Origin of the sequence: Telmatobacter bradus (assembly GCF_048629425.1) — a bacterium.
Classification (GTDB): Bacteria; Acidobacteriota; Terriglobia; order Terriglobales; family Acidobacteriaceae; genus Telmatobacter; species Telmatobacter bradus.
In genome coordinates, this window is record NZ_CP184532.1 from 1 (window position 1) to 57,671 (window position 57,671).

Consider the following 57,671-nt stretch of genomic DNA (forward strand, 5'->3'; position numbering starts at 1 on the left):
ATGTCATTTGCTACTTCTCCCACTCCGGTTCCTAATCCCTGGCTACAGATTCTCTCTGCTTTAGAGAAAAAGGTGATTCGTCAGTCTTTCGAGACTTGGCTGAAGCCCACCCGATTCAGTCATGCCGCGGGTCGCACGCTCTATGTGCGCGTGCCTTCGCCGGAGTTTCAGCATATTGGAGATAAGTACGGGGATTTGATTCAGGAGGCGATTGACCTCCAGGCTCTGGATTTTGATGATGTGAGCTTTGTGACGGCCGAAGAGGACCCGTCGATTCCGCCGCAGCGCAGGGATGGAGGCTTCGGCCCGGTTCCAGCGCATGCGCCTACGGCACCGACGATTCCGGCTCCGATGCAGAAGAGTTTTGACTGGTCCAGCGCCGCACAGCTCAATCCGCGTTACACCTTCGATAATTTTGTGATTGGCAACGGCAACCAGTTTGCCCGCGCCGCCTCACTTGCGGTAGCCGAGCGGCCTTCGCGTGCCTACAATCCGTTGTTCCTGTATGGCGGTGTGGGTATGGGCAAGACCCATCTGATGCATGCCATCGGTCACGAGGTAAAGCGTCGCCAACCGGCTGCCAACATCTGCTACGCTTCGGCGGAAAAGTTCACCAACGAGATGATCACCAGTCTGCGGAATGATCGCATGACCAGCTTCCGTGATCGTTTCCGTTCGGTGGACGTTCTGCTGATCGACGATATTCAGTTCATCGCGCAGAAGGAACGTACGCAGGAAGAGTTCTTTCACACTTTCAATGCGCTGCACGAGAGCATGAAGCAGATTGTGATTGCTTCGGATCGTCCGCCGAAGGAACTGGCGGAGATCGAAGATCGTCTGCGTTCGCGCTTTGAGTGGGGCTTGATCGCCGACATTCAGCCGCCGGATCTGGAGACGAAGGTCGCCATTCTGCAGAAGAAGGCCGAGACCGAGCAGGTTCCGCTGCCTACCGATGTGGCCTTGTTTGTGGCTTCCAACGTGCGCACCAACGTGCGTGAGTTGGAAGGTGCGCTGGTGCGCCTGATCGCATGGTGCCAGCACAATCACATGGAGATCACCCTCGCCAATGCCCAGCAGTGCCTGAAGCAGTTCATTGACCTGCAGGTGCGCAAGGTGACCATTGAGGCGATTCAGCGTGCCGTGGCGGAGCAGTTCGGCATGCGCATCAGCGATCTGAAGCAGAAGAACAATTCGCGCAACGTGGTGGTCCCGCGCCAAATTGCGATGTACCTTGCCAAGCAGATGACCGAGGCCAGCTTGCCTGAAATCGGCCGCCAGTTTGGTAATAAACACCACACTACGGTGATGCACTCGATCGCCAAGATTGACGAACAGCGCCGTACAGACAAGGACCTGCACCGGACACTCAATAAATTGCAGGATCAACTGAACAGCTAAACCCCTCCTGATTGCCCAGTCTGTAACAACACCAAAAGGCCGCTTCCCCAAGCGGCCTTTTGGCGTTATAGAGCGAGTTATTTTCCGGCGGGCGCAATCAGCTCCACAAAGAGTTTTTCGAAGCGCGTGCGGTCCACGTCCAGTTGGGCATGGACCAGACGCACACCGGTCTGTGGCTTGGTGGCCTCGCTCCAGGTGAGCGTGTTGCCGTAGCTGGGGCCGTGGCTCAAATCCACGTCCATGTAGACCTGCGATTCGCGCGTAATGAGCGACGGATCGATCCAGGCAAGGGCGGCCAGCTCATCCCACATATAGGATTGCGGCTTACACCATTGCACAATGTAGCGGGCTGACGGCGTGTTGCTTTGGGCAATGCGGCCAAGCAACTGCTGGGTGAAGGGGGCCTGAATGGAGACGTCGACGGTGGTGACGTCGATGCGGGGCCAGTCGGCACGCAGGGCAATGTGGGCGGCTTCGGGATCAAACCAGAGGTTGAACTCATGGCGGGGGCTGGAGGCAAATTCCGGATCGTCGGTGCGCGGATTCAGGCTGGACCCCATCAGCACCAGGCCGCGGGTAAGCTGGGCGAATTCCGGATCAATGCGCAGGGCCAGCGCAATGTTGGTCAGCGGTCCGCCGGCGTAGATGGTCACCCTGTGGGGATGCGCATGCACCTGCCGGATGAGGAAGTGGACGGCGTCTTCGCTGAGGGGTTGGAGGGTGGGTTGGCCCTCGGGCAGCGGCCGCAAATGGCCGTCGGCAGTGGCGGGGTTCCATGCTCCCAGCCAGCCGGCCTTGCCGCTGAGGGCTTCATCCAGAATGGTTTCCGTCGCGGTGCGGACGAGCGGCAGGCTTGCGCCCTGGGCCACGGGAATATTGCTGTGGCCGGTTAGTTCCAGCATGCGCAGGGTGTGCAGGGTATTTTCATTACGCCAACCGTCGCCGGTGACTGTCGTAATGCCAAGCACTTCGACGGAAGGCGCTTGCAGCAGGGCCAGCATGGCCATCTGGTTGGTGGTGCCGGGACCAGTGGCGTCTTCATCGATCACGACCAGCCGTTTTTCCGCCTGCGCCAGACCTGCGCTGAGCATCAGCGCCAGAAACAAGGAAAAAGCTCTCATGGTCAGCTATTTTAGCGACCCATGAGAGCTTTTTCCTGGAGGAAAGAAGGAGTGTTGGCGTGAGGGATGCTGGCGTTTATCGCACTGCCAGCAGTCACTGCCCCTCGCAGTCCCTCAGGGGCTAAAGCCCCGTTGATTTTATTGCGTTTATTTGGCACGGCTGAAGCCGTGCCCTTTCAAAACCGAGCCCCAAGAGAGTTTTTCCGCAGCCTGTAAAGCCCTTCTCTTCTTGCAGCACTTGCGGCACGACTAAAGTCGTGCCCTGACGCGAGACACAAACGGCACGCGGCGTGAGACACACCTCTAGCGGCGGCTGAAGCGGGGCCGTTCCGGGGCCTTGACGGGTAGGTCGGCCTTGCCCTCGGGAAAGACGGCCAGAAAGCGGTCCTTGCCTTCGCCCTGCGAAACCGTTTCCACACCCTTGAGCTCGCGGAAGGCCATGTGTAGCAGGCGGCGTTCGCGGCTGTTCATCGGAGGGAAGGCGTAGGGAATGCCGGTTTTGATCACTTTTTCCGCAGCAATTTCGGCCTGCATGCGCAGTTCCTGGGCGCGTAGGGCCTTGAAGTTGCCGGAATCAAAGCTGACCAGGTCGTGTTCCCGCTGGTCCAGACGCAGAATCTGGGCGGCCACGGTTTCCAGCGCGCGCAGCAGTTCGCCGTTGTGCTGGGTGGTGAGAGGGGCATCAGGACCTCCCAGCTCCACATAGATCTGGCGAGCTTCCAGGCCTTCGGGATCATGGGCGCCATCGCCGGCAGTGATGCGGTATTTCAGCCGCATCCCCCCAAGCTTGTTGAGGTTGGAGAGAAAATTGGCAATTTTTTGGGCAGCAAGCTGCAGGTCGTCGATCGGCATAACTGATCAGTATCACAGACGAGGGCTGGGGCGCGACGGAGACGGGCGAAAAATCTCAGGGCAATCGCATTTGAAAGCCCGAGTGAACCATGCTAGGGACTTCCGCTTAGCGATCCGGTAGTAGAAGTTGATCCATAGGGGATGGATCAGCATGGGCCGAGCCGAAGTTGAAACGTTGGAACAATTTGCATCGTGCTGGGAGGGTCTTGAAGATCCCCGTCAGGGCAATGCGCGGTTGCATGATCTTCACGAGTTGCTTGTGATTGCATTGTGCTGTGTCCTTTGCGGGGGCCAAGGAGCCGTGGACATGGCTTTGTTTGCCGAGGCCAAAGAGCCGTTTTTACGCAGCATTCTGCAATTGGCAAACGGGCTTCCCAGCCATGACACCTTCAGTCGTCTGTTTCGCAATCTTGATCCAGAGCAATTTCGAGCCTCGTTTCAGCGCTTTATGGCGGAGTTTTCCGTACAGAGCACGGGCGTAGTGGCGATTGACGGCAAGGTGGCGCGACGATCATTTGATCGCGCCAGTGGCAAGTCTGCTTTGCACATGGTCTCTGCCTGGGGCTCAGAGCAGCGGTTGGTGCTCGGCCAGATCGCTACCGATGCCAAGTCGAATGAGATCACGGCGGTGCCCAAGCTGCTACAGATGCTGACACTGAAAGGTTCCATCGTCACCACGGACGCGCTGAACTGCCAGCGTGCGATTGCTGCGCAGATCATGGAGCAGGAGGGGGACTATGCGCTGGCACTAAGGAGACTCTGCACAAGTCCCAATACTGCATTCTGCTTGGATAAAATGATAAGTAGAGGGCAAGGGCGATGCGGCAACGAACACTGGCGTCACAAGCGAGTTTTGAGCAGTATGGTCGCAAGGGCAAGCGGGAGCTTTTTCTGGATCAGATGGAGCAAGTGGTGCCGTGGGCGGAGTTATTGGCGCTGGTTGAGCCTCATTATCCCAAGGCTGGCAACGGCCGCCAACCAGCAGGCTTGTCGATCATGCTCCGCACGTACTTCTTGCAGCAGTGGTTTGGTTTTTCAGACCCCGGAATGGAAGAAGCTTTCTATGATTCGCCCGCGTTGCGGCGCTTCGCCGGAGTTGATCTGGGCCGTGCCTCCGCGCCCGATGAAAGCACCATTCTGCGCTTCCGCCACCTGCTCGAAGAACATGAGTTATGCGGCCAGATACTCGATACGGTGAACCACTTTCTAGCCAGCCGGGGCATTCGCATCGGCACGGGAACCATCGTGGATGCAACGATTATCAACGCTCCGAGTTCGACGAAGAACTCGACCGGCAAGCGCGATCCTCAGATGCACCAGACCAGGAAGGGACAGCAATGGTACTTCGGCGCGAAAGCGCACCTTGGCGTTGATAGCAAGTCGGGCATTGTGCACTCAGTCGGCACCTCTGCGGCCAGCGTGGCGGACAAACATATGCTGCCTGACTTACTGCACGGCGCAGAGAAGAAAGTCTGGGGAGACGCAGACTATCAAGGACAAACCGAGGCAATTCATGCGGCCGCGCCCGGGGCGCAAGATATGACCAGCCGCCGCACCAAGTTCAAAAATTATGTAGACGAAGAAGCCAAGCGCAAAAATACGACCAAGGCCAGAGTTAGATCGAAGGTGGAGTGGTGTTTCCGCATTCTGAAGCGCGTTTTTGGATTTACCAAGGTGCGCTATCGTGGCTTAAGGAAGAACCACGAGTGGCTTTGCGCGGCCTTTGCCCTGGTTAACCTTTACCAAAATCGCAAACGGCTGGTCGCGCTGGGGGCGTAGTGTCTCTGGAGGCCGGAAAACGGCCTCCAGAGACAAAAAACAACCACGTAGAGCCCGCGCCTGGATGCAACTGAACCCGCAATTCTGGCTATAACTGCTTCCGAACCCATTGCATTGTAATTACACCGCAAAATCGTGGGTTGTGCAGAGGCTCCCTAAAGGAAAATCAGCCCTCGCTGTACGAGGATGTAGTGCTGCTACTCAACGATCCGGAAGCAAGCCAGAGCACGATGTTGCCAGTGGTCGAAGCCGATCATGGACGGATCGAAACGCGCACGGCTACCGTCTCCACCGAGGTGCAGTGGCTCAATGAACAGCATCAATGGCCCGGCCTGAAGGCGGTAGGCAAGGTGGTCCGGGTGCGGGAAACGAGCGAGAAAGTGAGCAAAGAAACAGCCTATTACCTGCTCAGTACGGCTCTCACACCGGAGCGCCTCAATGAGGTGACGCGGCAGCACTGGGGCGTGGAAAACAGCCTGCACTGGCGATTGGATGTAGTGATGAACGAAGACCAGGACCGGACTCGCATGGGCTACGGACCAGAGAATCTGGCAGTGCTGCGACATATGGCCATCAACGCCATGCAGAAGGAAGGATCAAAAGGCTCCCTGCGCGGAAAGTTCAAGCGTGCAGGCTGGGATGACGACTTCCTCTACCGGCTCCTGGAGATGTTTTGAAATGCGATTGCCCTGCGAAAAATCTCTACTCCAGCGGTGGTTACCGCTTAAGGAATGGACGGCAGGCAAGGGGTTGCGTGCGGCTGGAAAATGGCGCTATCGGCTATGCCCCATCGGCTATGATGGACAGGCAGGAAAATTTCCCCAATCTGGCAACTGCTGCAGGGAGAGACGAATGCCACTCCTTTTTCTACGAATCGTCGTGTTTCGTAGAACCTTGTTCCTATTGCGCGTTCTTGGATTGATCGCCCTGCTTCTGGCGATGTTTCTGCCCGTTTGCCGGGATCTTCAAGGACAGGTTTTTACCGGGGCGGCGTGTGCAAGCGCTTCGCTGCATGCGGTGGGGCCTCTGCTTGGCTTCCAGCCCTGGGCGTGGATGCTTTCCTGTACTTTGCTGCTGAATCTGCTGATGTGCGCCAGCCTCCTGCTGGGGTTGAGCGAGTACCACGCCAAGATCAAAATGGTGTTGGCGCTGCTGACGCTGGCGGCTCTGATGCTGTTGACCGTTTTTCTGGTTGTGGCCCATGCGCAGACGCTGCCGGGATTCTTCTTCTGGCTGGCGGCTATTGCGCTGATCGTCTTTCCCGCCGCTTTTTTCATTCCCGCACTCGAAGTCAAGTGAGCATTCCGCCCTTCGGGACGGGTTGCAGAGAAGCCTTTTCGGGCGCCTGGATGCTGTTTTTAGACTAGAGCCAACAAACACCGGAAAGAGGAGCGGAATGAGCCAGGATGCGATTGTGCTGAGCGTGGTTGAGGCGCGTGTGTTGGGGGCGTTGGTGGAGAAGGAAGTGACCACGCCGGAGTATTACCCGCTCTCGCTCAATGCATTGGTGAATGCGTGCAACCAGCGTTCCAATCGCGAACCGGTCATGAACCTGGACGAGGACGAGGTGCGTCAGGCGCTGCGCGGACTCAGCGACAACGGGCTGGCCGGAGCCGCGCGTTCCGATGGCCGTGTGGCCCGGTACGAGCACCATCTGGGCGAGGTCTTCAACTTTACCCGGGCTGAAACTGCTCTGATGACGGTGCTGTTACTGCGAGGTGCGCAAACTCCCGGTGAGTTGCGTGGCCGCACCGAGCGCCTGTTCAGCTTTGACGAGATCAGCGATGTGCTGGGCGGCTTGCAGAAGCTGGCGGAGCGCGATCCGGCGCTGGTGGCTTTGCTGCCGCGTCAGCCTGGAGCACGCGAGTCGCGCTATGCGCAACTACTCAGCGGTCCGGTGGAATCCGCCGTTGCGCAGGCAGGCAATGATTTTGCCGGGAACACGGAGCGAATTATTCCTCCAGCAATAGCCCCGGCAGCAGCATCGGCCTACGAAGAGCGCATTGCACAGCTGGAAGCCACGGTGGCTGAATTGCGCCAGCAATTCGAAGGCCTGCAGCAGAAGATCGATAGCCTTTTCGGCTAAAAAATTCAGAATTGCAGGACAGCAGCGCCACGGAAGCCGCTTCTGCAGGCAATAATTGCGGTTCATGGTAGAGTCCATCGCCATGGAGAACTGCATGCGCTGGCTCGTTACAAATCGCAATCTTGCCGACGATGGCTTTGGGCAGGATCAGGCGGAACTCACCTACTGGACCCTGCGCGCGCCCGATCTTCCCGTCGACGTAAAATCCAGTTGGCAGCAGCAAAGCCTCGATGACTTTCTGAATCTGCTGAAGACCGCAGCGGCCAGTTTTCCTGATCCGCGACTTGCCCCCAGCAATGCTCCCAGACACATTTGCCTGTTCGTCCACGGCTACAACGAGAGCTGGCAGGATGCTGCACTGCTCTACGAGAAGGTGGCCAGCGGCATCTTCGACGGCTTCGATGGACTGGGCGAGTTGATCAGCTTCGATTGGCCATCGGCAGGCTCGGTGCTTGGCTACCTGCCCGACCGTTGTGCCGCCCGCCAGACCGCCGACGACCTGACGGAGCTGCTTGAAAACCTTTATGACCACCAATTGCAGATGCAGAAGATTACGGCGGCCGATCCCACCCAGGCCTGCCGCGCCCAGACCTCGGCAATCGCCCACAGCATGGGCAACTACGCTCTGGCCTACGCTCTTTATCAGCTCTGGACCCGCAAAAACCGGCCCCTGCTGGTCAGCCTGTTGCAACAGGTGCTGATGGTGGCCGCCGACGTTGATAACGACCTCTTCTCCAGCGGCGAAAGCATCAGCAACGACTGTGGCGAGGGACTGGCCAACCTCTGCTACCGCATTACCGCCCTCTACACCGGACGCGATGCTGTTCTGGGCGCTTCCGCCGGGCTCAAGCACTTTGGCAAACGCCGCCTGGGCCGCGCCGGACTCGACCGTAGCCAGCCGCTGCCCGACAACGTTTGGGACGTGGACTGCAGCAACCTTCTGGATCCCAACGTCGACGGCTTGCAGATTCACTGCGAGTACTTTGAGTCGGGGGAAAAACGTTGCTACAACCTGATGCGCGCCCTGCTCTCGGGCGAAGATCGCACGTTGCTGCTACGCAGCGGTCTGGCCCCGGCTGCGCTGGCAAAAATTTGAAACCATCTCTTGCGTAGCGCCTCCCAAGGCTAGGCGATGAAAAACGAAACAAAATCCATGCAGGGATTGCAGGCAAAACCGGGAATTCCGCGTCTTTTTGCAGGCCTTTCCTACTCATGCCCGAATCGTCTGCAACCGATCTTTCATCCAAAGGGCGGTACACTGAGGGGGATAACTTCTTTTTCTAGACGGGAAGACTTCCCCAGGAGGATACATGTCGCAGAATCTATTGCAGCAGTTGCGCAAATTTACCGTGGTGGTGGCCGATACCGGCGACATCGAGGCCATGGAAAAGTTTCGTCCGCAGGACGCAACCACCAATCCCTCGCTGATTACCGCGGCAGCGCAGATGCCGCAGTACCAGCCGATCGTCGATGGCGTGCTGATGGAAGCCCGGCGTACGCTTGGCCCTCAGGCCGGTGAGCAGGCTGTGGCCAATCTGGCCTTCCAGCAGCTGGCCGTCGCCTTTGGCAAGAAGATTCTCGAAATCGTTCCGGGTCGCGTCTCCACTGAAGTGGACGCCCGCCTGAGCTACGATACTGCTGCCACTCTTGAGCAGGCCCGCGCCATCATCAAGCAGTATGATGCCGCTGGCATTGGCCGCGACCGCGTACTGATCAAGATTGCCGCCACCTGGGAAGGCATTCGCGCTGCGGAAGTGCTGGAAAAGGAAGGCATTCATTGCAACCTGACCCTGATCTTCGGCCTTCATCAGGCCATTGCCTGCGCTGAAGCCGGCGTTACCCTGATCTCGCCCTTCGTCGGCCGCATCCTCGACTGGTACAAAAAGGACACGGGCAAGGACTACCAGGGCGCGGAAGACCCCGGCGTGCGCTCGGTCACGCGCATCTACAACTACTTCAAGAAGTTCGGTTTCAAGACCCAGGTCATGGGAGCCAGCTTCCGCAATACCAGCGAAATCATCGAACTGGCCGGAAGCGATCTGCTGACCATCTCGCCCGCTTTGCTTGCGGAACTGGAAGCCACCGAAGCAACGCTTGAGCGCAAGCTCGATCCCAAGATTGCTGAAACGCAGAACATCGAGCGCATCGTCATGGACAAGGACGTCTTCGAGTTCATGCACGAAGGCGACCGCATGGCCACCGACAAGCTGAAGGAAGGCATCGACGGCTTTGCCGCCGCCCTCGTCAAGCTGGAAGCCCTGCTGGCCGTCCGCCTGGAAATGATCGAGTTGAAGGCCAAGGCGTAAGCCAGCCTGCAACCAGAAAAGCTGAATGGGCAGCCCAGGCGGGCTGCCCGTTTTGTTGTCCTAAAGAGCTTGCGCCAGCTCTCCGTTCCCAGAAATCGTAGCTCTCCAAATCCCCTGAATCCTCCGATGAATCAGCGCATCAGATAATTGCCTGTTTAAACGACTATTTCCGGCAAGACTTTCTCGCGCCGGTCCTGGAGGATTCAACCATGAGCACTATCTCTTCCCGTCAGCCCGCAATCTTTCTGCCCCATGGCGGCGGTCCCTGCTTCTTCATGGATTGGAGCTGGGGCCCGGCCAACACATGGGACAAAACCCGCAGCTTTCTGGAGAATTTGGCAAGTACGCTGCCCGAGCCGCCCCGCGCTCTGCTGGTGGTGACGGCCCACTGGGAGGAAGCAGCAATTACGGCCAGCGCCGCCGCGCAGCCGGATCTGATCTACGACTACAACGGTTTTCCTGCCCACACCTATGAACTGAGCTGGCCCGCGCCCGGTGAGCCCGCACTCGCTGCCCGCGCCGTGGAACTGCTGCAGAACGCAGGTCTGCCTGCCAACCTCAGCCCGGACCGTGGCTTCGACCATGGCGTTTTTGTGCCCATGAAGGTGGCCTTCCCTGAGGCAAAAATCCCCACTGTCTCGCTTTCGCTGGCGGCCAGTCTTGACCCAGCTCTGCATCAGGCCGTTGGACGCGCCCTTGCCCCACTGCGGGACGAAGGTGTGCTCATTGTGGCCAGTGGAATGAGCTTTCATAACCTGCGGGCTTACCTGCAACCGGCAACCACCCCACGGGCCGAAGATTTTGACGCCTGGCTTACCACCGCCATCGAGCAGCCGGGGGAGGAGCGTACGCGCCTGCTGAACGGCTGGCGGAATGCTCCCGCTGCGAGCTTTGCGCATCCGCGTGAGGAACACCTTCTCCCGCTCATGGTGGCGGCAGGCGCCGGTGGAGAAGCCCCCGGTCGTCGCATCTTTCACGATCAGCCCATGGGCGCGGCCCTGAGCGCCTATCGTTTTGACTAAGCTGCCCAAGGTACATCCCGCTCAGGCCAGAAAGTCTGGCCTGGGCTTTTTGCTGTCGCTGATCTCACCGACAAAGCTGTCTGTTCTCGCCAGAGACTTCATGCGGAAGTTCTACCGTTGCGAAACTTCCCAGGGGTGAGGAGAATTCACCTCGGAATCTGCAATTTTTCGCGGCACCGTCAGGAAATTGATCCAGCCCTTTTTGTGTCACGCACTTATCCCCAAACGGCACTGCTGAAGCCCCTTCCAGCAGCAAAAAATCAAAATTGCGCACGACTATAATCGAACCGATGGAAAACAGTCTTCCCCAAGTCGAATCCTCTGCTTCTGCCCCGGAAGAAAAACTGGCCGCTCTGGAAGCGCAGTTGGCGCGTGTTCCGCGCCTGATGGTGGCCTACTCGGGGGGCGTGGATTCGGCCTTTCTGGCCGCTGTGGCATGGCGTTTGCTGGGTGACCGCATGTTGGCTGTACTGGCCGATTCGCCCAGTCTGGCTCGTCGCGAGCTGGCCGAAGCGCAGGAATTTGCCGCTCTGCAGGGCTTTCCGCTGGAGATCATCGCTACCGAAGAGCTAAGCAAGCCGGAGTACGCCCGCAACGACGCCAACCGTTGCTTCCACTGCAAGGACACGCTCTTTGCCGCCATGGAAGCGCTCGGCGTTGCGCGCGGATTTGCGGCCATCGCCTACGGGCTTAACACCGACGATACCAAAGACTATCGTCCCGGCCAGCGTGCCGCCACCCAGCATCAGGTGCTGGCACCGCTTGCCCAGTCTGGCATGACCAAAAACGATGTGCGCCTGCTCAGCCGTGCCGCCGGATTCAAGCTTTGGGATCGCCCCGCCGCGCCCTGCCTGGCCTCGCGCATCGAGTATGGCCGCGCGGTCACACGCGAAGCTCTGGCCCAGGTGGAGCAGGGTGAGGAGTTTCTGCGCTCGCTTGGCTTCCGCGAATTCCGCGTGCGGCACCACGGCAGTCTGGCGCGCATTGAGATTGCCCGCACGGAACTGGAACGTGCGCTCTCGCTGGAAGTCTTCGACAAAATCTCCGCGGGCCTGAAGGCGGCGGGCTTCGAGTTTGTCTCGCTCGATTGCTCCGGCTTCCGCTCCGGCTCGCTCAACGCATTGTTGCCCGTCGAGGTGCTTATCACCGGCGGTGCGACGGAACTTCCCCGATAGAGTCCTTCATGCGAATTGGTTCCCTCGAATGTTTCTCGGGCATCAGCGGCGACATGCTGCTGGGCGCCCTCGTCGATGCTGGTGTGCCCTTTGAGCTGCTGGATGAAACCGCCCGCTCGCTCAACGTTGGCGCGCATCTGGCTGCATACAAAGTCATGCGCGGCGGTCTTTCCGCCACCAAGGTGGACGTGCTCACCGCAGAGAACGCACCTGCGGAAGCCGAGCATCCTCACGGCCACGAACATGCGCACGCACATACGCACGAGCACAGCCATGAGCACTCCCATGAACAGGAAGATGCGCATGGGTATGAATACAGCCACGAATACACGCACGATCATGAGAGTTTGCAGGAGCATACGCACGCGCACGCGGAACACACGCATGCGCCGCATCGCCATCTGAGCACCATTCTGCAGATCATCGCCGATGCGCCGCTCTCGGAGTTCGTGAAAACCCTCTCCAACCGCGCCTTTCAGCTGTTGGGCGAGGCCGAAGCCTCCATTCACTCCATCCCCGTGGAGAAGGTGCATTTTCACGAGGTTGGTGCGGTCGATACCATCGTCGATCTGGTCTGCACCGCAGCGGGCGTGGAGTGGCTCAAGGTGGATCGCTGGATCAGTTCGCCGCTGAACGTGGGCAGCGGTACGGTCAAATGCCAGCACGGCACATTGCCAGTGCCCGCGCCTGCCACACTCGCGCTGATTGCAGATGCGCCCATCTACAGCGCCGGTTCCGCTATGGAGCGCGTGACGCCCACCGGAGCAACCGTGCTGCGCATGCTCGATGTTCACTATGAAGAGCTGCCTGCCGTGCGCGTCGTGCTCAAGGGCTACGGCGCGGGTGGCCGCGATGTGCCGGGTGAGCCTAATCTGCTGCGTTTTCTGGTGGGAGAAGTGGAAGAGAAAAAGTCCACGAGCTCTGCCAGCGAACCCATCGCCGTTCTCACCACGGTGATCGACGATTCCAATCCGCAGGTGCTGGCCTATGTGAGTGAGCGACTGCTGGAAGCGGGCGCATGGGACGTTTATCGCGTGGCTGTGCAGATGAAGAAGGGCCGCACGGGCGTGGAGCTGACCGTGCTCAGCCGTCCTGATCTGATCCCGGTGCTCGAAGAAATTCTCTTCCGCGAAACCACCACGATTGGCCTGCACTGGCGCGTGGAAAACAAGAGCGCGCTCAAGCGGGAGTTTGTGGAAGTTACAACGCAATGGGGCGCGGTGCACATCAAGATTGCCCGCCTCGGCTCCGGCAAGATCGCCAATGCGTCGCCCGAGTTTGAGGACTGCCGTAAGCTGGCCCTGGCGCAGAAGATTCCGCTCAAGCAAGTGATGAGCGCCGCCCTGCGGGCCTTTGCCGCAAGCACCACGGAGGAAGTCTGATGGATCCGGCCGCGATTGAAGCACTTTTGAAGGACGTGCGCGAGGGCCATACCGACGTAGCTTCCGCTATGGACAAGCTGCGCGATCTGCCCTTTGAAGATATGGGATTTGCCAAGATTGATCATCACCGCACCCTGCGCACTGGCATGCCAGAGGTGATCTACGCAGCAGGCAAAACCGTTGATCAGGTGGCCAGCATCTTTGCCCGCATGGCCAAGGCTGGTGGCAACGTACTGGCTACGCGGGCCTCGCAGGAGGCTTATGCTGCGGTGGCCGCCGTTGAGCCGCGCGCCATCTATCACGAACAGGCTCGCGCCATCACCCTGGAGCAGGCCGCTGCTCCGGCAGGCAAGGGAACCATCGCCGTGGTCTGCGCTGGAACCAGTGATCTGCCGGTAGCCGAAGAGGCCGCTGTAACGGCCCGCATCATGGGCAATACGGTCGAGCTGATCGCGGATGTGGGCGTGGCCGGCATTCATCGTCTGCTGGCCCAGCAGCACGCGCTCAAGCATGCGCGGGTGCTCATTGTCTGCGCTGGCATGGAGGGCGCACTGCCTACGGTCGTGGGTGGCATGGTGCATGCGCCGGTGCTGGCCGTACCCACCAGCGTGGGCTACGGAGCATCCTTTGGTGGAATCGCCGCGCTGCTGGGCATGTTGAACACCTGCTCGCCCAATGTTTCGGTGGTCAACATTGACAATGGTTTTGGCGCAGCTTCTATGGCTTCGCTGATCAATCATCTGTAGCTTGCGCTTTCCAGACGACATCTACCGCTCTAATGTGTGGAAGGGCCGGATGGCGTCAGCGTGCAGCCCGCCGGTGCATTCACTGGATTGCAGCGCATGGCAGCCGCACCGGGTAACTCAACCTTGTAGTGGCCCTCCCACGGGGCTGGTTCGCTGGCCGGATAGTCGGTGCTGAGCATCTGTGCGCCGCTCAGGATCATGACGTCGCGGCGGGATGTCTGGTTGGCGCGGGCCTCGCGCGTGTCGGAGTCGGTGCGGGTGCGCACCAGATAGCCCTGACGAACCAGTTGGGCAATCTCCTCGGTGGGTCCATCGTTGCGCTCGATAAATGCCGCATCCGGCTCACCCGGTGTGGCATTGGTGAATAGCACACGTCCCTGCAGCGACGGATGGCCTGCCAGATAAACCGGACCCATCGGCCGCTGGTCCATCAGGAAGATCACCTTGCTGCGCGCGGATTTGAGCGTAGGCCAGTTCCCGGCCAGCACCGCCTGATTCAGCGTCTTGTAGGGGCCCCGCACCTGGTCGGGAGTGATCAGCTCTTGGGTCGAAAATACGGAGCGGATCTCGGCGTCCAGTGCGTCGAAGACCGCAGGGGTAAACGCCTCTGGAACTACCTGCTGAATGCCTGGAATTGGCTTGCTCTGCTTGGTTTCAACCAGAATGAAGACGGGATCTGCTGCGGGATGTGCCTTGACCCATGTGCGCACTTCGGCCAGGCAGGCCACAAAGGGCTGGCAGGTGCTGCGGTAGTCCAGATCCTGCATATGCAGTACCTTGAATCCAGGCTTCTTCATGAGGCCTTCGGGATCGAAATTCGCATCTGCGGGCAGACCGGCAGCGGCCACCATCCTGGGACCGGCCGGGTTGGCGAAGAGCCCACCCTGACTGTCGGCAAAGATGTCGAGCTCGATCTGGCGGATGCCGCTGTCCAACTGCGCGGTGAGCGAAGGGTGGCTGTATTCCAGTCCCTTGAATGCTTCGGCATTCTTGGTCTTCCAGAGAGATGCCTCGTTGGGGGCGATGCCGGCATGGTAACTGTTGTGTGTACCAATGATCTGGATCTGGTTCAGGTGTGGTTCATTGAGGGCGGAGGTTTGTGCTACCGCCGCTACAGCCAGGCAACTTAGAGCCAAATCGGCCCAAAAAATAGAGAAAAAACGCATGGAAGCTCTCCCGGACAGGGTGCTGTCCCAACCAGCCTATCGCACGCTCCCATGGACCTGGATCAATGGTGTATTGCACGGGTGAAAAAATATGCCCGGTTTTTGAGACAATGGAAGACGATGCTCTCCCTTAAGAACGCTGGCAAACGATTCGGCCCTCGGGTGCTGTTCACCGAGGCCAACTGGCTGATCCGTCCCAAGGAAAAAACCGCTCTGGTGGGCGCCAACGGCTGTGGCAAGTCCACGCTGATGAAGGTGCTGGCCGGCCGTGAGTCGCTGGACTACGGCAACCTGGAGCAGACTCGTGGGATGAGCATTGGCTATCTGCAGCAGGAAGGCCTGCAGATGACGGGTCGCACCATCTTTGAGGAGTGCCTGACCGTTTTTGACGAGCTACGCTCACTCGAACGCGAGGCTGAAGAGCTGGCCGCGCGGCTCAGCGAACTGGAGCACGGCACGGCGGAGTACGACGCCACGGCCGAGCGCTATGGACTGGCGCAAGAGCGCTTTCACGCCCTCGACGGCTACGCGCTTGATGCGCAGGTAGGCTCCGTGCTGACCGGTCTTGGCTTTGGCAAACAGGATTGGACCCGCCACACCGACGAGTTTTCCGGCGGCTGGCAGATGCGCATCGCCCTCGCCAAGCTGTTGCTGGCCCGGCCCAATCTGCTGCTGCTCGACGAGCCGACCAACCACCTCGATCTGGAAACCCGCAACTGGCTGGAAGAGTACCTGAAGAACTATCCGTTCGGCTACGTGCTTATCTCGCATGACCGCTACTTCCTAGACGTGACGGTTGATCGCACCGTCGAAATCTGGAACAAGCGTCTGACCATCTTCCAGGGCAATTACGCCAAATATTTATCGCAAAAAGACGAGCGCCGCGAACAGATGATGAGCGCCTATCGCAACCAGCGCGAGCAGATCGAGCATCTGGAGGCCTTCATCGGCCGCTTTCGCGCCCAGGCCACCAAGGCCAAGCAGGTGCAGTCGCGCATCAAGGAGCTGGAAAAGATCGAGCGCATTGAGGTGCCCGAGGAAGAGCCCATCATTCACTTCAACTTTCCTCAGCCGCCGCCGTCTGGCCGCACCGTGGTCGAGGCTGAAGGTCTGTCGAAGAGCTACGACGAAAAGCAGATTCTCAAGGATGTGCGCTTTACCATCGAGCGCGGTGACCGCGTGGCGCTGGTGGGCATCAACGGCGCGGGCAAATCCACGCTTATTAAGTTGCTGATCGGCGACGAGCAACCGACTTCAGGCCAGATCAAGCTCGGCCACAATGTGCTGCCCGAATACTTCGCGCAGGATCAGTACAAGGTGCTCGACGCTGAGTCGCGCATGCTCGACGATCTGAGTCGCGCCGCGCTCAAGGTGCCCGATGCTGAACTGCGCTCGTTGCTGGGCTGCTTTCTGTTCACGGGCGATGACGTCTTCAAGTCGCTCGGCGTACTATCAGGCGGCGAACGCAACCGCTACGCGCTCGCCCGCATTCTGGTCTCGCCCTCGAATTTCCTGTTGCTCGATGAGCCGACAAACCACCTGGACATGCGCGCCAAAGACGTGCTGCTGGACGCCATCGCAGCCTTCAGCGGAACAGTGGTTTTTGTAAGCCACGACCGCTACTTTATCGACCGTCTTGCCACGCGTGTGCTTGAGATCAACAACGGCTCCATCATTGCCTATGAAGGCAACTATGAGGACTACCAGCGCCGTAAGGAGGCCGAGGCTCTGGCAGGCTCTGGCAGCGTAGCGGCTTCGTCCATTCCGTCCTCCACGCCCGTGCAGAACAAGCAGGAATCCGCAGTGACCGTCGAGCCGGAAGCCGGACAGCCAAAGGAAAGACGCCGCCTGAACCCGATCAAGCAGAAGCAGATGGAAGAGCGCTGCGCCTTTCTGGAAGAGGAAGTCCCGCGCATCGAAGCGGCCATTGTCTCCACCGAGCAGCAGCTTGGCGTTTTCGTTTCTGCAGAAGAGACACAACGTCTGACTGAACTGACTGCGGATCTTCGCGGGCAGCTGGACGCTCTGACCGCGGAATGGGAAGATCTTATGGTCCAGCTTGAATCATAAAATCGTTAAGTCACTATTTATCAGCGCAATAGAGTTTTGTGTTCCGGATTGGACGCTTCCAGAATCCGAAATGGACGCATTGTGATTCCGGATTAGACGAAGTGGAATTCCGCTTCGGACGCACTTGTAATCCGTATTGGCCGGACGTACAATCCGGTCCAGACGGAGTCAGAATCCGAAATGGACGCCAGCCTTCATCCCCGCTACGCAAGCGTGGTACTCAATACAGCGCTCAGCGATACGCCGGTCGTACTTGTCACCGGTCCCCGCCAATGTGGCAAGACCACGCTGGTGCGCAATCTCGTCTCGGGGCGTCGCAAATTCATCACGCTTGACGACGACACCATGCTGTCTGCGGCGCGCAGTGATCCAGCAGGCCTGGTACGCGATCTGGGCCGTTGCACCATCGACGAGATTCAGCGCGCTCCAGACCTCTTGCGCGCCATCAAAAAGTCTGTGGACGACAATCGCCGCCCGGGTCATTTTCTGCTGACGGGTTCAGCCAATCTGATGACTGTCCCTCTGGTCTCGGAGAGCCTGGCCGGGCGCATGGAAATTGTTACTCTTCTGCCTTTGGCGCAGGCCGAGGTGCGTGGACACCGTGCGAAGTTTTTTGAGCAGGCCTTTGAAGGGAAAATAGGCAAGCCTGGTGCGCCCATGCACGGTAAGGATCTGGTGGCGACGGTGCTCACGGGTGGCTATCCGGAGATGATCCATCGCGCCAAGCCCGAGCGTCGGCGCGCTTGGGCTCGCGACTATATTCGTGCCATTGTGCAGCGCGATGTGCGGGACATTGCCGAGGTCGACAAGCTGGACCGTATGCCGCGACTGATGCAGATGCTGGCGCAGTATTCCGGGCGGCTGACCAACTTTGCCGAGCTGGGTGGGCAGATGGGCTTTGACGACAAAACCACGCGCAAGTACGTGGGCATCTTTGAGCAGCTCTATCTGGTGCGCCGCGTTGAGCCGTGGTTTCGCAATTCGCTCAAGCGTCTGGTCAAAACGCCCAAGTTGCACTTCCTTGATTCCGGCCTACTGGCGGCAATGATGAGTATGACCGAGGAGCGTATTGGCAAAGATCGTGCTCTCTTCGGCCGCTTGCTTGAGACCTTCGTTTTTGCCGAGGTGCTCAAACTGCTGACGTGGATGGACGTGCCGCCCAGCGTCTTTCACTATCGTGACAAGGATCAGGACGAAGTGGATCTGGTGCTGGAAGACAGCTTTGGCGCGGTAGTGGGCCTTGAGGTGAAGGCTTCTGCAACGGTGGTCTCCGCCGACTTCAAGGGGATGCGCAAGCTGGCGGGCGCCTGTGGCGATGACTTTAAACTCGGCATTGTTTTTTACGACGGCGAGCAGGCGGTTCCATTCGGGGACCGTTTGGTAGCGGCACCGGTCAGTTGTTTGTGGAAGTAAATATTTGGATGTTCCTACGCGGCATCCTTGTAGCATAATCGTTCCACGATGGCTTCCCTTTGGACCCCCGACGACTGGCCCCAGCGTCTTGCGGAGCTAGAAGCGCAGACAGGTGAAATCAAGGATGCTCCGCTGCGGCGCGATGTGCGCTCGCTGGGCACATTGCTTGGCAAGGTACTGCGCGAGCAGGCTGGCGAAGAATTTTTCACGTACGTTGAGTCGTTGCGGCAGGGCGCAATCCGTCGCCGCGAAGCCGTACAGCACGGAGACTGCGCCGAGGCCGACAGCCTTGGCGCGCAGTCGCTCGCGTTGATTCACTCGCTCTCTCTTGAGCGTGCCAATCTGCTGACTCGCGCCTTCGGGTTTTACTTCGAGCTGATCAATCTGGCGGAGACGAATCACCGCAAACGCCGTCGCACCGCGCTACGGTTGAGCGGCAAGGCTGGCGGCCAGCGTGGTTCGCTGGCCGGCACGTTGGCCGAAATGCGTCACGTTGGAATTTCAGCGGAAGACGCTCTCGACTGGTTGCACCGCGTACTGATTGTGCCGGTCTTCACCGCGCATCCGACGGAGGTTGCACGCCGCTCGGTGATGTTCAAGCGTCGCCGCATTGGTGAGCTGCTCGAAGAGCTGGGCCGGGTGCCCACGCCTGCCGAAGAGCAGGAGCGGATGGAGCAACTGGTGCTTACCGAGATCAGCAGTCTGTGGCAGACCGACGAAGTGCGTTCGCGTCGCCCCACGGTCTACGACGAAGTGAAGATGGGTCTGGACTACTACGACGTTTCCATCTTTGCTACGCTGCCTGGGCTGTATCGTGAAATCGCTATCGCGTTCAAGTCGGTGTATGCGGTGGAACTGGACCCGCGCACGCTGCCCATCCTCCTGCAGTTCGGCTCGTGGATCGGCGGCGACCGCGACGGCAATCCTTTTGTCACTCCTCAGGTGACACGAGACGCCATTCAACTGGCGCGTGGCCATCTGTTGCTCTTCTACCAGCGCCAACTCGATACGCTCATCGATCTGCTGACCACCAGCGCCCAGCAGCGGCCGGTCAGCGATGCATTGCTGGCCCGGCTCAAGGCCTATGTGGCGCAGGTGCACACACCCGAGGCGCAGGTCTTCGGGCAGCGCTATGAGTTTGAGTACTATCGCCGCTTTGCCATCTGCCTGAAGGCGCGCATTCAGCGCACCCTGGAGGCCGCCAGTGAGCTTCAGGGATCTTCTGCGTCGGTACTGCCGGTGATGCCGTATACGCTGGGCCGTCGCAATGACAAGTTAGCGCAGGCGCTGCCGCCCTACTGTTCGGTGCTGGATTTTCTCGACGATCTTGAAACCCTGCGTGCTTCGCTGGCCGCGCAAGGGGGCGAGCGCATTGCCAAAACGTACGTCGATCCGCTGCTTTTGCAGGTGCGCACCTTTGGTCTGCATCTGCACTCGCTCGATATACGCCAGCATGCGCGGCTACATGCCACGGCGCTCAAGGAGGCTGTCGCCGACGCCATGGCTCCCACGCTGGCAGGCGACCTTTCGCCCGAGACGCAGAGCATTCTGGAGACGCTGCGCGTGGTGGCTGAAATCAAGCGTGGCTGCTCGCCCGAGGCAGTCCGCCAGTACGTGATCAGCGGCGCGGCAACGGTGGACGATGTGCTGGCCGTGGTGCGGCTGGCGCGGTTGGGAGGTGTGTCGGTAGAGGGCTCAGGCCGCGATCCTGGCCTGATGCCGGTGCCTCTGTTTGAATCCATCGAAGACCTGCGTAACGCGCCTGCCGTTTGTCGTGAGCTGTGGAGCCGCGCAGACTATCGCAAGCTGCTTGCAAGTTGGGAGAACTGGCAGGAAGTCATGCTCGGCTACTCCGATTCCAACAAGGACGGCGGCATGCTGACCAGCACCTGGGAGATCTTCCGCACGCATCGCGCGCTGCATACTGTGGCGCGGGAGTGCGGCGTCAAATTGCGGCTCTTCCATGGTCGCGGCGGCACGGTGGGTCGTGGGGGTGGTCCTACGCATCGCGCCATCTTCGCGCAGCCCATGGACTCTTTCGACGGGCAGTTGCGTATTACCGAGCAGGGCGAGGTGCTCAACTTCAAATATGCCGACGAAGTGCTGGCCGAACGCAATCTGGAGTTGATGATTGCAGCCTCGCTGGATGCACTGGCCCGGCCCAACGCACGCGATCCCAAGGCGCATTTTACCGGCGTGCTCCGGCCTGAGTGGGAGGCAGCCTTTGAAACGTTGTCAGCCACGGCCTATGCGTTTTATCGCACGCACATCCTTGAAGACGCAGGTGTGGTTACCTACTTCGAGCAGTCCACGCCGGTGGGTGAACTGGAGAACGCCAAGATCGGTTCGCGGCCCTCGCGGCGCAGCGCCTCCCTGAAGCTGGCGGACCTGCGCGCCATTCCCTGGGTCTTTGGCTGGACGCAGTCGCGGCTGCTGGTTCCCGCATGGTTTGGCGTCGGGCACGCGCTCGAACAGTTCTTTGCCCAAGACGAAAACAATCTTGCCCTTTTGCGGACGATGGCGCGGGAGTTTCCGCTGTTCATTGATCTGCTGCGCAACGTCGAACTGGCACTCGGCAAGGTGGATCTTTCCACGGCCCGCCACTACGCCACGCTGGTGGCTGACGAAGCTTTGCGCGAGCGTATCTTCACGTTGTTTTCTGCAGAGTTTGAGCGTACGGTGCGCACGGTGCTCTCGGTTCTTGAGCAAAAGGAACTGCTGGAATCGAATGCGGTGCTGGCGCGCTCCATCAAGCTGCGCAATCCATACGTGGACCCCATGCACCTGATTCAGGTGGATATGCTCTGCCGCAAGCGTGCGGGCGAAGATAGCCCGGAGTTGAACCGGGCACTGGCCGCGACCATCAGCGGTATTGCCGCCGGACTGCGCAATACGGGCTGAGTCTCCCACAGAGGGAAACATGTGCCATTGCTCTTTTTCGTTGCAAGAACGGGTCTTGACTTCATGAAAGATTCACGCTACTTTTCTACCTACCAATGCCTCAGTCCTATCAAGCCGTCTGGAAGTCCGCTCGTTGTTGTCTTTAACAACGCTCGATCCGTGTGACTGAGATTCCGTGCCTATCCAAAGTTCATCTTCGCCGTTGCGTGTACACGCAGGTAGGCGGATCGTCGCAATGCCTGTTTTTTTGCAGGTGTGGGACGCAGTCGCTATGTTCTCTCTTTCAACCAAGTAAGTCAGGAGAAAAGAGTCCATGCGTAATCGTGCATCCTTTGCCAGTTTGACCGCGCACATGCAAAATGCTTTTGTGCTGTTTGCCCTGATGTTGTTTGCTGCTGCCAGCGCACATGCCCAGAGCCTGGGCTACGAAGGTCCCACGGGAGTTTTTGTCACGCCATTGGCTGCCACTTCAGCCTCGCCGGCCACGGGCTTCGGCAAGCCTTCCATCTCGTACCACGTGTTGGCGGGTGGATCGGTGATTGGCACCTGGAACACCGTCTCCATTACGGAAGGCTTTGCCAAGCGTTTTGAGGCTGGTTACACGCGCGAGGACCACGCCGCCGGCAGCAACACAGCGCTGAGCCCGCTCTGGACCGATGGCCTGAATATCTTCCACGCCAAGGCGCGCATTGTGGATGAGAACGCCGGAAAAACCAAGTGGGTTCCGGGCATTGCCATTGGTGGCATTGCGCGCACCAATGACACCAACGTAAGCGATGGCGCGTATGGCCAGAGCAAGAGCAATGGCGATCTTTACGTGGTGGCCACCAAGGTGATTACCCAGACCAAGCCGGTGCCGGTGATTCTGAACTTTGGCGTGCGTGGCACCAACTCTTCGCTGTGGGGACTGGGCGGCAATGCGCCGGACTTCTCGGCGCGCGCTTTCGGTGCTCTGGGCTTTGTCTTCAAGGGCCCGGCCAAGGGCACCATTATTCTGGCATCTGAAGTTGCCCAGCAGCCGAAGCACGTCAAGGAAACCAGTTCCTCGGGGGTGGTTTCTGCGGCGCTCGACATTCCCACCTCGATTGATTATGCGGTGCGCTATGTTCCCTCGCCCAAGCACAAGATCAACGTGGACGCGGGCATTCTGCAGGCCGCTGGACGTGTTGCGCCGGGTGTGGATCTGAAGGCGCGGGCGCGCTTGGCCTTTGGTGTCTCCTACGGTTTCTAATTTTTTGGGCCGCACATTCTTACGATGCGCGGCCCAAAAAGGAGCTCTTGCCACAAACTGGGGTCTCGGACTAAGCTATTGGCATGCGTCGATGTCGCTAACACCGTCCTGGTGAAATGCCCGACGCGGACGTGCGCTTAAATGCGCGCCGTCTATTCCCCACTTCCATTCAAATCACCAACCAGCCTCAGTGCATCCGGAACCTGTTCCGGAAAGGAGACTTTGCATGGCGCGCATTGCAGCAAATGTTACTGAATTAATCGGTAAAACCCCCCTCGTGAAGCTCAACCGTCTTTCCGCCGGTCTGCCTGCCACGGTGGCCGTCAAGCTGGAGAGCCGCAACCCGGCCGCTAGCGTGAAGGACCGCATTGGTCTGGCGCTGATTGAATCTGCCGAGAAGGCTGGCAAAATCAAGCCCGGAGAGACGGTGCTGATTGAGCCCACCAGCGGCAACACCGGTATTGCGTTGGCCTTTGCGGCCGCCGTCAAGGGTTACAAGCTGATCCTTACGCTGCCCGAGACGATGAGCCTGGAGCGTCGCGTGTTGTTGCTGGCCTTCGGTGCCGAGATCGTGCTTACGCCCGGTCCCAACGGCATGAAGGGTGCCATCGCCAAGGCCAACGAGATTTTGGCCAAGACGGCCCATGGCTACATCCTGCAGCAGTTCGACAACCCGGCCAACCCCGCCATTCACTATGCCACCACCGGCCCTGAAATCTGGGAAGACACCGATGGCGCGGTCGACTTCTTGATCAGCGGCGTGGGTACCGGCGGCACGCTCACCGGCATCAGCAAGTACATCAAGGAGCGCAAGCCGTCGTTCAAGGCCATTGCGGTTGAGCCGGTCGATAGCCCGGTGCTCTCGGGCGGCAAGCCCGGTCCGCACAAGATTCAGGGTATTGGCGCGGGCTTTGTGCCGAGCGTGCTCGACACCAGCCTGATCGACGAGATCGTGCAGATCGGCAATGACGAGGCCATCAACACGGCCCGCGAACTGCCCCTCAAGGAAGGTATTTTTGTGGGCATCAGTTCGGGTGCGGCTGTGGCGGCGGCGCTCAAGGTGGCCGCACGACCTGAGAACGCCGGCAAGCTGATCGTGGCGATTCTGCCCGACTTCGGTGAGCGCTATCTCTCCAGCCCGCTCTTCGACGGTCTGCGTCAGCAGGCGTTGGCTCTGCCCACCGAGCAGGTCACGCTGTAATATCATGAAGCCGGCGCAAGCCGAATCGTTGCGCCGGCTTCTGCCATCCTATTCATAGATGAATCTGCTCGCCCATATTCGTGACGACGTGCGTTCCGTGCAGGAGCGCGACCCCGCAGCACGTTCCGTTCTGGAAGTTTTTCTTTGCTACCCCGGCCTGTGGGCGGTGTGGATTCACCGCGTCTCGCATGCTTTGTGGGGCGCAAAGTTGCTGCTGCCCGCCCGCGTTCTTTCGCAGATGGCCCGTTTTTTTACCGGCGTGGATATTCACCCCGGCGCAAATCTTGGCCACAGACTTTTTATCGATCACGCCACAGGCGTGGTGATTGGCGAAACCTCCATTGTGGGCGACGACGTCACGATGTATCAGGGCGTGACACTTGGCGGCACCGGCAAGCAACATGGCAAACGCCACCCCACCATTCACGACCGTGTCTTCATTGGCAACAATGCCAATATTCTTGGGAACATTACCGTCGGTGAGAATTCGCGCATCGGCGCGGGCTCCGTGGTGCTCAGCGATGTACCGCCGAACTCGACCGTCGTGGGCGTGCCCGGCCACATCGTCTATCGCGGCGGCGAACGAGTTCTGCTCACCGATCCGCACGACATCAAGGACCCGCTCAGTGATGCTCTGATCGCGCTGTCTGCCCGCGTGGAGGAGCTTGAAGGCCGTCTCGGCTGCCTCGCTCCCGGTGCCGATCCCTTTACAGCGGAAGAGGCCGAACGCCTTGCCTATCGTCAAGAGCTCGACAGGATGCGGGAGTATGTTTCGATGGGCGAGGGGATCTGAGAAGACAGCCTCTAGCCGCTAGCCTCTAGCTGTTCGTGCTGCTGCGAGCCGCTATTTCTTTAACCTGTCATCCTGAGCGACTGGAGCACGCAGTGCGCAGGGAGTCGAAGGATCTGCGGTTGCTTTTGGAATGCTGGTTCTGCCAGAGGAATATCTAAAAGTCTTTACGTTGTTCAGTTCTTCCTGAACTTGGTGCAAAAAAATCCCGGAGCTTTAGCTCCGGGATTTTTCTTTTGCTAGAGCGATTACCGCGCCGCTGCCGCGTTCTGCTGCTTCAGCCACGCATAGAGTGGGGCAAAGTAATCAAGCATCGGTCGTGCATCCAGATGATCGCTTCCGGTCATCTGCTGGAGCGTCTGCTGCCAGGGCTGCGACTGGCCGGCTTCGAGCATCTGGTTCAGCTTGTCGCCTGCGGCCTTGGAGCCGTAGAAGCTGCAACGGTTCAGCGGTCCCTTGTAGCCGCTGGCGTCGCACATCGCTTTGTAAAACTGGAACTGGTAAACGCGAGCCAGAAAGTAGCGCGCATAGGGTACGTTGGCGGGAATGTGGTTCTTTGCACCCGCGTCAAAGTCGGCTTCGGTGCGCTCTACCGGCGGGGCAATGCCCTGATATTTGGCCCGCAGCGCCCACCATGCCTTGTTGTAGTCCGCAGGCTTGACCTCACCGGAAAAGACCTGCCAGCGCCACTTGTCCAGCGCCAGCGCAAAGGGCAGGAAGGCCACTTTGTCGAGCGCCGTGCGCAACTGCAGCGGAATGTCGGCCTCGGCGGGCGGCTCATCACCAGCCAGACCCAGCTGCTTTTCATAGGCGGGCGTAATGGAAAGCGCGATGGAGTCGCCGATGGCCTCGTGGAAGCCGTCGTTGGCGCCGTTGCGGAAGAGGTACGGCTGCTTGTCATAGGCCCGCTGATAGAAGTTGTGGCCCAGCTCATGATGCACCGTGGTGAAGTAGTCTTCGTTGACCTCGATGCACATCTTCACGCGCAGGTCGTCCACCGAATCCAGATCCCAGGCCGAAGCATGGCAGACTACTTCGCGGTCGCGCGGATGCACGAACTGCGCACGCTCCCAGAAGGTCTTGGGCAGCGGGGCAAAGCCGAGGGAGGTGAAGAAATTCTCGCCGTAGTGCACCATATCTTGTGCAGCAGCCAGCTGCGCGGCATGGCCCGCGTCGGAACTCAGGTCCGTGCCTGCAGCAAAGGCCGGAGCCGCCGCTGGATCGCGCTCGGCAATCTGCTTCTTCAGCGCCGACTCCAGATCGACGGGCTTGAACTGGGCGAGCTTGGGGTCGGTAGGTCCGACAATGTCGTAGATGTTGCCCCACTCCTGCGCCCACATGTTGCCCAGCAACTGCGCGGGAATCAGGCCATCGGGCCGGTCAGCCGCCTTGCCGTATTTGGTAATCAGCCGGTTGCGCACGTAGGTGTGCAGCTCGCGGTAGAGCGGTTCCAGCTGTGTCCAGGCGCGTTCCATCTCGGCGGAGAATTCGGCTGGCGTCATGTCATAGCCTGCCCGCCACAGCTCGCCCGTGTCCTTGTAGTTCAGCTCGCGCGCGCCCATGTTCTGCAGCTCGATGAAGCGCTCGTACTTGGTGCGCATGGCTGCGCCGTTCGAGTGCCAGCCTACCCAAATCTTGGTCAGCTCTTCGGGATTGCGGGACTTGGCCATGATGGCTGAAAGATCGTCGATGCCCAGACAGTTTTTGTTGGGGCCGTCGACGCAGAACTTGCTTTTGCCGTACATGCCGGTCAGTTCAGCGGCCAGCTCCATCTGCTCGGCCATCAGCTTGGGATCGCTGGGCGCGGCGGGAGCGTTGATCTGCAAAAGCTCAATCTGGCGGCGCAGGGCGACGGGCAGATCCAGCTTGTCGTAGCGGTGGCTTTCGTCAATCAGCTTCAGGTTCAGCGCGGTCAGCTGCTCGTTGAGCAGGGCAGTGTTGGATTCGGTGTCGGGCGTGATGTCGGTTTCAGCCATCCACTCGGCATGCTGAGCGTCGGTGGAGAGCTTGAGCAGTTCGGTGTTGGCGCGGTCCACAAAGGATTGCGCCTCAGCCACGGTGGGTGCGGCCTTCTGCGCAGCGGCAACCATGGCAAAACTCAATGTTGCAAATGCAAAAGCGATTCGGGAAAAACGCATGGCGTGAGTATAGAGCATTTTCGGAATACACGTAGCTTTTTTAAGGGGCTTGCAAGGTGTCTTTTTCTTGAGAAAAAAGGCACTTAGCGTCCAGCTTTCGGTCTGCACCCATTCCGAAAATGCGGAAGGAGACACGGGGGCTTTCTAGTGAATGCTAGGCTGAAATCTGCCGATAGATTTGGTTGAGGATCGCAAAATTGTTTTCTCGTATTTTTAAATTCCTCCTCGTTTTTTTCTTTGCCGCCACTTTTCTGAACGCTGCTCCGCGTGTGCAGCCAGTGCCGGTTCCGCCCGAGCTGCGCTCCGACACCTTCACCGTTACGGTGGATGGAAAACCCGTGGACGTGGCCCACGCCGCAGCCAGTCTGGAATTCGCGAGCTTCGATATTGCCGCGCCCGTCACTATCGAGGTCACGGCCAAGGAGCACGGCTTCTGGGATCGTGGTGTCACCATCGAGCCCTGGCGGCTGGGCCTGCGGGCGGAGCGCAAGGGGCAGACGATCCGCTTTCGCCTCGATGCTCCGGCCAAGCTCTCCATCAGTCGCCCACGCGACTTTCTGAACCATGCGCGCATGCTCTTTCTGTTTGCCGGAGCGCCTTTGCCGCCCATGCCGCGCAAGGGATTGATCCACGCCTATGAGCCTGGCGTTTACCACGAGAGCATTACGCCCAAGAATGGCGAAACCATCTATCTTGCCCCTGGCGCATACTTCTACGGCAGCCTGAACCTGCTGGGCGTGCACGATGTGAAGATCCTTGGCCGGGGTACCATTGTCTACGACGGTCCGCAGAACCCCAACGCCGACGAGGGCTGGATGCAGCGGCCCGACTGGCACTGCATCGGTGCCTACAACGCCAAAAATGTAGAGGTTCACGGCCTGACCTGTGTGGTGCGCTCCCGCACCTGGTCGATCCAGATGAAGGACTCGATCGGTCTGCTCTACGACGATCTGCGGGTGATGGGCGGCAATCCGGGCAACGCCAATCAGGATGGCATGGACTGGCTGGGCGGCGGCGACACCATTGTGCGCAACGCCTTTTTCCGCGCCTCCGACGACATTTTTGCCATGCAGGGCAACTGGGACGGCTACACCCAGCAGGATCTGTTGCGCCCCGGCCACGACGTCAGCAACATCCTGATTGAAAACAGCGTGCTTTCCACCAGCATCTCCAACATTGTGCGAGCCGGATGGCCGCAGAAGAACTATAGTTCCCGCAACTTCACGCTGCGCAATAGTGACGTGTTGCATTCAGGCATTGGCGCTTGCGGGCAGAGCTTCGGCCTGCTGGGTTTTTGGGGCGCAAAGGATGCGCGCGGCACTCATACCGGCTACACCTTTGAAAACATCTTCCTCGACAACTGGTACTCGCTGGTGCAGCTTGAGCAGGAGCAACCGGGACTGAAGGGCTTTGTCTTCCGTAACATCTGGGCGCTCGATCAGCCGCCGATGGTGGCTTCCACGCTCACAGGCAATGTGGCCGGGGTGGTTTTTGACAATGTAAAGCTGGGCCAGAAGCGTGTGGATTCCAACGCTGACCTGCCCCTGATCGTCAGCGGCGGCGCACAACAACCCGTCTACGATACGAGCTACACACCGAGCGCCTCATTTACCGTTGAACCGCCGGTCTTTGCGCCGGGACAGCTCGTCACCTTCACGGCCACTCCTGTGCGGGGCGCGAATTACACCTGGCTCTTTGGCGATGGCAGCGAAGCCCACGGCCCGCGCGTGGAGCATCGTTTTCCCGATGCGCTCGGCAGCGATCTGGATGGCCACGACGGAGCGGGTCGCTTTCGTGTGCTGCTGCATGAAGAGGTGAAGCCGCCGCATGCCGCGACGGACTGGGCTGCACAGGCGGTGGTGGCCGTGGCGCGGTGGAAGGAGCCAGTAAAGGATCTGGGCAATCTTGCCCCGGGGCTGAACTGGAAGATCTATCCCGGCACATGGACCGAACTGCCCGACCTGCGCAGGGAACAGCCGGTTTTCAGCGGCGAAGCGCCTTCTCTGCAGGCCAACAGCGGCGGCTACACGCGTTATGCCGTGGCCTGGGATGGCTACATCGACATTCCCGCCGACGGCGGCTACACCTTCCACCTGCTGGCCCGCGATGGAGCGCGGCTGGTAATTGACGGCGTGGAACTGGCCCGCACCGGGCCGCCTTTTGCGCAGGTCTGCGGCGCGCCTGGCAATGCGGTGCGCTATGAACGCGGTGCTCTGGGACTGCGCGCCGGTCGCCACATCCTGCACATTGAAGGATTGCACTCCGACAGCATGGGCACTCCGCACCTGCTTTGGGAGGGCCCCGGTCTGCCTCTGGCCGATGTGCCTGCAGCCGCGTTCTTCCATGTGCGGCAGGCGGTTTTGTCGCGGTAAAGGTGGAGGGAGGCAGGGGTTTTAACCCCTGCAAAAAACGGCAAAATGAGGGGGGGCTTCAGCCCTGGAAGACTTTTCACAGGCAGGGGAAGAAAAAGCCGGCGACTATAGCATTTTCGGGATTGCTATAGATCGAAAGCAGGATGCTAAGTGCCTTTTTCCTCGAGAAAAAGGTACCTTGCAAGCCCCTTAAAAAGTCTACGTGTATTCCGAAAATGCTCTAAAGGCAATACTTGATGCATCCACTCTTCAGGGGCCTGAAGGCCCCTGCTCCCTCCGACCGCAAAGGAGCTTCTTTGGCCACGGAAACGGTCCTTGCTCCCTGCTGTTTCAGGTTTATTTGCTAAAACAATCGATCTGCAGCAGAACAGGCCGCAAGCCCCGCACGGCATTGGTCAGGTAGATCGCCTGGGCGCGGTGCAGATCGTCCGCCGTCAGCACGCGTTCCTCAACCTCGGGTTGCGCGGCCAGCAACGCCCGGCGCTCCACGCCGTTCAGCAGGCCGCAGGCCGTGGGCGGCGTCACCCACTGCCCGTCCAGAACCAGAAAAACATTGCTGATCGCGCCTTCGGTCAGTTCGCCTCGCTCGTTCAAAAAGAGCACGTCGGCAAAGCCCTGCCGTGCAGCCTCGGCAAAGAGGCGGTTGTAGCGCGGCCGGTGCGTGGTCTTGTGAAAGAGAAATACGTCAGCGGAGTCGGTGCGTTCCCGCGCCAGACAGACCGTCTTTCCCGTGCTCGGGGCGATGGGCTCACTGGTGATAGCAAAAGAACCATCGCGACGGAGCGTGAGTCGCACCTTGCGCGGCGGATTGTCTGTAAATCCATGCGCATGTTTAAGAAGCGCAGCCTCGACCTCTGCCTGATCCAAAGAGAAAGAGAAATAGTTGGCCGAATCCACGAGCCGCTCCATGTGCAGCGCCAGACGGGGGTAATTTTTCTCTTGTTGGTCGGAAGGCTGCCACAGCAAAGACTCCAGCAGCTCGAACTCGGGCGGCTGTTGCGTAAGAAATTTGGCCTTGAGTAGGCATTCAGCGTACTCGCTTGCTGGTTGGGAGTCGATGACGATGCCGCCACCTACCCCCATGCGGCCTTGCTGGCCCTCCATCTGCAGGGTGCGAATAGCCACATTGAAGACGGCCTGCGCACCAAGCTTGCCCGGCGTAACGCAGCCGATGGAGCCGGTGTAAACGCCGCGCGGCCCGTCTTCCAGTTGGCGTAGCAACTGCATCGCCCGCACTTTGGGCGCGCCCGTAATGGAGCCCGAGGGAAAGAGCGCCTGAAAGACCTCATAAAGCGAGGTTTGCGGCTGCACTTCTGCGGCTACGGTCGAAGTCATCTGCCAGAGCGTGGGATGGCGCTCGACGGCGAAGAGTTCCTCTACCTGCACCGAGCCAAAGCGTGCCAGCCGTCCCAGATCGTTGCGCAGCAGATCGACGATCATCAAATTTTCCGCGCGATTCTTTTCGTCGGCATTGAGCCACGCCGTCTGGGCCCGATCTTCCGCCGTAGTGCGGCCGCGTGCCACAGTGCCCTTCATCGGCTTGGTCATAATCCGTCGCTTTCCGTCGCACTCTTCCATGCGGAAGAAGAGCTCGGGCGAAAGCGAGAGAATGTGCTTGCCCGGCCTCCAGTGCACAAAGGCGCTGTACTCAGCCGGCTGACGCTGGCGCAATCTGCGATAGAGCTCCGCCAGACTGCCCGGCGCTTCCACCCGGAAGGGCGCGGTAAAGTTCAGCTGATACACATCGCCCGATCGAATCCACTTGTGAATGGCTTCGATTTTCGGTTCGTATTGCGGTTGCGGAAGTGCGAATTCAGCATGGATTTCTTCGCCGGAAGAGGGCTGTTGCTTGCGCATGGCAGCTAGCTGTGCCGGTTCGCCGTCCACAAAGCCGCCCAGCGCAGGGTCGAAACGGTGGCAGCGGTCGTACAGGCCAAACCAGGCCAGCGGCTCTTCCGATTCGATTTTCCCGGCCTTGGGTTCTAGCAGAAAACCGCACTCGTAGCTGAAGAAGCCTGCGGCGTAAAGGCCTGCGGCGGCAGCTTCATCGAGCGTCTGCAGAAGAGTCTTCAGCTCCTCCGCCGTACGGGCTTCAAGCGTGCGCAGCGGATCGAGGAAGAGGAAAGCATCGGCGTTACGCGGAGTACTCGAAGGACGCGGAGTACTTTCGAGCAAAACAGAAGCAGGGGCCTGCTCAACCAGCGTATAAATCTCTGCCGGAAGAGAAGACCCCTGCTGCATGAAACTAAACAACCTCAGCCTAGCTGACGGTCAGGGCGATCGTCGTGAAGGCTGTCTTCGTATTCAAATTGTAGGTGGACTGGCCGGTAATGGTTACGGTGTAGCTGCCGGCAGGCGTCGCTTCGTTGGTCGTCGGCGCGTGGTTGTAATAGTCGTAGCGCGGGTTGCAGCCGCTAAGTCCGAGCGAGGCCACGACGGCCAGCAGGGCAATCAGTGCCATGCGGCTCAGGTAAAGCTTGCGACGGGCGCTCCAGGCCAGTCCGCCAAAACCGAGCGCGCCGGGAATCAGCAGCGCCAGAACGAGGGAGCTGGGGTGCTTGCTGGGAACAGCCAACTTGGCGGTTCCGGCGGCCTCGGTCTGCAGGGTCATGGTGCTGGTGGGCGGGCAGGTGGTCGAGCTTGAACTGGTGCTGCAGGCCGTGGTGGCCGTGGCCGAGGTAAGCTCCACCGAAGATGGCGAGAAGGTGCAGGTTGACTGATCCGGCAGGCCCGAGCAGGAAACTGTGACGAACATCGGCGCTGAAAGCGAGGAGTTGTTGGTGGGAATCACCGTTGCCACGATGGTTCCAGCCTTACCCGCCGTCAGAGAAAGCGAGGTCGCCGAAAGTGCCAGCGTAAAGCCCGGCGTTGTGCTGCTGCTATCCGCTGCCACGTTGCTGGTGGCTGAAGTGGAGGCAGTGTGCGTGGTATCGCCCAGGTAGCTGGCGCTCAAAGCATGGGCTCCGCCCGTCACGGTAAACTCGCTCACCGTTGCGCCGGAGTCACTCAGTGCGGCGGTCGCCAGCAGTTTTTTGCCTTCGTAAATGCCCACTACGCCGCTGGCAGCCGAGCCATCATTGCCTGCCACCGAGATCTCGGCCTTGGCCACAGTCTGGCCGCCGCTCACGTGCGTCGTCACATTCAGCGTAGTCTCGGTCGACACGCTTTCGGCGCGTGCCACTGCCGGCAGCACGCTCATCGCCAGTGCAATGCCAAGTCCTGCAACCGTCTCAAGCCGCAGAACGCGGCAGATCATGCCTCTCACGTGCACCTGCTCCAAATTCTTCGGAAGATAAACGCATGTTGTTCGTGCGTTCAGTCCGTATCCCTAGCTGTAGAACCCTATTGTATCTGGCCGGGCCGCGTCCGGGCCAACCCGGAGCATCCTTTTCCAGCCAAACTCCTGCCGGGGTCTGTGCCTCCGGTGTTGGCTAGGGCGGTTCTCCAATTGCTGTACGCCGAAGCCCCTGCAGCAAAGTGGATTTTTCCTCAAGAAAAATCCACCCTGCACGCTCTAGAAAGGGCTACACCGATTGGAGAACCGCTCTACATATTGGACTCGTTCCGCAAGCAAAGGAAAGTGGCCGCAGGCACGATTTCCGCTGAGGGCGGAACCGGCACTGCGGCCAACCAGGTTAATCCTTGCCGTCTTTCTTGTTGGCGTTGCGGGCCCTTACCTTGAACCAGATGGGCGAACCCTTAAAGCCAAAGGACTCGCGAATCTGGTTTTCCAGGAATCGCTCGAATGCAAAGTGCAGCTTCACATCGCGATCCGTGAACAGCACAAAGGTGGGCGGAGCCACTGCCGCCTGCGTCATATAGAAGATACGAACGCGCTTGGATACCGGCACCGGAGCCCGCTGGAAGTCCACCAGCTCAAGGAAGCGGTTCATCTGGCCGGTGCTCACGCGCTTGCGACGCTCGGCAGCAATGGCCATCACTTCCTGCAGCACAAACTTCATGCCGGTCTGTTCCTTGGCCGAGATGAAGAGCACCGGCGCATAGCTCAGGTACTTGAGCACGCTGCGCAACTGCTTTTCAAAGACGTCCTTGTCGGCGGGCGCTCTGCCGTCCGTGCGACCCGTGGTAATTGCATCCCACTTGTTCACGATGATGATCACGCTACGGCCACTTTCGTGGGCGTAGCCGCCAATGGTGGCGTCGCTTGCGGTAACGCCCTCGGTGGCGTCAATCATCAGCAGGGCCACATCGGCTGCTTCCAGGTGACGGCGCGACATGACTACGCTGAGCTTTTCCGCCATCATGTGGGTCTTGCCCTTGCGGCGGATGCCGGCAGTGTCTACAAAACGCAGGGTCGAGCCTTCAAACTCCACCACTTCGTCGACCGCATCGCGGGTGGTACCGGCGATGGGCGAAACGATGGCTCGGGTGGTTCCCGTTAAAGCATTGAGTAGCGTTGACTTACCCACATTTGGTCGGCCAATGATGGCAATCGAGGTTTCGTGCTGCTCGAATTCACCATGGGTCCGGGACTTTTGCTCTTCGTGATCAAAGTCCTCAGGCTCGTCTACAACCTCTTCGGTTTTCACCGTGCCTTCCGGCTCGGGCAGCTTTTCGGCAATGGCGTCCAACAGGTCGCCGATGCCGGTTCCGTGCTCGGAGCTGACCGGGTAGACATCGCCCAGGCCCAGACGACGGTAGTTCTGCGCTTCGGCCTCCTGCGCCAGACCTTCGCTCTTGTTGGCCACTAGCAAGACGGGCTTGTTGCCCTTGCGCAGCAACTTGACCAGGTCGTAATCGGGGCTGGCCAGTTCAGAGCGCACGTCCACCACCAGAATCAGCGCGTCCGCCTCATCCAGGGCTACACGGGCCTGATTGTAGATTTCGGTGGGGATCAACTCGGGATCATCGGGGATGATGCCGCCCGTGTCGACCAGACGGAAACGTCGGCCGGACCATTCGTACTCGCCATAGATGCGGTCGCGGGTGATGCCGGGCTCGTCGCCCACAATGGAGCGGCGGCTGTGTGTGAGCCGGTTGAACAGGGTTGATTTGCCCACATTGGGGCGGCCTACGATGGCCACCAGGGGCAGCGACTGGGCGTCGGCCCGTGTGGGCACAACCGATCTGCGATACGTCGGCACATTTCTCCTTAGCGGCGAGCAGGGTTCTCTTCCAGCCCGCGTCTGGCCCGGAGAAAAAGTCTACGGACCATCTATTCAGTGTACCTTTGGTCGAATCCGGCTGCGAGAGCTCTTTTCTTAGTTGCTCCTTATTTCTTTGGGAGGGTCTTGGCTCGGGAATTGCTCCATAGCAGGGTGCGGTCTTCCAAAGTTCCGGTTGTGAGTACGGCGTTCTTCCCTTTTTTCGCTGGCTCCATCCCCCGGACCCGTTGCCTCAGCCATCTCACGCCATCCTCAATCGTCCGGGTTAGAAACTACCGCACTGGAGGGGAAAGATGCGAATTTATGGCGATAATCTGAGCGTCAGCTCCGCTGACTTCTACAACACCGGGCAGCAGCCGCGCAGTGAGGCTGTCCGCCGTGTGGCCGAAAGCCGCAAGCACCTGCAGCAACACTCCGAGAACCCCGAGGCTGACCCGTTCAGCGAAGAAGACCTGCTCAGTCGCTGGATGGAAGGCAGGCTCAATCCGCTGGACGAAGACGACGGCGGTTACTGGCTCTAGCACAGTCCTATCGCCCTCTGCCCCTCCACTATGATGGAGGGAGCACAGGCCACCGATGGATTCCAACGACAGCACGCCCCGCTCGCTTCCCACGTTGCACAACTTCTTCTCGCCCGGCGGGATGCTGGCCTCATCGCGCCTGCCCTACGAGTACCGTCCGGGGCAGCTGGAGATGGCGCAGGCCGTCGAAAAGGCCCTCGACGAAGATCGTCACCTGATTGTGGAAGCGGGAACCGGCACCGGAAAAACCCTGGCTTATCTGCTGCCTGCCCTGCGCACCGGCCGCCGCATCATCGTTTCCACCGGCACCAAGGCGCTGCAGGATCAGCTCTTCTTCCGCGATGTGCCTTTCCTCGAAACCCTGCTTGGTCCGCTCAAGGTCTGCTACATGAAGGGACGGGCCAACTACCTGTGCCGCCACAAGTTGGTGGCCTTGCGTGACCAGCCCATCCTGACCGGGCTAGAGGAAATTGACCAGTACCGCCAGATTGCCGAGTGGGAAAAAGAGACTGAGACCGGTGACCGCAGCGAGCTTTCCGGCATCCCCGAGGCCAGCCAGCTCTGGAGCAAGCTGGACGCTCGCACCGAGGCCTGCCTGGGCTCAACCTGCCCCGACTATCAGCGCTGTTTTATCACCGAGATGCGCCGCAAGGCCCTCGAATCCGACCTGATCGTCGTCAATCACCACCTCTTCTTTGCCGACCTGAGCCTTCGGCAGGAGGCGGCTGGCGCGCCCGACGCCGGCATTTTGCCCGAAGCCGCGGCCGTCATCTTTGACGAGGCCCATGAACTGGAAGAGATTGCTTCGAATTATTTTGGGCTTTCGGTCAGCAATATTCGCTTTGAGGAGTTGGCCCGCGATACCGAGGTGCAACTGCGTGGCAAGGAGGGCAGTGAGAACGTTCCCTCGACCACCCAGCAGCTACGCGACCGCGCTCGTCTCTTCTTCTCCTACCTGCCCATGGACGGTGACGGACGCCAGCCCTTCAACGCCCGTGAAGAGTTTCTGGAAACCTCCGGTGACCTCTATTTGGGCCTGCGTACCACCCTCAAAGTGCTGGAAGAGCAGCTAGGAAACATGGCCAAGGTGGACGAAGCGCCGGGGCTGAAAAAACGCGTGGCCCGCCTGCGCTCTGAACTGGAATTCTTGCTCGAATCCAACTCCAGCAACATGGTTTACTGGATCGAGCGCCGCGTCCCGATGGGTACGCCGCTCAATCAGCGCTCCGCCGGACGCAGTACCTTTGTGCAGGCCACCCCGATCGACGTCTCCGAGTTGCTGAAGGAGCAGGTCTTTGAAAAAATTCCGTCCGTAGTGCTGACCTCGGCCACGCTGACGGTTTCAGGCGGTTTTGGCCACATCCGCCACCGGTTGGGCCTGGAAGACGTCCGCGAGATGATCATCCCCTCGCACTTCCGCTACGCCGAGCAGGCGCTGCTCTACCTGCCGCCGCGCATGCCTGATCCGCGCGATGCGGGCTATGTGGATGCCGCTGCCCGCTGCATGGAGCGCGTGTTGCGCCTGAGCCGCGGTCGGGCCTTTTGCCTGTTTACCAGCTACAGCCAGATGCGCACCCTCTACGAGCGCATTGTGCCGGTGCTCGATTACCCGATTCTGCTGCACGGTACGGCTCCCCGCCGGGCGCTTCTGGAAGAGTTCCGCACTACGCCCAACGCGGTGCTCTTCGGTACCTCCAGCTTCTGGCAGGGGGTGGACGTGCAGGGCGAAGCGCTCAGTTGCGTCATCATCGACCGCCTGCCCTTTGCCGTGCCCAGCGACCCGGTGGTGCAGGCCCGCATGAAGGCCATTGAGGAGGCCGGAGGTAAGCCCTTTTTTGATTACCAGGTACCGGAGGCAGTGCTTACCCTCAAGCAGGGATTCGGTCGGTTAATCCGCTCACTGGAGGATCGTGGGGTACTGGTTTTGCTCGATTCCCGCATCCAGCGCCAGCGTTATGGCAAGATTTTTCTGGACAGTTTGCCGCCCTATCGCGTGACGCAGACCATCAGCGACGTGGAAGAATTCTTCGAAAATTGACAATTGTGTCTTAAATGGACAAAAACACATTCCGTTAGTCGGAACTAACCCTTAAAAACCGCACCGCATCCCAAGACGAAAATGGACGAAAAAATCCCGATTATTTGAGTTTCAGGAATGGATCAGCGATAAATTGCACTTTATATTGTGCAGATTACCCATTCCTTATCACCAACTACGGTTCGTAACAAAAAAATAGACGTTACTCTTTTGATTCCTTACCAAAGTTATTCATGCGGCTTTCTTGACGGGAAAAAGTGCCAGCTTTTAGCTTCAGAGCAATCTCGTTTGAACAAAAAGAGATGCAAAATTGGGTTACCTTAGGTAACTCTGGTAATTTCGGGCCCCCCCGACATTCAGGATTTTTCTTTGGACGAAATCCAGACTCGTCTGCGATTCGTCTGTCCAGATTTGTTTGTCCAGATTCTCTGCGCTGTTTTGTCTGTCCAGACCCGTCTGTGTTTGTCTGCTGTTTTCTCCTGCTGCCTTTTGCTTTGTATGTGCTTTTGATTCCATCTACGTTCGAAAGCTGCAGACACAAGATCTGCGGATGAGTAAAGAGGAGAGAGATGGGCGCATTGGAAGTCTCATTTACCCAGGCTGCACGGTATATCTGCAAATTACGGGGTGGTTCACAACCTGTTCTTGTAGAAACGAGCGATGGTTCACTGGTGGTTTTAAAATTCAAAAATAATCCCCAGGGACCCAATGTATTATTCAATGAATGCGCAGGTCAGGAGCTCTACAGAGCCTGCGGACTTCAGGTTGTTCCATGGCTTCCGGTGGAGGTTTCGGACGCATTTCTAGATCGCTACCCGGAAAGCTGGATGATGACTACGGCGGGCTTGACCCGTCCTAAAGCAGGACTTTGCTATGGTTCCCGGTATTTAGGGGGACAGGATGTACGTCTGCTGGAGGTACTGCCCGGTTCTTCCCTGAGCAGGATTAAGAACCGTTCGGACTTCTGGCTGGCTTGGTTAGTCGACGTCTGTGCAATGCATTCCGATGCGCGGCAGGCGTTATATATACAAAACGGTTCCGGTGAACTCTTTGCCCATTTTGTCGATATGGGAAACATGTTTGGTGGGCCCACGGGTCTGGACCAGCCGCAACTGCTGGCTTCACGCTACCTGGATCCACGGGTTTATCCGGAAGTTACGCCTACGTTGGCACGCAGCTTGCTGCGCCGCCTGCAGAATATTGAGACAGAGAGTATATGGAAAAATATCAAAAATATTCCCGAAGAGTGGCAGAGCATTTCTGCGATTCGCAGTTTGCTAGAGACTCTCAGCCGGCTGGAAAATGGTCAGCTACTCCAGCAATTTCTGGAAATGATGATCGCCTCTCATCTGCAGCGAGGTGAACATGGACAACACATGGCCAAGGACGAAAGTCCACTCCGAACATCGGTTTTGCATCCTCGAATATCGTCACGACGGGTCTGTCGTAAAACAGTGTTCCTGCCCGGCGCGGCCCGTCTTGCTTGTCATTGATAGCAGTGACGGGGTTCGGTTGCTGGTTGCGCCGGATTTGGCATCTATCGTCTGTGAGGACGACCGGGCCTACATCGATGAATTGATCGCGGACTTTGTCAAACGTTCCGCACAGCTTTCTGGTTCGCTTTTTCAACAGCTCTCCTCGCTTTCCGTAGGGCCGCTGGTTACGCAGAAACTGGGCCTGGTGGGCCGGGACGATCTTGATCTGAAGAGGTACTGTTCCAACTTCATCGCGCTCTGAGGGCGTGGAAAAAGGTGAAAAAGGAGCTTCCCGAAGTGCGTGGGAAACTCCTTTTGTTTTTGCGTTGAAGCCTGGATTGTTGTTCTAGAATCTGGCGTTCAGGCTGAAGCTGAAGCTGCGCCCCCGTCCGGTGAGCGGCGCCAGGGCATTCATCTCCATGCTGGACTGGAAGTCGTCTTCGTTTACGCCTCCCAGCGGCAACTCATAGCACTTGTTCAGCAGATTGTCGGCCGAGCCGCCCGCCTCCAGGATTCCCTTGCGGTAGCTGGCGTGCAGGTTGAAGAGGGTGTAGCCGGGCGTTTGCTGCTCAAAGCGGTTGGGATCGACGTTGTGCTTCTTGTCCACGGCTTCAACGCCCATGCCTGCCTGCAATTCGTGCCATTCTTCCGTAAAGTCCAGCTTCGCGTTGAGCGGCATCATCTGGTAGAGAGGGGTCTTCGAGTCGGTTCGTTCGCCATGCAGCCAGGAAGCCGAGCCGCGCAGGGTGCCCAGACCTGATTTCAGACCATCCCACAGCGCCACATTGCCACTCAGGTCGCCGCCGTAGATGCGGGCTGCGTGGTTGGCAAACTGCAGCTCGGCGATGGTTGTCATGGTGTAGGCGTCGGTGGCAATCTGATCCACGTCGATGTAGTTGTTGAGGAAGTTCACATAGGGCGAGGCCTTCAACTGCCAGGCGTGGGTGCTGCGTCCCCGCAGGCGCAGGGAGCCGGTCAGCAGGTTGGCGCTTTCGGGCTGCAGGTTCACGTTGCCCACGTAGGCGTTGCCGTCGCCGTACCAGCCGATCATCATGGCCGCCATCCACATCTTTGACCACGCATAGCGCTCGTAGAGGTTAGGCGCGCGATTTTTGCGGGCAAAACCGGCTTCGATGGCCACGAGCGGTGTGGCGTCGTAGTGAGCCGTGGCAGTCACGTCCAGCATTGGATCAGCGTGGCTGCGCTTGGAGGCGTTAAAGCTGGCAGCGTCGCTCGCGTACATGCTGGAGTAGCCAGAGACGGCATCGGCGTTGGTCCAGACGGTGTCTTCCCGCAGGCCCAGAATGGTAGCCAACTTGGGCGACCACTTGCTGTCCAACTCGGCAAACGTCCCCATCCGGGTGCGGCGGCCGTTGTTGATGTCGATGAATGTGTCGGGGCTCATCATCATGCCCGAGCCAGCCACTGGCGGCCATGTGTCATCCAGCCGGAAGCGGTGCATATCATTGCCCAGGTGCAGCATGTGCCGGACCCCGAGCGGCTGCATCCAGGTGATGCTGTAGCCCAGATCGCGGCCATGGGTGTTCATCGGCATCCACATGGCCATGGGGAAGGTGATCTTGTCGCGGCCCACGTTCATGCCGTGCCAAGCTCCCTGCCAGTAGACGCGGCCATCCAGCGTGCCTGCGGCAAAGGTGTGCCGGAAGTGCGCATTCACTAGCTCGGACCAGTTGCGGGTCATGTCCATCTGCGCATTCACAAAGCCCTCGTAGGGGGTGTTCTGAATGCCGCCTTCCACCTCGAAGAGGTTCTTGCCATAGGCGCTGGCCAGCGTCACCACATGGTTGGTGCTCTGCGCGTAGGTCGATGTCACCTTGTGGCCGCTGCCGTCGGTGTAGTCCTCGTTGAGCGCCCAGGTGCCGGTGTAGCCAAAGGCGAAGTGACGGTTGGCAATCCACTCGTTGAGGGCTCCGCCATAGGCCTGGCCGTTCGAGCGGGTAAAGCCGGTCAGGCTGGATTCGATGAGAAGGTGTTGATCGGAGGCGAAAACCGGTGCGTTGGAGTCCACGGCAATGGTGCCGCCCAGACTGTCGCCGCCCATGCTGACCGGCGTAAGCCCAGCCAGAACCTTGACCGTGGCTGCCCGCGCACTGGAGGCGTAGCTGAGCGGATCGTTCATGTAGTTGGGGCAGGAGGAGCTGACGGTTGCTCCATTCACCACCACGCGATTGCGCTCGGTTCCCATGCCGTGCAGCACAGGAGCCGTGGCCAGCTCGCCGTTGGTGCGCAGGGCTACACCGGCCTCGTCGGCAGCCAGATCCGCCACGTTGTGGCGGCGGGCGCGTTCGCCGGCGCTCAGCGAACGCCCAGCTTCGTCCTCGTCGCTGACCACGCGCACCTCGGCACTGGCCGTGGCAATCTGCAGCGTGACGTCGGCGGTTGTGGTGCGCCCATCGGCTACGGCCACATTGCGCAGCAGAGCTGTGGCAAAGCCCGGCACCGTGGCCCGCACTTCGTAACGGCCGGCGGGCAGGCCGTCAAAGACAAAGCGGCCCATCTGATCGGACTGGTGGGTCAGGTTGGTGCCGAGCGATGCATCGTGGAGTACAACCCGCGCCCGGCGCACCACGGCCCCGCTCGGATCCTTCAAGACGCCTTCGATCCTGCCGGTTTTTTGCTGATTTTGAACGGAACTTTGCGGCACGGCAAGCGCACGCATCCCCACGCTCTGCCCGCACAGGCAGAAGACTGGCAACAGGGCCAGCCAGAGCTTGTTTTTCATTTTTCCTCTCTTTGGTCAAACGCACATCGGCAGGCATTTGTGCCTGCAGTCGGGTTAGAGCATTTCCGGAATACACATAGACTTTTTAAGGGGCTTGCAAGGTGCCTTTTCCTTGAGGAAAAAGGCGCTTAGCATCCAGCTTTCGGTCTACACCAATTCCGAAAATGCGATGGCTTCAAAGAAAGAAAGTGGGAGGACCGCGTTTGAGACGGCTGCGATCAAGGGCAATCCGGCCAAGCGCTTCGGTCTGTGCCGCGCGTTCCGGCAGACTTACAACCGAGGCAAAAAAGCGCGCTTCGGGCTCGGGCTGGTAGGCCGAGGTGTGGGCCGAGGTTTTGGCCACGCGCTCAAAAGGGCACTTCTCCTGCAGGTTCTGCACGCCACGCCTGGAACCGGTGAGCGGCTCCATCATGCTGCAGTGGTGCTTGCCGTGACGACGGCAGCAGGGCGGCAGGCTTGCTTCAGCGTCGGGTGCAAGCAGGGGCCAGATCAGCATGAGGCTGATCAGGCTCAAGAACGAAAATGCCAGAAATCGACGCATGGTTCGAGCCAAGTATACGGGAAGTCTGCGGCTTCTAAAAAGAACTTAACTCTTCCGGGATCAGTGAAATGCGCGATTGGCGCGGGTTTGGGCGCGGAGGGTGTTTTGAATAGTCCCAATTCTGACCAATAACTAATGTTGTTCCAATGGGGGAAATAAAACTTAAAAAGCCATTGAGATTCCCTTAAGTTAGTACCGCGTACGTCTTATCCTCCAAACCATGCAACAGTCATCCGAACTCGATACTGCCCCTAACCTTGCAGGGTTTGCCAGCCTGCTGGCCTCGCTTGCCGCTCAGCCGCGCAAGGATGCGGACGAGTGGATTGGAAATGATAATCCCCGCCATACATCCAGCAAAACACAAGAGCCTGTTGCCGTCAGCACGGACGATGCAGCGCAGGCCAATGATGCCGCTTCAGACGAAATCGAAGCAGAGCAGAACGAAGAATCTTCCTTGTTGAGTTATGAAAGCGCTCTGCGGGCTCATGCACGCTATCACGCCGCGCCGGAAAGCGACTGGCTGGTCCACGAGCGGGAGACGCAGGAACAGGCCGAAGCCGAGGCTCTGGCAGCAGCCGGAGAAAAAAGCGCGGAAGCCCAAAAAGCAGCAGAATTTTTAGCCGAAAAACTCCAGCCAGGGCGTTACCTGGAACGCGATTTGAAGTGCAGCAGCATCACCATCCGCATGAGCGCGGCGGAGTGCGCCCAACTGCGGCAGCGTGCGGCCGAAGCCGGCATGACGGTTTCCGCCTATCTGCGCTCCTGCACCTTTGAGGCGGAGGCGTTACGCGCTCAGGTCAAGGAAGTGATGGCCGAGCTGCGTGCCGAAGCCGCTGAAAAACTCAACGATCCAGAAAAATCCAAAAAGAAGTTTTCGCCGCGGGATTGTTTTGCCCGGTTGCTGGGACTGGAAGCGCATGCAGCAGCTTCCGTCATGGATTCCAGGCCGCGCGTACGCGCATAAAGTTTGGTTTTGTTCGACGATTTTCCGGGGACAGTGGAAATTTGATTCAGGCCGCTCAGTCGATCGAGCGGCCCTTTTCTTTGTACGCAAAACGTGGTTAGAAAGCTGAAAGCTACTCCACCTCAAGCAGGACGCACTTCAGGTATTCGCTCTCTGGCAGGCTGAGCAGCACCGGGTGGTCCAGAGCCGCGCCACGCCGTTCCAGGAGGCGCACACGACGGCCAGCATCGGCCGCAGCCGAGGCAATGGCAGCTTCCAGGTCTGTTCCGCTCACATGGTGGGAGCAGGAACAGCTGACCAGCAGGCCGCCGGGCCGGATCATGTGCAGAGCGCGCAGGTTCATTTCCTTGTAGCCACGCAGCGCACCCTCGATGGCGCGTTTGCTCTTGGCAAAGGCTGGCGGGTCCAGCACGATGGTGTCGAACTTCTCCTTGGCATCGGACCATTCGCGCAGCAGCTGGAAGGCATCGGCCTCGATCCAGTCCACTTCGGCCTTGAGCGCCTTCTTGTTGGCGGCCAGATTCTTTTCCGCCACTTCCAGCGAAGCATGCGACTGGTCAACGCCCGTTACACGCTCGCAGTACTGGGCCAGATGCAGCGCAAAGCCGCCCTGATAGGTGCAGACGTCGAGCGCGCGACCGAGAGCACCCATGCGCTTGGCCGTGGCGGCTGCAGCGGCGTAGTTCAGGCGCTGATCGAGGAAGGCTCCGGTCTTCTGTCCAGAGTTGGCGTCGAACTGGAAGCTGAGGCCATTCAGGTGGAAGTCCACGTCAGACTTGACCAGCTTGCCCTTGGTCCAGAGCGCCTCGGTGGCCGGGGCGGAAAGCCCTTCCAACTCGCGCATGCGTGCGTCGGGCCGCTCGTAGATGGTCTTCAGATCGAGTTCTTCGCTGAGGACGCGCACCGCGGCGGCGCGGATCGCGGCAGAGTCCAGACCCTTGGCCAGCAGTTGCACAATGGCCAGCGAGTTGTACTTGTCTACCACCAGACCGGGCAGCTCATCGGCCTCGCTGAAGACCAGACGGCAGCTGTCGGTGGATTTGTCGAGCAGCGGTTTGCGGCGGACAATGGCGCGGCGCAGACGCTCTTCAAAGATTTTCAGCCAGGCGGCTTCGTCGATGGCCTCGCGGGAGACCATGCGCAGCTGAATCTGCGAAGTGGGCGAGTAGAGCGCCGTGCCTAGCAGCAGGCCGCGATTGTCGGCCACCGAAACCAGCCCCGGAGTTGCGTCGCCTTCAGGCAAAAGTGTGGCTTCCACATCGGAGGCGTAAACCCAGGCGTGGCCGGCGCGAATGCGGTCGGCGGCGCGGCGGCTGATGCGTGCGCCCAGGGTGGTCAGGGCAGCCGGTGCGGGGCGGGGAGCCTGCGCGGCGCGGGCTGCCATAGCGCGGTCGGCGGACTTGGATACAGGCCGTGCGGTGGACCTTGGCGCCGGGCGCTCGGTAGATCTGGACGCCGGTCGGCTGGTGAACTTCGGTGCGGTCCGCTCAGCGGAGCTCTGCGCCATGCGTTCGGCAGACTTCGATACGGGCCAACCGGCAGACGCCGGTCGGGCACCGGAGCTCTGGGCGGGGCGGGCGTAAGGCTTCTGCGCGGGGCGATCATCGACTCGTTGGGCGGGACGTTCGGCAGATTTCGACGCGGGCCAGCCGGCGGACTTTGCCGATGGTCTGGCGGTGGACTTCTTTACGGGCCGGGTCGCATCTTTTGTGCGCGACGTGTTTTTACGATTGTTTTCCGTTCTGGGTTCGCGGGGTTTTGCCATCCTATCAGTGTAGCGGGCTTCTCGCTGCTTCCCTCACGAAAAACAAACCGGGCCTATAATAGGGTATGGCGACGGCCCGGCAGACGATTCCGGCGGACCAATCTGGCGCAAAAGCGGCGGAAAAAACGCCCGTTGCGCCCAGTGTGGCTCCCGCAACTCCGGCGAAGCCCGTGGCAACGCCCCCCGCCCCGGCAACGCAAAACGAACTTCCCCCTGTAGAGTTGGCTGCCCTCAACCAGCGCTTTGAGCGCCTGATTGAACGTGTGCAGAAGAACCGCCCCACCGACGACGTTGCCCTGATTCGCCGCTCGTGGGATTTCTGCATTGGCCATCATAAGAACCAGCGCCGCGCCTCCGGCGAGCCCTACATCATCCATCCCATCGCCGTGGCCGAGGTGCTGGCGGAGATGAAGATGGATGCGACGGCCATCTCCGCTGGCCTGCTGCACGACGCCGTGGAAGATACGCCCGCCACCAGCGAGGAAATCGCCACCGATTTTGGCCCGCAGGTGGCCTACATCGTCGAGGGCGTTACCAAAATCGACAAAATCCAGTTTGCCAACCGCGTCGACCGGCAGGCTGAGAACGTGCGCAAGATGTTGCTGGCCATGGTCTCCGATGTGCGTGTAGTGCTCATCAAGCTGGCCGACCGGCTGCACAACATGCGTACGCTGGAGCATCTGCGGCCCGACCGGCAGGAGGCCATCGCCCGCGAGACGATGGATATTTATGCTCCTCTCGCCCATCGTCTGGGCATGGGCAAGGTGCGCGGCGAACTTGAGGATCTGGCCTTCCGCTACACCGATCCGGTGGCCTTTGAGCAGGTTTCGGCGGCGGTGGAGCGGCGGCGTGTGGACGGCGAACAGTTTCTGCGCGGCGTGGAAGACACGCTCGTGGAGCAACTGCGCGAGAACGGCATCGAGGCCCACGTCGAGTGGCGCATCAAGCGCCTGTACTCGATCTACCAGAAGTTGCAGCGCTCCAAAATCTCCTTCGATCAGGTTTACGACTTCCTGGCCCTGCGCGTTGTGACGCAGGATGTGGGCGCTTGTTACGCCGTTTTTGGCATGATTCACACCCTCTGGCGGCCGGTGCCGGGGCGCATCAAGGACTTTATCGCCATTCCCCGTGCCAACCGCTATCAATCGCTGCACACTACGGTGATGGGCGAGGGTGGCCACCAGTTTGAGGTGCAGATCCGCACCGAAGAGATGCATCGCATCGCTGAGGAAGGCATTGCGGCGCACTGGAAGTACAAGGCCGGCGCAGGCGCGGTGACGGCCCGCGACGAGGAACGGCTCAACTGGATTCGTCAGCTGGTTGAGTGGCAGAAGGAGATGACCGACCCCAACGAGTTCCTCTCCAGCCTGAAGATGGACCTTTATCCCGACGAGGTCTACACCTTCACGCCCAAGGGAAAAGTCGTTGTGGTTCCCTCCGACGGCACGCCGGTCGATTTTGCCTACACCATTCACACTGAAGTGGGCCACACCTGTGTGGGCGCCAAGTTGAATGGCCGCATGGTGCCCTTGCGTACCAAGCTCAAGACGGGTGACATCGTTGAGATTGTCACGCAAAAGGACCACAAGCCCAGCCGCGACTGGCTTACCTTTGTCAAAAGTCCGCGTGCCCGCAACAAGATCAAGCACTGGCTGAATGAAGAGCAGCGTCACCGCTCGGTGGAGGCTGGTCGCAAGCAGCTGGAGCGCGAGGCCCGCAAGTACAAGGTGCCCATGAGCCAGCTCGCCGATCAGGATCTGAGCCGCATCGCCAGCGAATACAGCCTGGCTACAGCGGCGGATCTGTTGGCAGCGCTCGGCCAGGGCCGCTACACCGGCCACCAGATCCTCAGCAAACTTGCCCCCGGGCTGCTTACCCAGCCGGAGGTCGAGGTCAAGCCTGCCGAGCCCTCGGTGGACACCACACGCCGCCTGCAACTGACCGGAACCGATTCCCTGCAGGTCGAGGGGCAATCGGATCTGCTTGTCTATCGCGCCCGCTGCTGCAATCCGATCCGGGGCGACGAGATTATTGGCTACGTCACACGCGGCAAGGGTGTGGCCGTCCATGCGCGCTCCTGCCCGAATGTGCAGAACCTGCTCTACGAGGCGGATCGCCGCATTGCCGTTGAATGGGCCAGCGCACCGGAGAACAGCTCGATCCGCGCACCGCGCTATCCGGTCAAGGTCATCGTCTACTGCGATGATCGCCCCGGCATGCTCAAGGAAACCACCGCCGTGATTTCGGATGAGAGCGCCAATATTCGTTCGGTCGAGGTCAAACACGACGACAACGGCGAGGCCATCATCGAGTTTGTGGTGGAAGCCGAAGACACCCGCCACCTGGGCCGCATTACGCTGGGCCTGCGCCGCGTGAACGGCGTGCGCACCGTGCAGCGCATGCAATAGCTGCGGTGAGCGGCAGATCTTTTGAGCAAAAACGGAACTACTCGCCCCACACAGCCAGAACGTTGCCGAGTCCATCATTAAAGTGGAAACGCCGTCCACCGGGAAACTCGAAGGTGGGCACGGTAATTGTGCCGCCCGCAGCCACAATCGCTGCTTCGGTGGCCTTCAGGTCTGCCGAATAGAGCACTGCAACGGGCGCACTCTTGGGGTTTGGTGCTTCGTCCCGGGCAAAACCCAGAGCCAGCCCAGCGCTCTCTACCGAACTGTCGATGTAATCCGGGCCCCAATCCTTGAAGCTCCAGCCGAAGACCGTCGTATAGAACGTCTTCACGCCTTCGATGTTGGGGGTGGTGAACTCGATGTAGTTGATCTTGTGGTGCTGCGGATTCTTCGCCATAAAATCTCTCCTGTATGTTCGTGCTGCGTGAAGTCACGGAAAGGCGATGCGGAAGCGAGGCGCGAGCACACCTTTCCCGGTGTGCCTCCGATGCGCCCCCATCCACAATCTTTCGGAAGCAGAAGAATGCAGGTAGAGTCCGCTGACTGATTCCAGCGCGGACTCGCGAGGTACGCCCACAGAGTAGCAGGCGCAGGCCTCGGGTGTGCGAATTTTGGCTGGAGCCCGGGTCTTCCGCCCCGCAAGGAGCTTCTACCTGCCCAGCGTGTAGACGAAGCCTCCGGCAATCGAGCGGCCCGGCATGGCCACATCGCTGACCTCCTGATAGCCCGTGTTCGACAGATTGCTCAGCCGCAGGTAGGGCCGCAGCCGTTGCACATTGCGCCCGAGCGTCATGCCCCAGACCGGGTAGGGCGTCTGCTGGTAGTGCTCGGTCACTTGCAGGGAGTTTTCCAGCAGAATCGACTTCGGCAGCAGCACCTGCCAACTGGCGTGCACATTCTCTACCGGATAGTTGAAGACGTACTCCGATTGCTGGCCGTGCAGCGCATTCTGTGCGCCGTTGAGCGCCGTCCAGCTCAGGCGCACGGTCTGCGTGGGCATGGGCTTCCAGGTGGCCGAGGCTTCTGCTCCGGTAAAGCGCACGCCGCTCAGGTTGGCCGCCTGCCAGACGGCTGAGGCGTTGGCCCGCAGATAGTCGATGGTGTCGTGCTGCTGGGCGTAAAAGCCCGTGGCGGCCAGCGTCAGATGCGCGCTGGCCAGCCAGTCCACGCCGCCCTCGCCCGACCAGGCCGATTCCGGCTTCAGGTTGGGATTGCCCTTGGTTGTGGGGTCCGAATAGTAGAGATCGGTGTAAGTGGGAATGCGGAAGCCGTAGCCGCCGCTGGCACGCAGTTTGACCGTGGGCGCAACGCGCAGGCTTCCGGCCAGTTCGGGAGAAAAGTTCTTCAGACCGCCGGAGAAGAGTTCTTCGCGCGCGCCTGCCGAGAGCGTCCAGCGCGACCCGGTCGGGCGCAGGTCCACGTCCACATAGCCCGCGCCGCGATTGCGGGCATGGTTGCCGAGCGCGGCCGAGAGTACGCCGTCGGAGGAATTCACGCTGTCGATGCGGTCGCCGTCGGCCTCCAGGCCAAAGAGCGCCAGCGAGCGGCCTGCCAGCGGTGCGGTCTGGCGCAGGGAAGTTTGCCAGGAACTATCGGCGTGGTTGTTGGCGTACGCCGCAGGGAAGGTGCGCAGCAGCACAAAGTCGTCGGTGTGGCGGCGATAGCCGAAGGCTGCGGTCGTGCGTGCGCCCAGTTCCTGCCGCGCCGTAGCCAGCCAGCCCTTGGTGCGCTCCCAGGAGTTGTAGTCGCCATAAAACTGGTTGGCTCCGAAGGCGCGGTCGCTTGAAGCCAGCAGCAGATCGCTCAGGCCCAGCCGGGAACCAATCCAGCTTTCCAGAGCAGCGTCCTCGTTGCGGTAATCGCGGTCAGTGGTAAAGCCCTCGGAGAAATTCCGCTCTGCGGTCAAACGAGCACTTGAGTGGCGGCGTACACCATCCGCCATCAGGGCCTGTTCGTTCTCATCAAAGCTGCCCGCGCCAGCCCGCAGCCACAGTGCATTGTGGGTGGGCGCGGCGGTCAAAAAGTCCACCACGCCGGAGAGTGCATCGGCTCCGTGCAGCGTGGAACCCGCGCCGGAAAGCACTTCAATTGAGTCCATGGCCTCCAGTGGCAGGGGCAGGTCGAGGTTGTGGTGGCCGGTCTGGCTATCGTTCACGCGGAAGCCGTTGAGTAGAACCAGCGTCTGCTCAAAGCCACCGCCACGCAGCAGCACATCGGCCTGGCCGCCGCCCGCGCCGCGCTGTTCAAGGGATACGCTGGCGTCCGAGCGCAGCAGATCCTGCACACTTTCTGCGCTTAGTTTCTTTTCTTCCACCGGCAGTACTGTGATTGAGCGCGAAGACTCCGCCAGCGGCACTGGAGCAGCCTCACCCAGCACGACCATGGTTTCACTGGTCTGCGGCTTGTGGGGGGTGGAATCAGCGCTCTGGGCGATGCCAGTGGAGGAAAGAGAGAGCGAAAAAATGGCTAATGAAAGCAGATTGCGAGAGTAAGTATGCATGATCTCCATCAGCATGCAGTGCTTTACGCCCAGCCGCAATGAAAGTTTTGCTGTAATTAAAATAATTGAAGAGCTAAACTATTTTGCAATTCAACTACTTTGTTGGGAGCAGACAGAAAGGCGGAAAATGAAGATCGAAGCGTTTTTACGCGAGAGCCCGATGTTTGCCGTCAGCCGCGCCGCACGCCGTTTTGAATCGCTGGCCACCCAGGTGCTTACCCAGGATGGACTCGGGTTTCTGGAGGGGCTGGTGCTGGCGGCCTTGTTTTTTGAGGCTCCCCGACCGATCAAGCCCTCGCAACTGGCGGAAACCTTTGAGACCACGCGCGGCAACGTCAGCCACTGCGTCTCTTCTCTTGAAGCCAAGAATTGCCTGCAGCGCAAGCTCGATCCGGAAGACGCGCGCGCCTATCTTCTGGCCCTTAAACCCGAGGGAAAAAAGGCTGCATTGCGCGTGATTGCCGCCTTTGACCGGTTGCAGAGGGAGTTCGAGGACGAGGTTGGCAAAAGTGCGTTGAGCGAAATGCTGAAGAGCTTGCGCAAGCTGGAAAAACGAGTGCGATAGAGCTGGAGGGCCCATGACCGTCAGGATTTTTGCCGCTGAAGACAGACTCGATGTGCAGATCAGACCCAGAATTCGCTGGCTCTCCCTGATCGCCGCAGCGGGCTTGCTGCTGGTGCTGGTGAGCGTGGGGGTGGTTCCCGCGCTTACCGGCGTGCAGGCCGCCCTGCTGACCGGCAAAAGCTTTGGCGGATTTCTGGTGGGGGCCATCGCCGCTGCCATCATTACGGCCGTCGTGCTCTACAGCATGCTCAAGACCTTCTTTGGCACCGAGCGCCTGCTGCTGACGGCTACCGAGATTGAGGTGCAATCCCGCCTCTTCGGTTCTGTAACGGAGCGCTTTGCCACACCCAACACAAACGTGGAAAAACTGCGCGTTGAGGAGTCGTGGAACGGTGAGCAAAACACCCCCGTCGAGCGTGCCCTGCGCTTTGAATGCGCAGGTGAAACCATCACCTTTGCCGCAGGCGCAGAGCGGGACGATGCCTTTGCAATCCTCGAAGCGATGAAGAAGATCTACGATTTTCCGGTGGTGGAAGATCTCAAAGAGGATCCTCTCGCAGAAAATCACCTCAATCATCAATGATGATTATTCCTATTCTGTGCCAGAGGCAGTGACAGATGGCGTGGCGTGGCGTTTTTATTAAGCACAGGGAACGGCTGCGGGCGCAACAAGATCAGCGCGCTATTTGAAGCAAGCATGAGTATGAGCAGCAGTGCAAGAAGGTAAAACGGGTATTTAAGAAATGGCCAAGCATGAGATGGAAGCTGGTCAACCAGCTTGTCGCGAAATGTTTCATTGAATCGCATGGGGAGATCTTCGCCTTCAGCAGCCGGTTTCCAGCGGGATGCAAGGTAGGTAGCTCGTACATTGGAGAGCAATACCGCGGAAATAATTATGGAAAGAATGTTCAGCATATGGCCGGATGCTAATTGACCAAAAACATAGAGAATAAAAATGAAAACAGCGGCAGGGAAACTGGTTTGGCGCATGCCCATACCACCAACAACATAAATAAAAAAAAAGATAAAAGCTGTTACCAGTAATACGATGCGCGCAATTGGATTTGCTGTCTCGTATGCAGAGCATGCAACAATGACCAAGTTTAAAACGCCAATAATCCAACAGAGCCAAAAGCCTTGAATTCCCAGATAATCCACATCCCAGGCGTTTTCAACTGTAGGCCAAAAAAGGCTTCTCAAGCGGCCATCCGATTTTTTCGATTCACCAGAAAGATTCAAGGATTGCATGGCAAAAGGGTGAAGGATGCTTCTTGCAAAGTCAATATGGTTTTCTTGAATTCTGATACGTTCCTACTGCATGTGATGGTGATTGAGCTGCTTCACATGTGAGGCAAACGCATAAGCAATTTAGTGGCTAACCACGCAGGTCTATGACAGCTAGATTTTAGATCGCAGTTTTTCCAGTTTCCCAGATCCCAAAAATCGGGATCTGGGAAACAAAATCATACAAATTTAATCGATGAGAGACATAGGCTGCGGAACCACTCGACCGCTGCCCTACAGAATGTACCGCGACAGATCCTGATCCTGCACAATGCTTGCGACCATCTGCTTCACGTAGGGAGCTTCGATCAGGAAGATTTTCTCCTGGCCCTTTTCGGTGGTGCGCTCTTCATACGGCAGCGGGGTGGAGCTTTCGGCCTTGATGGCCTCGGCCAGTTCAGCGGCAGTCTTCTCGTCGGCGGCCTTGCGGGCCACGTCGGGAGCCAGGAAGCTAACGTCTTCCAGCACCCGTTCCATGATGGTGTGCAGGCGACGCGCGCCGATGTTCTCAGTGGTTTCGTTCACCCGGAAGGCAAACTCGGCCATTTCGCGCAGAGCGTCCGCGGCAAACTCCAGCTTGACGCCTTCAGTCTCCAGCAATGCGATGTACTGCTTGGTGAGCGAGGCCTTGGGCTCGGTGAGAATGCGCAGGAAGTCTTCCACCGTGAGCGACTGTAACTCGACGCGGATGGGGAAGCGGCCCTGCAACTCGGGAATCAGGTCGCTCGGCTTGGAGACGTGGAATGCGCCGGCGGCGATGAACAGAATGTGGTCGGTGCGCACCATGCCGTAGCGAGTGTTGATCGTGGTGCCTTCAACGATGGGCAGAATGTCGCGCTGCACGCCTTCGCGGCTCACGTCGGGGCCATGGCCACCCTCGCGGCCGGCAATCTTGTCGAGCTCGTCCAGGAAGATGATGCCGTTCGATTCGACGCGTTCAACCGCCGTGCGGGTGACGGAGTCCATGTCGATCAGGCGGCTCTCTTCTTCCTGCACAAAGTACTCGAAGGCATCGGCCACGCGCTTTTTGCCCTTTTTCGAGGTGCCACCGAAGATGTTCGGCAGCATGTCGCGCAGGTTCGTCTCCATGTCTTCCACGTTCTGGTTGGAGATGATGCCAATCTGGGGCATGCCGCGGTCGCGCACATCGATTTCCACGATGCGGTCATCGAGCTTACCCTCGCGGAACTGTTGGCGGAGTTTTTCGCGCGAGCGCTGGTAGCTATCGGAGCCGGGCAGCGTGAGCTGGCCCTCCTGGGCAGGCGCGGGAGCTGGCGGCGGAGGCAGCAGCACATCCAGCAGACGCTCCTCGGCGTTCATCTCGGCCTTGTCCTCAACCTCTTCAAGCCGCTCTTCGCGCACCATATCGATGGCGATTTCCACCAGGTCGCGGATCATCGACTCAACGTCGCGGCCCACGTAGCCGACCTCGGTGAACTTACTGGCTTCAACTTTGAGGAAGGGCGAGTTGGTGAGCTTGGCGAGGCGACGCGCGATCTCGGTTTTGCCTACGCCCGTGGGGCCGATCATGATGATGTTCTTGGGCATGATGTCGTCGGCAAGGTCGGGCGGCAGCTTCTGGCGGCGCTGGCGATTTCTTAGGGCAATCGCGACGGCACGCTTGGCGGCGCGCTGGCCGACGACGTGCTTGTCGAGTTCGGCAACAATCTCGCGCGGCGTCATTTCATCGAGCGAGAGTTCCTGTTCTTCGGCGGATGCGGGCAGGTAAATGGCCATGTTCGTCTTCGAGAATCCGAATCTTAGAATAGAACCGGCTGGGCCGGTTCTGTCTCATATGGAATGAGGAAATGAAGCGCTGTGTTTCAAAACTGCCCAATCCCCGTATCAGGGAATGACGTTTGCTGCTTCCTGACAGGCTTGCTGCTTTTTTGCTGCGCCGGAGCGTGGGCAAAGAAGGAAAGCCAGCCTGCTACGCCTTCAACTCTTCAATGGTGATGCGATCGTTGGTGTAGATGCAGATTTCACCGGCGATCTTCATGGCCTTTTCGGCGAGGCTGCGGGCGTCAAGCTCGGTATTTTCGAGCAGGGCGCGGGCGGCTGCCGTAGCGTAGGGTCCGCCTGAGCCGATGGCCGCCAGATCCTCGTCGGGGTCGATTACGTCGCCCGAGCCGGAGATCAGGAAGGTCTGGTTCAGATCAGCCACCACGAGCAGGGCTTCCAGATTGCGCAGCATCTTGTCGGTGCGCCAGTCCTTGGCCAGCTCAACAGCCGAACGGTTCAGATTGCCGGCAAACTGTTCCAGCTTGTTCTCAAAACGCGTGAACAGGGTGAAGGCGTCGGCGGTGGAACCGGCAAAGCCGGCCAGAATCTTGCCCTGGTAAAGGCGGCGGATTTTGCGGGCTGAGTGCTTGAGCACGTGGTCGCCCAGGGTAACCTGCCCGTCGGCGGCCATGACAACCAGACCGTTGCGGCGGACGCAGATGACGGTGGTGGAACGGATCCGGGCGCGATCAGGCCCTGCTACTCTCTCTTCAGCCAAGAAAAATCCTCCGGGGAAGGCGCGAAGCGTAGGCTCCGGCACCATTCGATGCAACCTAGAGTATAGGTCATTTTGCGCGGAACTGCGGTTTTATGACGGGGTGAAGAGCGCGGCGAGAGCCTGCTCCAGAACCGCTCCCAGACTTCGGGAACGGTCATAAAACTGGCTGGAAGCCGCAGCCGTGGCCTGTTGTGCGTGGGCGTAGGCCGTGGCGTCAAAGGCCAGAAGACGCAATGCGTCAGTGAATGCGTCCAGATTGTCCGTCTCAAAACGGAGGGCTGCCGCGCCCAGAACTTCCGCTGCCGGAACCACGGAGCTGACCAGCGCTGGACGGCCGGAGAGCGCGGCTTCGGCGGCGGTCATGGCCAATCCTTCAAAGAAAGCCGAGGTGGTGGGCACGGTGACGAGGTGCGCCCAGGTGAGCGTAGCAAGGGCTTCGGCGGCATTGGCCAGCGGACCGGGCATCTGCACAATGGATTGCAGGCCGCGCTCCTGGATTTGCCGGGTCAGTTGAGCTTCGGCTGGACCAGAACCCACGATCTTCCAGACAAAGCGGCCGGGAAACTCGCGCTCCAGTTGTTCCGCCGCATCGAGCAGCAAGAAGACGCCCTTGAAGTCCTGGATGCGTCCCAGAAAAAGGATGCGGAAAGGCGTGCTCGCATGGTCGGGCGGCGGCACGGTGCTCAGAAAGCCGGTGCGGTACTGGGCGCGGTACTGATAGACGGGACCGTGTGTCTGGCCGGCAGCGGTTTGCACTTGACGCATGCATTCCGGCGAAACACAGGCCGAAGCTGCCGCAATACGGCGGAAGAACCAGCCGTTGAGTGAAAGCAGAAGACGCGCCGCACGGCCTTGGGGAGGAAAACCGGCAGGCCACAGGGTGTTATGAAAGACGGCAATCACCGGGATGCGAAAGAGCCAGAGCAGCGCAAGAAGAAACCAGTGTGTAGTGCCGGAATCGACGATGACAGCCGAGGCGCGATTGCGAAGAGCGCGGAAGACGATGCCGAGGCCATAGAAAAACATGTCCAGATGATGGCCGAGGCCGCTGCGGGCATAGAGCGGCGAGCGGGGTAGATTCTCCATGCGATGCGGGCCGAGCATGAATACATCGCGCCGCTCATGGGAAGAGATCAGAACCAGGCGGTAGCGGTCGCGGCAAGCTTCAAAAAACTGCTCGGAGAAGGCATTGCACATCTGGAAGGGCGGCTGCTTGCCCTCTTGGCAGAGGCGGAAATGGCCCGCAACATCTCCGGGCCCCAGCGCATACACAATACAACGAAGATTTTTATGGATAGCTGCGGGGCCGGAACCCTGAGAATCCTTCTGAACATGCATCAAAGAATGCCCTCAAGAAACAATCGGGCCCCAGGAGTTCCTATCATACCAAAGATATACTTCGGCAAAATTTGGATTCCCGACACAGAAAACATACCCGCTGGACCTATTCCGCACAGGCAGGCAGGGCGCGCCTGCGGTATGCTCTTACAGGGAGCAGGTATTGCTCGTGTCTTCCATGTTCACTATCGATATCAATCAGTTGGAGATTGCCGCCGGACTCGCGGCCAGCGCCGTTGTGTGCGGCGTGGCGCTGTGGCTTGTGTACCGTCACCGGCCCACACCGGAAGAACTGGAAAGAGCGCGACGCAAGTTTCTGGTGCAGTCCGGTCGCCTGGTGGACGGCATGTTGCTGGATATTTATGAGGTAACTACCGAGGACCAGCACACCCTGACCTTGCTGCTTTACAGCTACCGCATCGGCGGCGTGGACTACGAGTGCAGCCAGGACATTACTGGCATGAGCGCGGTAGTGAATACGGCCCAGATCCGTGCCGGCTTTCCCTGTTCGGTGCGCTACCAGCCCGGCAATCCGCCCAATAGCATCGTGGTGGCAGAGGACTGGTCCGGCCTGCGCAAAGGCATTCCACTTCTGCCTAACTTCGATGATCCTGACCCACTGGATTTGAGCCATCTGCGCCCCGGTCGAGGGTAAAAGTCACGCTCCAGAGCGTCCTGCGCTCACACATTGTCAGAATGCGAAAATCTCCGGACTGAAGGTCCGGAGATTTTTTTGCTGCTTCGATTCATGACCCGGAAGAACAGGTAACGAGGCTTTCTGCGTTTGTGCTATTCGATGGGCGGAGCCATGAAAAACACGTAAATCAGCAGGGCCGCACCGATGGCGGCCAGAATCAGACCGCACAGATAGGGTGAGTGTGGGCCCAAGAGTGCGTAAAGAAAAACGGTCAGCGCAATGCCGAGGAAAAGGTTGACTAAGCCACCAACCTTTATGCCCTCGCGCTTGTGCAGGCTAGCTTGGCGCTCCTGTTCACGTATCAACTCGATAGCTGCTTTGGCACCATCGGTGGTGGATTCGGCGATGCGGCGCAGGGTTTCAGCCTTATAGTAGGCCTCGCGCTCACGGCGGCGGGCATCGGCCCAGCTGCTGATGGGAAGAAAAATGCCGAACAGGGCGATTGCGCCCACAGCCAAGAATCCGAAGAGGGCAACGCTGGAAAGATCCTGTTCGAAGAAACTGGCAAGGAAGAGATGCATGGTTGAACCTCCAGGTTTTGCTTTCGAGCGGTAAGACCGGAGCGGATAGAATGCGGTTGCATTTTCTTTTTGCGCGATAAAATGCAACCGTTCGCGCAAAGAGCCTGTCCTACTCTCACAGGAGCCGCAAGCGTGAGTCTTCTTGTTCAGACCGGCGAGGCGCAGCAGAGCGATCTGCAAGCAGTGGAGCGCGTGCTGGCGGGCGACACCGAGGCTTTTGCCGAGATTGTGCGCCGTTGGCAGGGACCGCTCGTGAATATGGCCTGGCGCTACTGCCGTGATCGCCAACGCGCCGAAGAGATGGCCCAGGAGGCCTTTGTCCGGATCTGGCGTGGGCTGGCAAGCTGGCGGCGTGATGCAGCCTTCTCCACCTGGATGTTTGCGTTGGCGGCGAATGTTTTTCGCAGCGAATTGAAGCACTTTCCGACGGAGACTGCGGCCGTGGACGAAGTGGATGAACCCGCAGTCGCACCCGCACAACTAGCCACAGTGGAAGGCCAGCGTCGGGACGAAGCTGTGCGTCGCGCCGTGCTGGCCCTGCCTGAACGCTATCGCGAACCGGTAATTTTGTTCTATTTTCATGAGAAGAACGTGGACGAGGCGGCACAAACGATGGGAGTGCCCACGGGCACACTCAAGGCACGGCTCAAGCGGGCGCGCGATCTGCTGAAGAAGCGCTTTCCGCAACTGGAGTGTTTGGCAAGAACGGAAACAGGCAGGGAGGCGGTGCGATGAATCAGAAACGAGAGAGGGAAGAAGAGACAATCGACCGCATTCTGGCCAGTGAAAGCGAGATTGTGCCGAGTTCGGGCTTTCTGGATGCAGTGATGAACCAGGTACGCGAAGAAGCGGCAGCGCCCGCGCCAATTCCATTGCCGTGGAAGCGCGTATTGCCAGCGGCGATTGCATTAGTCGGGGCTTGTGGCTGGGGCGCGTGGAAGATTGTGCCGACGCTCATTGCGGAAGTGCAAGAATCGTTGCAAAGCTCAGCTCCGGTAGTTTCATGGAACTTCGATCTGCACAATCCCAACGTGGTAGTGGCGCTGGCTGTAGTTGTCTTGCTGGGCGCGTGGAGCCTGACTCGGCAATTGGTGCTGCGGGCGTGAAGTGAACGCGAAAAACCCTCCGCAGCCGCGGAAGGACCATGCTCCCTTCGCTTTTCAAGAATATGCCGGGAAGACAAAATGCAACGCAAACAGGAAAGAGCCGGTCCCAAGGACCGGCTCTTTCCTGTTTGCGTCTGGAAATGGCGTCAATTTTTGCCCGCGTGCTTGGCTGCGAACTGGCGTAGCTTGGCCAGCGTGGCGGCGGCCATGCCACTGTCAATGGCCTCGGCGCCCATGGCCACACCCTGCTTCAGGTCCCCGGCCATGCCGGCGGCCACCAGCGCAGCAGCGGCGTTCAGCAGCACAATGTCGCGGCGCGCGCCCTTGATGCCGGTAATTACGTCGTAGAGCAGGCTGGTATTGGTCTCCACATCGCCGCCAATGAACTGGTCAAGCGTGCTGTGCTCCAGACCGGCCATTTCGGGGGTGA

46 protein-coding genes and 2 pseudogenes (1 of these 48 running past the window's edge) are annotated in these 57,671 nt (G+C 59.5%); 30 read left to right on the forward strand and 18 right to left on the reverse strand.

What is annotated here, in order from left to right:
- Positions 1-1,398: a chromosomal replication initiator protein DnaA gene (gene dnaA / locus ACOBR2_RS00005; protein WP_420238028.1), complete on the forward strand. Its 1,398-nt coding sequence runs from the start codon at positions 1-3 to the stop codon at positions 1,396-1,398.
- Positions 1,399-1,475: 77 nt separating this feature from the next.
- Here dnaA and ACOBR2_RS00010 read toward each other — a convergent pair whose 3' ends face one another.
- A complete protein-coding gene (locus tag ACOBR2_RS00010; RefSeq protein ID WP_420238029.1) occupies positions 1,476-2,519 on the reverse strand; it encodes a nucleoside hydrolase in 1,044 nt (347 codons plus the stop codon).
- Positions 2,520-2,822: 303 nt separating this feature from the next.
- Positions 2,823-3,371: a protein jag gene (locus tag ACOBR2_RS00015; protein WP_420238030.1), complete on the reverse strand. Its 549-nt coding sequence runs from the start codon at positions 3,369-3,371 to the stop codon at positions 2,823-2,825.
- 175 nt (positions 3,372-3,546) lie between these two features.
- On the opposite strand from ACOBR2_RS00015, the pseudogene ACOBR2_RS00020 reads away from it, so the two are divergent.
- From ACOBR2_RS00020 to larB, 11 genes and pseudogenes are all read left to right on the forward strand, one after another.
- Positions 3,547-4,125 (forward strand): annotated as a pseudogene (locus ACOBR2_RS00020) (ISAs1 family transposase); the annotation flags it as partial.
- 65 nt (positions 4,126-4,190) lie between these two features.
- On the forward strand, positions 4,191-5,150 hold the full coding sequence (locus ACOBR2_RS00025) for an IS5 family transposase (RefSeq protein ID WP_420238031.1): 960 nt from the start codon (positions 4,191-4,193) through the stop codon (positions 5,148-5,150).
- 152 nt (positions 5,151-5,302) lie between these two features.
- A pseudogene (locus ACOBR2_RS00030) lies at positions 5,303-5,827 on the forward strand (ISAs1 family transposase); the annotation flags it as partial.
- Positions 5,790-6,449 carry a hypothetical protein gene (locus ACOBR2_RS00035; RefSeq protein ID WP_420238032.1) on the forward strand — a complete coding sequence of 220 codons (660 nt, stop codon included), beginning with the start codon at positions 5,790-5,792 and terminating at the stop codon, positions 6,447-6,449. The pseudogene ACOBR2_RS00030 and the gene ACOBR2_RS00035, both read left to right, overlap by 38 nt.
- Before the next feature lie 97 nt (positions 6,450-6,546).
- Positions 6,547-7,236: a YceH family protein gene (locus ACOBR2_RS00040; protein ID WP_420238033.1), complete on the forward strand. Its 690-nt coding sequence runs from the start codon at positions 6,547-6,549 to the stop codon at positions 7,234-7,236.
- 64 nt (positions 7,237-7,300) lie between these two features.
- A complete protein-coding gene (locus tag ACOBR2_RS00045; protein ID WP_420238034.1) occupies positions 7,301-8,332 on the forward strand; it encodes an alpha/beta hydrolase in 1,032 nt (343 codons plus the stop codon).
- A gap of 214 nt (positions 8,333-8,546) precedes the next feature.
- Positions 8,547-9,542, forward strand: a complete 996-nt coding sequence (locus ACOBR2_RS00050) for a transaldolase (RefSeq protein ID WP_420238035.1) — start codon at positions 8,547-8,549, stop codon at positions 9,540-9,542.
- Between the two features lie 209 nt (positions 9,543-9,751).
- Positions 9,752-10,564 carry a DODA-type extradiol aromatic ring-opening family dioxygenase gene (locus tag ACOBR2_RS00055; protein ID WP_420238036.1) on the forward strand — a complete coding sequence of 271 codons (813 nt, stop codon included), beginning with the start codon at positions 9,752-9,754 and terminating at the stop codon, positions 10,562-10,564.
- A 290-nt stretch (positions 10,565-10,854) separates the two neighbouring features.
- Entirely contained in the window at positions 10,855-11,739 is an 885-nt protein-coding gene (gene larE, locus ACOBR2_RS00060; RefSeq protein WP_420238037.1) for an ATP-dependent sacrificial sulfur transferase LarE, read from the forward strand.
- An 8-nt stretch (positions 11,740-11,747) separates the two neighbouring features.
- The gene (larC, locus tag ACOBR2_RS00065; protein WP_420238038.1) at positions 11,748-13,121 is read left to right on the forward strand and encodes a nickel pincer cofactor biosynthesis protein LarC; all 1,374 of its coding nucleotides are present in this window, start codon (positions 11,748-11,750) and stop codon (positions 13,119-13,121) included.
- A complete protein-coding gene (gene larB / locus ACOBR2_RS00070) occupies positions 13,121-13,867 on the forward strand; it encodes a nickel pincer cofactor biosynthesis protein LarB (protein WP_420238039.1) in 747 nt (248 codons plus the stop codon). Before larC ends, larB begins: the two co-directional genes overlap by 1 nt.
- A gap of 29 nt (positions 13,868-13,896) precedes the next feature.
- Here the strand turns inward: larB and ACOBR2_RS00075 are convergent, their stop codons facing one another.
- Positions 13,897-15,033, reverse strand: a complete 1,137-nt coding sequence (locus ACOBR2_RS00075) for a phosphatidylinositol-specific phospholipase C1-like protein (RefSeq protein ID WP_420238040.1) — start codon at positions 15,031-15,033, stop codon at positions 13,897-13,899.
- Positions 15,034-15,153: 120 nt separating this feature from the next.
- On the opposite strand from ACOBR2_RS00075, the gene ACOBR2_RS00080 reads away from it, so the two are divergent.
- The 6 genes from ACOBR2_RS00080 to cysE all read left to right on the forward strand — a co-directional run bounded on the left by ACOBR2_RS00080 (position 15,154) and on the right by cysE (position 24,642).
- The gene (locus ACOBR2_RS00080) at positions 15,154-17,103 is read left to right on the forward strand and encodes an ABC-F family ATP-binding cassette domain-containing protein (protein WP_420238041.1); all 1,950 of its coding nucleotides are present in this window, start codon (positions 15,154-15,156) and stop codon (positions 17,101-17,103) included.
- Between the two features lie 180 nt (positions 17,104-17,283).
- A complete protein-coding gene (locus ACOBR2_RS00085) occupies positions 17,284-18,516 on the forward strand; it encodes an ATP-binding protein (protein ID WP_420238042.1) in 1,233 nt (410 codons plus the stop codon).
- Between the two features lie 48 nt (positions 18,517-18,564).
- Positions 18,565-21,417 carry a phosphoenolpyruvate carboxylase gene (locus ACOBR2_RS00090; RefSeq protein ID WP_420238043.1) on the forward strand — a complete coding sequence of 951 codons (2,853 nt, stop codon included), beginning with the start codon at positions 18,565-18,567 and terminating at the stop codon, positions 21,415-21,417.
- A 313-nt stretch (positions 21,418-21,730) separates the two neighbouring features.
- Positions 21,731-22,648, forward strand: coding sequence for a DUF3034 family protein (locus ACOBR2_RS00095; protein ID WP_420238044.1), 918 nt, complete (start codon positions 21,731-21,733; stop codon positions 22,646-22,648).
- Positions 22,649-22,874: 226 nt separating this feature from the next.
- Positions 22,875-23,849, forward strand: a complete 975-nt coding sequence (cysK, locus tag ACOBR2_RS00100) for a cysteine synthase A (RefSeq protein WP_420238045.1) — start codon at positions 22,875-22,877, stop codon at positions 23,847-23,849.
- 64 nt (positions 23,850-23,913) lie between these two features.
- Positions 23,914-24,642 (forward strand): serine O-acetyltransferase, encoded by a 729-nt coding sequence (gene cysE, locus ACOBR2_RS00105; protein WP_420240048.1) that lies wholly within the window; start codon positions 23,914-23,916, stop codon positions 24,640-24,642.
- Between the two features lie 245 nt (positions 24,643-24,887).
- Here the strand turns inward: cysE and ACOBR2_RS00110 are convergent, their stop codons facing one another.
- Complete coding sequence (locus ACOBR2_RS00110) at positions 24,888-26,777, reverse strand: M2 family metallopeptidase (RefSeq protein ID WP_420238046.1); 1,890 nt, start codon at positions 26,775-26,777, stop codon at positions 24,888-24,890.
- A 269-nt stretch (positions 26,778-27,046) separates the two neighbouring features.
- Between ACOBR2_RS00110 and ACOBR2_RS00115 the strand changes: the two genes are divergently transcribed.
- Positions 27,047-29,149, forward strand: coding sequence for a PA14 domain-containing protein (locus tag ACOBR2_RS00115; RefSeq protein ID WP_420238047.1), 2,103 nt, complete (start codon positions 27,047-27,049; stop codon positions 29,147-29,149).
- 336 nt (positions 29,150-29,485) lie between these two features.
- Here the strand turns inward: ACOBR2_RS00115 and pabB are convergent, their stop codons facing one another.
- The 3 genes from pabB to der all read right to left on the reverse strand — a co-directional run bounded on the left by pabB (position 29,486) and on the right by der (position 34,254).
- Positions 29,486-31,390: an aminodeoxychorismate synthase component I gene (gene pabB, locus ACOBR2_RS00120; protein ID WP_420238048.1), complete on the reverse strand. Its 1,905-nt coding sequence runs from the start codon at positions 31,388-31,390 to the stop codon at positions 29,486-29,488.
- Positions 31,391-31,409: 19 nt separating this feature from the next.
- On the reverse strand, positions 31,410-32,414 hold the full coding sequence (locus ACOBR2_RS00125) for a hypothetical protein (RefSeq protein WP_420238049.1): 1,005 nt from the start codon (positions 32,412-32,414) through the stop codon (positions 31,410-31,412).
- A gap of 370 nt (positions 32,415-32,784) precedes the next feature.
- The gene (gene der / locus ACOBR2_RS00130) at positions 32,785-34,254 is read right to left on the reverse strand and encodes a ribosome biogenesis GTPase Der (RefSeq protein WP_420238050.1); all 1,470 of its coding nucleotides are present in this window, start codon (positions 34,252-34,254) and stop codon (positions 32,785-32,787) included.
- A 314-nt stretch (positions 34,255-34,568) separates the two neighbouring features.
- Here der and ACOBR2_RS00135 point away from each other — a divergent pair, with 314 nt between their 5' ends.
- The 4 genes from ACOBR2_RS00135 (at position 34,569) to ACOBR2_RS00150 (ending at position 38,571) form a co-directional block, all read left to right on the forward strand.
- Positions 34,569-34,796, forward strand: coding sequence for a hypothetical protein (locus tag ACOBR2_RS00135; RefSeq protein ID WP_420238051.1), 228 nt, complete (start codon positions 34,569-34,571; stop codon positions 34,794-34,796).
- 55 nt (positions 34,797-34,851) lie between these two features.
- The gene (locus ACOBR2_RS00140) at positions 34,852-36,834 is read left to right on the forward strand and encodes an ATP-dependent DNA helicase (protein ID WP_420238052.1); all 1,983 of its coding nucleotides are present in this window, start codon (positions 34,852-34,854) and stop codon (positions 36,832-36,834) included.
- A 569-nt stretch (positions 36,835-37,403) separates the two neighbouring features.
- Positions 37,404-38,327, forward strand: a complete 924-nt coding sequence (locus ACOBR2_RS00145) for a hypothetical protein (RefSeq protein ID WP_420238053.1) — start codon at positions 37,404-37,406, stop codon at positions 38,325-38,327.
- Positions 38,314-38,571, forward strand: coding sequence for a hypothetical protein (locus ACOBR2_RS00150; protein ID WP_420238054.1), 258 nt, complete (start codon positions 38,314-38,316; stop codon positions 38,569-38,571). The genes ACOBR2_RS00145 and ACOBR2_RS00150 overlap by 14 nt, the downstream gene beginning before the upstream one ends.
- A gap of 84 nt (positions 38,572-38,655) precedes the next feature.
- Here ACOBR2_RS00150 and ACOBR2_RS00155 read toward each other — a convergent pair whose 3' ends face one another.
- Together ACOBR2_RS00155 and ACOBR2_RS00160 are read right to left on the reverse strand one after the other, a co-directional pair.
- The gene (locus ACOBR2_RS00155) at positions 38,656-41,052 is read right to left on the reverse strand and encodes a TonB-dependent receptor (protein ID WP_420238055.1); all 2,397 of its coding nucleotides are present in this window, start codon (positions 41,050-41,052) and stop codon (positions 38,656-38,658) included.
- 175 nt (positions 41,053-41,227) lie between these two features.
- On the reverse strand, positions 41,228-41,593 hold the full coding sequence (locus ACOBR2_RS00160; RefSeq protein WP_420238056.1) for a hypothetical protein: 366 nt from the start codon (positions 41,591-41,593) through the stop codon (positions 41,228-41,230).
- A gap of 220 nt (positions 41,594-41,813) precedes the next feature.
- On the opposite strand from ACOBR2_RS00160, the gene ACOBR2_RS00165 reads away from it, so the two are divergent.
- Positions 41,814-42,557, forward strand: a complete 744-nt coding sequence (locus tag ACOBR2_RS00165) for a plasmid mobilization protein (RefSeq protein WP_420238057.1) — start codon at positions 41,814-41,816, stop codon at positions 42,555-42,557.
- A gap of 112 nt (positions 42,558-42,669) precedes the next feature.
- Here ACOBR2_RS00165 and ACOBR2_RS00170 read toward each other — a convergent pair whose 3' ends face one another.
- Positions 42,670-44,322, reverse strand: coding sequence for a class I SAM-dependent methyltransferase (locus ACOBR2_RS00170; RefSeq protein ID WP_420238058.1), 1,653 nt, complete (start codon positions 44,320-44,322; stop codon positions 42,670-42,672).
- Between the two features lie 65 nt (positions 44,323-44,387).
- Between ACOBR2_RS00170 and ACOBR2_RS00175 the strand changes: the two genes are divergently transcribed.
- Positions 44,388-46,730, forward strand: coding sequence for a RelA/SpoT family protein (locus ACOBR2_RS00175; protein ID WP_420238059.1), 2,343 nt, complete (start codon positions 44,388-44,390; stop codon positions 46,728-46,730).
- 37 nt (positions 46,731-46,767) lie between these two features.
- Here the strand turns inward: ACOBR2_RS00175 and ACOBR2_RS00180 are convergent, their stop codons facing one another.
- Positions 46,768-47,127, reverse strand: a complete 360-nt coding sequence (locus tag ACOBR2_RS00180) for a VOC family protein (RefSeq protein WP_420238060.1) — start codon at positions 47,125-47,127, stop codon at positions 46,768-46,770.
- Positions 47,128-47,379: 252 nt separating this feature from the next.
- Complete coding sequence (locus ACOBR2_RS00185; protein WP_420238061.1) at positions 47,380-49,230, reverse strand: TonB-dependent receptor plug domain-containing protein; 1,851 nt, start codon at positions 49,228-49,230, stop codon at positions 47,380-47,382.
- A gap of 127 nt (positions 49,231-49,357) precedes the next feature.
- Here ACOBR2_RS00185 and ACOBR2_RS00190 point away from each other — a divergent pair, with 127 nt between their 5' ends.
- Both ACOBR2_RS00190 and ACOBR2_RS00195 read left to right on the forward strand, forming a co-directional pair.
- Positions 49,358-49,795, forward strand: a complete 438-nt coding sequence (locus ACOBR2_RS00190; protein ID WP_420238062.1) for a MarR family winged helix-turn-helix transcriptional regulator — start codon at positions 49,358-49,360, stop codon at positions 49,793-49,795.
- 13 nt (positions 49,796-49,808) lie between these two features.
- A complete protein-coding gene (locus ACOBR2_RS00195) occupies positions 49,809-50,378 on the forward strand; it encodes a hypothetical protein (protein WP_420238063.1) in 570 nt (189 codons plus the stop codon).
- Here the strand turns inward: ACOBR2_RS00195 and ACOBR2_RS00200 are convergent.
- The 4 genes from ACOBR2_RS00200 to ACOBR2_RS00215 form a co-directional block, all read right to left on the reverse strand.
- The gene (locus ACOBR2_RS00200) at positions 50,372-51,043 is read right to left on the reverse strand and encodes a hypothetical protein (RefSeq protein WP_420238064.1); all 672 of its coding nucleotides are present in this window, start codon (positions 51,041-51,043) and stop codon (positions 50,372-50,374) included. The two genes, ACOBR2_RS00195 and ACOBR2_RS00200, sit on opposite strands and share 7 nt — an antisense overlap.
- A gap of 270 nt (positions 51,044-51,313) precedes the next feature.
- Positions 51,314-52,816 (reverse strand): ATP-dependent protease ATPase subunit HslU, encoded by a 1,503-nt coding sequence (hslU, locus tag ACOBR2_RS00205; protein ID WP_420238065.1) that lies wholly within the window; start codon positions 52,814-52,816, stop codon positions 51,314-51,316.
- Between the two features lie 193 nt (positions 52,817-53,009).
- Positions 53,010-53,579 (reverse strand): ATP-dependent protease subunit HslV, encoded by a 570-nt coding sequence (hslV, locus tag ACOBR2_RS00210; protein ID WP_420238066.1) that lies wholly within the window; start codon positions 53,577-53,579, stop codon positions 53,010-53,012.
- A 90-nt stretch (positions 53,580-53,669) separates the two neighbouring features.
- Positions 53,670-54,917 (reverse strand): glycosyltransferase family 4 protein, encoded by a 1,248-nt coding sequence (locus tag ACOBR2_RS00215; protein ID WP_420238067.1) that lies wholly within the window; start codon positions 54,915-54,917, stop codon positions 53,670-53,672.
- Positions 54,918-55,095: 178 nt separating this feature from the next.
- Here ACOBR2_RS00215 and ACOBR2_RS00220 point away from each other — a divergent pair, with 178 nt between their 5' ends.
- Positions 55,096-55,572 (forward strand): hypothetical protein, encoded by a 477-nt coding sequence (locus tag ACOBR2_RS00220; RefSeq protein ID WP_420238068.1) that lies wholly within the window; start codon positions 55,096-55,098, stop codon positions 55,570-55,572.
- Positions 55,573-55,706: 134 nt separating this feature from the next.
- On the opposite strand, the gene ACOBR2_RS00225 is transcribed toward ACOBR2_RS00220, so the two are convergent.
- On the reverse strand, positions 55,707-56,135 hold the full coding sequence (locus ACOBR2_RS00225; protein ID WP_420238069.1) for a hypothetical protein: 429 nt from the start codon (positions 56,133-56,135) through the stop codon (positions 55,707-55,709).
- Positions 56,136-56,267: 132 nt separating this feature from the next.
- Here ACOBR2_RS00225 and ACOBR2_RS00230 point away from each other — a divergent pair, with 132 nt between their 5' ends.
- Positions 56,268-56,870: an RNA polymerase sigma factor gene (locus tag ACOBR2_RS00230; RefSeq protein WP_420238070.1), complete on the forward strand. Its 603-nt coding sequence runs from the start codon at positions 56,268-56,270 to the stop codon at positions 56,868-56,870.
- Positions 56,867-57,241 carry a hypothetical protein gene (locus ACOBR2_RS00235; protein ID WP_420238071.1) on the forward strand — a complete coding sequence of 125 codons (375 nt, stop codon included), beginning with the start codon at positions 56,867-56,869 and terminating at the stop codon, positions 57,239-57,241. Before ACOBR2_RS00230 ends, ACOBR2_RS00235 begins: the two co-directional genes overlap by 4 nt.
- Before the next feature lie 146 nt (positions 57,242-57,387).
- On the opposite strand, the gene trpD is transcribed toward ACOBR2_RS00235, so the two are convergent.
- Positions 57,388-57,671 carry the 3' portion of an anthranilate phosphoribosyltransferase gene (gene trpD / locus ACOBR2_RS00240; protein WP_420238072.1) on the reverse strand. 778 nt of this gene lie beyond the right edge of the window, so the window shows 284 of its 1,062 coding nt (coding positions 779-1,062); its start codon lies off the right edge, out of view — the gene reads right to left on this strand; it ends in the stop codon at positions 57,388-57,390.

Bases quoted from the DNA above. Each gene is read 5' to 3' on its own strand.
- ACOBR2_RS00175 (WP_420238059.1), top strand. From the start codon at position 44,388: ATGGCGACGGCCCGGCAGACGATTCCGGCGGACCAATCTGGCGCAAAA.
- ACOBR2_RS00040 (WP_420238033.1), top strand. From the start codon at position 6,547: ATGAGCCAGGATGCGATTGTGCTGAGCGTGGTTGAGGCGCGTGTGTTG.
- ACOBR2_RS00200 (WP_420238064.1), bottom strand. From the start codon at position 51,043: ATGCAATCCTTGAATCTTTCTGGTGAATCGAAAAAATCGGATGGCCGC.
- ACOBR2_RS00220 (WP_420238068.1), top strand. From the start codon at position 55,096: ATGTTCACTATCGATATCAATCAGTTGGAGATTGCCGCCGGACTCGCG.
- hslU (WP_420238065.1), bottom strand. From the start codon at position 52,816: ATGGCCATTTACCTGCCCGCATCCGCCGAAGAACAGGAACTCTCGCTC.
- ACOBR2_RS00035 (WP_420238032.1), top strand. From the start codon at position 5,790: ATGACGACTTCCTCTACCGGCTCCTGGAGATGTTTTGAAATGCGATTG.
- ACOBR2_RS00155 (WP_420238055.1), bottom strand. From the start codon at position 41,052: ATGAAAAACAAGCTCTGGCTGGCCCTGTTGCCAGTCTTCTGCCTGTGC.
- ACOBR2_RS00015 (WP_420238030.1), bottom strand. From the start codon at position 3,371: ATGCCGATCGACGACCTGCAGCTTGCTGCCCAAAAAATTGCCAATTTT.
- larE (WP_420238037.1), top strand. From the start codon at position 10,855: ATGGAAAACAGTCTTCCCCAAGTCGAATCCTCTGCTTCTGCCCCGGAA.
- ACOBR2_RS00095 (WP_420238044.1), top strand. From the start codon at position 21,731: ATGCGTAATCGTGCATCCTTTGCCAGTTTGACCGCGCACATGCAAAAT.
- ACOBR2_RS00185 (WP_420238061.1), bottom strand. From the start codon at position 49,230: ATGCATACTTACTCTCGCAATCTGCTTTCATTAGCCATTTTTTCGCTC.
- ACOBR2_RS00170 (WP_420238058.1), bottom strand. From the start codon at position 44,322: ATGGCAAAACCCCGCGAACCCAGAACGGAAAACAATCGTAAAAACACG.
- ACOBR2_RS00165 (WP_420238057.1), top strand. From the start codon at position 41,814: ATGCAACAGTCATCCGAACTCGATACTGCCCCTAACCTTGCAGGGTTT.
- ACOBR2_RS00225 (WP_420238069.1), bottom strand. From the start codon at position 56,135: ATGCATCTCTTCCTTGCCAGTTTCTTCGAACAGGATCTTTCCAGCGTT.
- ACOBR2_RS00080 (WP_420238041.1), top strand. From the start codon at position 15,154: ATGCTCTCCCTTAAGAACGCTGGCAAACGATTCGGCCCTCGGGTGCTG.
- ACOBR2_RS00180 (WP_420238060.1), bottom strand. From the start codon at position 47,127: ATGGCGAAGAATCCGCAGCACCACAAGATCAACTACATCGAGTTCACC.
- ACOBR2_RS00090 (WP_420238043.1), top strand. From the start codon at position 18,565: ATGGCTTCCCTTTGGACCCCCGACGACTGGCCCCAGCGTCTTGCGGAG.
- larB (WP_420238039.1), top strand. From the start codon at position 13,121: ATGGATCCGGCCGCGATTGAAGCACTTTTGAAGGACGTGCGCGAGGGC.
- ACOBR2_RS00195 (WP_420238063.1), top strand. From the start codon at position 49,809: ATGACCGTCAGGATTTTTGCCGCTGAAGACAGACTCGATGTGCAGATC.
- ACOBR2_RS00055 (WP_420238036.1), top strand. From the start codon at position 9,752: ATGAGCACTATCTCTTCCCGTCAGCCCGCAATCTTTCTGCCCCATGGC.
- ACOBR2_RS00110 (WP_420238046.1), bottom strand. From the start codon at position 26,777: ATGCGTTTTTCCCGAATCGCTTTTGCATTTGCAACATTGAGTTTTGCC.
- ACOBR2_RS00160 (WP_420238056.1), bottom strand. From the start codon at position 41,593: ATGCGTCGATTTCTGGCATTTTCGTTCTTGAGCCTGATCAGCCTCATG.
- pabB (WP_420238048.1), bottom strand. From the start codon at position 31,390: ATGCAGCAGGGGTCTTCTCTTCCGGCAGAGATTTATACGCTGGTTGAG.
- ACOBR2_RS00140 (WP_420238052.1), top strand. From the start codon at position 34,852: ATGGATTCCAACGACAGCACGCCCCGCTCGCTTCCCACGTTGCACAAC.
- larC (WP_420238038.1), top strand. From the start codon at position 11,748: ATGCGAATTGGTTCCCTCGAATGTTTCTCGGGCATCAGCGGCGACATG.
- ACOBR2_RS00025 (WP_420238031.1), top strand. From the start codon at position 4,191: ATGCGGCAACGAACACTGGCGTCACAAGCGAGTTTTGAGCAGTATGGT.
- ACOBR2_RS00215 (WP_420238067.1), bottom strand. From the start codon at position 54,917: ATGCATGTTCAGAAGGATTCTCAGGGTTCCGGCCCCGCAGCTATCCAT.
- ACOBR2_RS00075 (WP_420238040.1), bottom strand. From the start codon at position 15,033: ATGCGTTTTTTCTCTATTTTTTGGGCCGATTTGGCTCTAAGTTGCCTG.
- ACOBR2_RS00010 (WP_420238029.1), bottom strand. From the start codon at position 2,519: ATGAGAGCTTTTTCCTTGTTTCTGGCGCTGATGCTCAGCGCAGGTCTG.
- cysK (WP_420238045.1), top strand. From the start codon at position 22,875: ATGGCGCGCATTGCAGCAAATGTTACTGAATTAATCGGTAAAACCCCC.
- ACOBR2_RS00135 (WP_420238051.1), top strand. From the start codon at position 34,569: ATGCGAATTTATGGCGATAATCTGAGCGTCAGCTCCGCTGACTTCTAC.
- ACOBR2_RS00050 (WP_420238035.1), top strand. From the start codon at position 8,547: ATGTCGCAGAATCTATTGCAGCAGTTGCGCAAATTTACCGTGGTGGTG.
- ACOBR2_RS00045 (WP_420238034.1), top strand. From the start codon at position 7,301: ATGGTAGAGTCCATCGCCATGGAGAACTGCATGCGCTGGCTCGTTACA.
- ACOBR2_RS00190 (WP_420238062.1), top strand. From the start codon at position 49,358: ATGAAGATCGAAGCGTTTTTACGCGAGAGCCCGATGTTTGCCGTCAGC.
- ACOBR2_RS00145 (WP_420238053.1), top strand. From the start codon at position 37,404: ATGGGCGCATTGGAAGTCTCATTTACCCAGGCTGCACGGTATATCTGC.
- dnaA (WP_420238028.1), top strand. From the start codon at position 1: ATGTCATTTGCTACTTCTCCCACTCCGGTTCCTAATCCCTGGCTACAG.
- ACOBR2_RS00235 (WP_420238071.1), top strand. From the start codon at position 56,867: ATGAATCAGAAACGAGAGAGGGAAGAAGAGACAATCGACCGCATTCTG.
- ACOBR2_RS00085 (WP_420238042.1), top strand. From the start codon at position 17,284: ATGGACGCCAGCCTTCATCCCCGCTACGCAAGCGTGGTACTCAATACA.